Source organism: Bradyrhizobium ontarionense (assembly GCF_021088345.1).
Lineage (GTDB): Bacteria > Pseudomonadota > Alphaproteobacteria > Rhizobiales > Xanthobacteraceae > Bradyrhizobium > Bradyrhizobium ontarionense.
Genome location: NZ_CP088156.1, coordinates 3,198,894 through 3,255,642, shown reverse-complemented (window position 1 = coordinate 3,255,642; position 56,749 = coordinate 3,198,894). Strand labels below are relative to the sequence as shown.

Sequence of the window (56,749 nt, the reverse complement as noted above, 5' to 3'; positions counted from 1 at the left end):
GGACGAGGGCGTGGCCACCATGAAGGTCGGCGGCAAGCGCACCTTGATCATTCCGCCCGAACTCGGCTACGGCGCCCGCGGCGCCGGCGGCGTCATCCCGCCGAACGCGACCCTGATGTTCGATGTCGAACTGCTGGGCGTGAAGTAGTTTCCGCGGCGACGCTCGCGTTCGTGCGACCGGTCGACGAACTGAGTTGTTGCAAAGGCTCTCTCCTCGGTCATTGCGAGGAGCGGCAGCGACGAAGCAATCCAGAGTCTTTGTGTGACACTGGATCGCGTCGCTTCGCTCGCGATGACGGCGGAGCTTCGGCGGAACGGACACGACTCGGCGTACATCGCCCCATATGCAATGACTCACCAAAAAAAGACCGGCCCCGTGAGGGGCCGGTCCTGCGATGTCAGCGTTGCTTTGTCAGCGGCGTGACGTCGCGATGATCTCGCTCAGCTCAGAGGTTCTTGTTGGTCGCGGCCGCGGCATCGTTCACGGCGTCCTTGGTGGCCTGCTTGGCATCGCCCATGGCCTTCTGGCCCTTGCCCTTGACCTCCTGGATCACGCCTTCGCCCTGCAGGCGATCGGAGCCGGTGGCCTCGCCGATTCCCTGCTTGGCCTTGCCGATGGCCTCATTGGTCGCGCCCTTGATCTTGTCGGTGGTGGCACCCATGATGTCTCTCCTCCGTTGTGTTGGAACTACCGAAACAACGCGCGCACTGCCAAAAGGTTCGCGAGGAACCCGTGTGGCCTTGCCGCGGCATTTTGGCTAAGGTCCGGCCGGTTCCCTCTCCGAGACAAGAAGCATCATGTCAGGTTCTCACGATCACGCGCACGGCCACTCTCACGACGATGCCGCCGAGCGCTGGAAGCACGACGGCGTGCGCGTCATTTCCGGCAATCAGCTCGACCCCAACGTGCCGTCGACACCGGGCATGGATCGCAAGGCCGCGATCAATTTCGCGCGCGTCGGCGCACAGAAATTGTGGGCCGGCACGGTGACGATCAGGCCGGACGCCAAGACCGGCGCGCATCATCACGGTCATCTCGAAAGCGTGATCTATGTCGTGAAGGGCAAGGCGCGGATGCGCTGGGGCGAGCAGCTGCAATTCACGGCCGAGGCCGGTCCCGGCGACTTCATCTTCGTGCCGCCCTATGTGCCGCACCAGGAGATCAACGCCAGTCCCGATGAGGTGCTGGAATGCGTGCTGGTGCGCAGCGACGGTGAAGCGGTCGCCATCAACATCGACATCGAGCCGGTCGAGAAGCCCGAGACGGTGCTGTGGATCGATCCGGTGCACCGCGATCCCGCCGAGACGAAGTCCTGACGTTGATGACGTTCATGGCGAGGCCGTCTTGAGACGGCCTCGCCATGGCGGGAGCGGCTATACCGCTCCCTCGGCGCGCGCGGCAGGGGCGACCATCACGCGCGCTTCTCCGATGTCATCGTCAGGCCGCCTCTTCGGCTCCGGCCGTTGTTCAGGATGTGGTTCGGTAAAGTGGTCTTCCCAGCCCCGAGGAAGCCGGACAAGTCCGTGACGGGGCGTTTGGGCATCGAGATCGAACAGCCTCTTCAAGGGCATGGGTCGGCGCCGGCGAGCGGGCATGCAGCCTCATTACGTAATGTTATAACGTAACTTCAGCTGAAATGGCTGGAGGTGTCAAGGGGAGGGGGCGACGAAGGCGTGAGTGGCGCCACCTCGGGTGAGAGGTCTTTCGTTGGCGCATTGTGGGGACGGAGGTGATTGCCGTGACGACGGAGGCGCGAGTCGGCACCGGCGACCCGGTCGCCAGAGCTAGCAGCTCGACTCCACAAGCGGACGCCAGACCGATTCCACTGATGAAACGAAGCTGCGGCCGCGGGCGACGCTGCACTCCCTCTCCCCGTTCTTACAGGGGCGCGACGAGCTTCGCTCGCGCTGAGAGGGTCGGGGTGAGGGGCAGCCGCACGGGCATTCTTAGTTATTAGACCGATGCCTCCTCACCCGGAGTACACCTGCAGTCCGATCTCCTGGCGAATCTCGGTGAGGGGGACAGGCTATGGATTCAAACCGCCCGTGTGGCTGCCCCTCACCCCGACCCTCTCAGCGCGAGCGAAGCTCGTCGCGCCCCCGTAAGAACGGGGAGAGGGAGCGCAGCGCTGCCGTGGGGCGGCAGCTCGGATTATAATTAGGACCGCTCTGGCCCCGCTTTGGGCGGCCAAGCCTGCTGACGGGCGACGAAACGGCAGCCGCAGGGATGCAGTTGAAGAGCGCAACTACTTCGTCAGATACGCCGTGCCGGCTGGACCACTGGCCACAGACATCGACAGCGCACCCGGCGCGATGGCCCAGTTGGTCGCATTCAGGATCAGCGTGTTGAACACCATGGTCACGCTGTTGCTGCTCATGGTCGACACGGAATTGATCGTGACGTTGCGGCTCGGCAGATACATCAGGCCGGTGTAGGACGAACTGCTGGTGCCGTTGATCGGCAGCTGCGTGGTCGACAGGCCGTTCGGCTCGTACATCAGGATGTTGGCGTAGGTGCCGGTGGTCGGCGCCGACAGCGTGGCGTTGACGTTGCCGTTGAAGGTCAGCGTGGCGTTCTGATCGACGAGATAGAAGGTGACGCCGTTGCCGGTGACCGTCCATCCCGAGTTGAAGGTCATCGCGCCGCCCTTGATGATGTAAAGGCCGGGATTGAGCGTCAGCGTGCCGGAGCCGTTGAAGTTGGTCGAGCCGCAATAGACACCCGGGTTCAGCGTGACCGAGCCGGGATTGTAGACCTGATTGTTTGTGGTGCAGGACCCGACGGTGACCGCAGGCAGTGTGCCCGCGAACGGATCTGCGATCGCCGCGCAGCTGGTCTCGGCCGGCGGCGTCACGCCGCCGTTCTTGACGATGGTCGATCCCTTGATGCAGATGCGCTTGACGTTCAGCGTGGCGTTGAACATGGCGGCCGGACTCTGGGTCGACAGCACGTGGACCTCGCAGGTCGGCGCGTTGAGCTGGGCGCCCGAATTGACCAGCAGCGATTGCGAGTTGATCGTGCTGACGAGCAGGATGCAGACCGGCGACCTGCTCTGCGCGCCGGCCTTGGCGGTCCCCGACACGCTCACCCCGAGCGACGACACGCCCATCACGTTCAGGAACGACGTCTTCACCGAGGTGGTCGCAATGCCCGTCAGCGAGCCGTCGTTGTTGGCTGTGAAATTGGCGGTCCCCGTGGTGCCGAACCGGCCGCCGAAGCTGCCCGAGAAGACCGCGCTCGCCGTCGTGATCTGCTGTGCACTGGCCTGGGTCACCCCGGCGAGCACGGCGGCGTCGACCGATTTCTGCAGCTGCGCCTTCACGTCGCTCGACTTGGCAAAATCGACGGCTGCGCCGACTGTCACCAGGATCGGGATGAGGGCGATCGCGAAGATCATGCTGATCTGCCCGTCTTGGGCTTCGCAGAACCTGCGTGAGACACTGCGAAGAGTTCTAGCTGAGATCAACGTGGTCATGGCGACGCTCCCTGGTTCTTTATGTCCGGGCTCAACGCCGGCAGATGCGAGCCTCCGTTGCAGGAAGTGGCAGGCAGACCTTACCGTGGTCTGAATCGCGTTGCCGAAAGGGAACTCCAATGCAGCGATCGGGGAACCAGGGTTATCATTGTATTTTCTGAAAACACGACAGCGGGCTCATTCTACCTCCCGCAGGTGGTACGAAGGTCGACTGCCTGTTCTCGGTGGTATCAGTCCGGACCACCGTTTGGTTGTCGTGAGTCGGAGTACCAGCGATCATTGCGATGATGTGCGGACATACGCTGCGGGACTATTTTGTGTGCCAGATGCGGCGCGACCACAGGACGCGGCCGCAGATCAGCGCGTAGACGATGAGCGACAGGGTCACCATCGCAGCCAGCGCCGCCATGCCGCCGCCGAACAGTACGACGGCGATATAGCCGCCGCCCGCTGCAATCAGGACGCGCAGGATGGACGCAACGAACGGCCACAGCACGTGGCCGGCGCCTTGCCCGGCAAAGGCCAGCACGAAGCCGAATCCGAGCGCGACATAGGCCGGTGCGACGGTGCGGAGATAGGTCGCGCCCTCGCGCAGCACGTCGGCATCATGGCTGAACAGCGCGAGCCACAGCGGCGGATGCAGCGCGACGAGGCCTCCGATCGCGCCGACCAGCGCGGCGCCGGTGAGCGCGCTGGCGACGGCGATGTGGCGGGCGCGTACGCCCTGGCCGGCGCCGACATTGATGCCGACCATGGTCAGGGTCGCCGTGCACAGCCCGAACAGGATCGGGATCATGATGTAGTCGAGCCGCGATGCAATGCCGTAGGCCGCGAGCTCCGCGGTGCCGAAGCGGCCCGCGAGCGCGGTCACCAGGATGACGGTGAGATTGACCAGCACGGCGTTGGCCGCGGTCGGCAGTCCGACCTTGAGGATGTCGGCGAACAGCCGGCGCTGCAGCGGCGTGATGCGGACATGCAGGCTGGAGCGGCCCGAGGCCATGTAGCGCACGAGCACCAGCATCGCCCCGCAATAATACAGCCCGAAGGCAACGCCGGCGCCGGCAATGCCGAGCCCCGGCAGGGGTCCGAGGCCGAAGATCAGGAGCGGCGAGGCCGGGATCATCACCAGTGCGCCGATCAGCGTGACCAGGGCCGGCACGCGCACATTGCCCGAGCCGCGCAGCGCCGCAGCCTGAAGATTGACGATCCATACCGGAATTGCGCCGGCGAACAGGTAGTTGGAATAGCTCAGCGCTGCGTCCAGCGCGCCGGCGCGGCCGCCGAGCGCGCGATACAGCGCCGGGCCCAACAGCGCCGTCGCGAGCGTGAACAGCCCACCGGCCATCACCGCCAGCACGATGGCATGGAAGGCGATCGCGTCGGCATCGCCGTTGCGCCCGGCGCCGACCGCCCGTGCCACCGCCGAGGAGACGCCGCTGCCGATGCCGCCATTCGACATCATCGTCATCAGCATGAAGATCGGGAACACCAGCGCGACGCCGGCGAGCGCGTCGGTGCCGAGGAAACCGACATAATAGGCCTCGGCCACGTTGACCGCGGTTTGTGCCACCAGCACGGTCATCGTCGGCAGCGCCAGCCGGAACAGCGCCGGCAGCACCGGCCCGGTCAGGAGCGCAGCGCGCGCCGCGGTGGCCTGCGCCCGCGCCGGCTCAGCGGCGGGCGGCGGCGAACTCGTGGTCTGGCGCGCCGGCCGGGCGCTACGGCGGGCCTCACTGGTCGCCTGGGTCGAAACGTCCATTCCGCCTCCGCACACGCCGCCGTGATGTCACTGCATTTACATGATGATCATCATGCAATCATCTTGGAATAAGGCCACGGATCCGCAAGGGTCAAGGCGGCCTCACGCAGAGCGATCATGAAGTTTTGAACGGACGGGCGTTTCGCCGCTTCCGGGCCGGGCGGCTAATAATGGATGCGCAGGCCGATGCCGCCATGGATCGTGGTGCCGACCGGCTGCGGCCCCAGCGTGCCGTTGACGAACAGGTCGGCGATCCAGCCCTCGGACAGCCGGAAACCGAGCCGGCCGCCGTACTCGAACCAGCCCTGGTTGCCCATGGTCGGCGTCACCGTGCCGTTGCCTGTCACGGCCGCGACGATGCCGGACTTGCTGGCGAACGACTGCACGTAGCCGCCGTTGATGTTGGCCTCGAGGCTGGTGCCGAACAGATGGGTCCATTGGCCGCCGATCTTGACCAGGCTGGTGCGGTCGGTGCCGCCGGCGACCGATGCATCGAACGGGTTGAAGGACGCGGCCGGATCGCGATAGCCGGCGACACGCTGCCAGAGCTGCCACAGCTCGACGGAAGCCGCGAGCTCGTCGCGTGGCGAGATCCGGTTGATCCAGCCGGCGCGGCCGTAGACCGCGTAGTTTGACGCCGTGGTCGTGCCGTCGACCGTCACGTTGCCCAGGCTCGTCGTGTAGCTGCGCCCGTAGCGAACCCTCTCATAGGGCGTGAGGATGGTTCCGACGTCGAAGAACGGCCGCGACGACCCCCAATCGGTGAAGTCGTAGCGCAGCGCGAAGGCGCCGATCGGGGCTGACGTCACGTGATAGCCGTTCTCGTTGTATTGGGTGTAGGCGAGGCCGGCGAGCAGCGCCAGATTGTTGGTCAGCTGCTTGCGGCCATGGATGCCGGCGGAGAACGAGCCGGCTGAGCCGAACGCGCTGATGCAATCGTTGCAGTTGATCTGCTCGTTGACGCCGAGCAGGACCAGGCCGAGCACCCGGTTGGTGATCATCTGGTTGAAGCGCTGGTCGGCAAGGCCATTGATGGAGTTGGCGCTGTTGCCGGCGCCGGTGGGCGTCGGCGACGGAGTTGGTGTCGGAGTCGGAGTTGCGGTCGGCGTTGGTGTCGGCGACGCGGTTGGAGTGGGTGTCGGTGTCGATGTTGGCGTGGGTGTCGGCGACGCCGTGGGCGTCGGCGAGGGCGTTGGCGGCGGGCAGGACTGCGCGGCTGCGTAAGTCTCGACGCCGCAGCTGCTCTGCGCCGCGGCGGGCGCGACCGGCCATGCGAGCGCCAGCAACCCGCCGACCGCCATCAGTGAAGTCCATTGGCCGAGACGCCTCGCCATGATCACCGTCCGCACAGGATGCCGGTGAAGTCCTGGGGCGGCGCATTGCTGGCGAGATCGGTGACCGCGCAAAGCCCTGATGTCGACGTGCAGGTCGCTGCAAAGCTCCAGGACGGGTTGTTGGTCTTCTTGATCGCGCTCCTGCCCTGGCCGGTCGCGGTGATGATCGCGGTGTCGCCCGGCTGGGTCAGCTCGATGCATTGGAAGGTGAGGGTGCAGACGCGCGAGGCGCCCTCCTGCAGCACGACCATGGTCTGGCCGCGCTGCGACCTGATGTCGAGGATGGTGCCGCGGACGCCGATGGTCGCCAGCGGCGTGTTGATCTTGTAGGCGGCCTTGTCGGAATGGCCGGTCACGAACCGGAAGGCGCCGGTGCCGAGCCGGATCGCGATGTCGCGATAGCTGGTTTCGTCGTTGAAAACAGTGCGGTCGAGCGTCAGGCTCGCGTTGGCACCGAGCGACAGGTTGGTGCTGTCGATCATGACGAGACGCGTGGCGCTGTCACTGCCGGTGCGCACGGTCTCGTTGCGCACCACGCCGTCGCCGACGTTGATCGGGCTGGTCGAAGCGCCGGCCACGCGCAGCACGTCCTTCTGGACCAGCACGGCCTCGCCGATGCGATTGTCGGCGCGCGCCGCGCCCGCGACCCCGAGCAGGGCGGCGGCCGACATCGCAGCAGCGAATGTTCGGCGACGCAGACTCATATCAACACCGAAGATTGTTCCGTGAACAATCTAGCTGAAGACGGCTCGCGACGTTGTTGTAAAATGGACACAAGTTTGCCTCGATACGTATTCGGTGGTTAGTTGCAGGCACAGTGAGATCAGTTCAACGCGCATGCACACGAAGGTATCTGCTGCCAGGCACGGGGACGGTGAGCGGTCACGCGACACGGCGCAACATGGCGACGGTTCGCCGCGTCGGCGTTCGCTGCTGACGGCCGTGGTGATCTTCCTGATCGCCCATGTCGCGCTGATGGTCGGGCTCGCCTCGCCGCCAAAATTCGTGTTCGACGAGGTGCATTACGTGCCCGCGGCGCGCCAGATGCTGGGGCTCGCGCCGCCGTTGCCGCAGCTCAACCCGATGCATCCGCCGCTCGCCAAGGAGCTGATCGCGCTGTCGATCCGGACATTCGGCGATGATGCGTTCGGCTGGCGCTATCCCGGTACCGTGCTCGGCGCGCTCGCCGTGGTCGCGATCTACCTGTGCGGCCTCGCGCTGTTCGCGGCGCAGGCGCCCGCGGTCGCGGCGGCGGCGATCGCCTTCTTCAACCAGATGCTGTTCGTGCAGGCGCGCACGGCGATGCTGGACATCGGCGCGCTGGCCTTCAGCCTGCTCGCGATCGCCGCGTTCCTGTTCGGCTGGCGCCAGCAGCGGCCGCAATTCGCCTTTGCGCTTGCCGGCGCCGGCTTCGGCCTTGCGATCGCCTGCAAATGGAGCGGGCTGTTTCCGCTGCTGACCGCGCTCGGCATCGTCGGCCTGATCAGGTTGCTGCAGTATTGGCAGACGTCGTTCGGCGATGCGGAGCCGACGGACTGGTACCGGCCCGAGCAGTGGCCGCGGCTCGCTTGGGTGCACATTCTGCTCTGCTTCGTCGTGATCCCGGCTCTTTGTTATCTCGCGACCTTCGTTCCGCTGCACGGCCTGTCGATCGCGGGCATCCTCGACGCGCAACGACGTATCTTCGCCGACAGCGTCACGACGGCGATCGCCGGTCATACCTATATGAGCGCATGGCCGACCTGGCCGTTCCTGGTTCGCCCGGTCTGGTTCCTGTTCGACCAGACGAGCGATACCGCCGTCGCCGCGGTGGTGCTGCTCGGCAACCCGCTGGTGCTGTGGGTGGCGCTCCTGGCGCTCGCCGTCTGCGTCAGGGATTTCGTCGTGGTGCGCAGTGCGCCCGCGTTCCTGATCCTGGCGTTCTATCTCGGCTGCTGGCTGCCATGGGCGCTGCTGCCGCGCGCGCTGAGCTTCCTCTACTACTATCTGCCGTCGGCGACGCTCGCGAGCCTCGCGCTGGTCCATGTGCTGATGCGTGCGCCGCGCTGGCTGATGTGGAGCTACGTCGCGGTCGCGATCGCCGGCTTCATTGCGATGCTGCCGGTCAGCGCCGCCTTCATCGGCACGACGATGCAGACCTTCAGCCGGCTGATGCTGTTCCAGAGCTGGATCTAGAAAAAAAGTGCCCCGCCCGCCGGGGACCATCGGCAGGCGAGGCGAAACGCGCGGCGGAGCGCTCACTTCGCCGCGGTTTTGGTGTCCATGTTCACGACCTGGACCCGCCGGTTGAGCGGATCGGCCGGGTTCGCGGCGTCCTTCAGCTTGGTCTTGCCATAGCCCACGGCCACGAGGTCCTGCCCGGTCAGGCCGAACTTCTCGACGAGGTAGCGCTTGATCGTGTCGGCGCGCCGCTCGGACAGATCCTGGTTGAAGCCGTCGCTGCCGACGCCGTCGGTGTGACCGGCAACGACGAAGGTCGTGCCCTTCAGATTGGGATCGGACAGCGCCTTGCCGAGCTCCTGCACGGCCGGCATCGCGCTCTTGCTGAGCGCGGCCGAATTGTAGTCGAACTGGATCTCGAGATCGATCTTCGGCTTGGTCGCGGCAATCTCGGCGATCTGCTCGCGCTCGCCCAACGACAGCGAGCGGGTCTTGCGGTTGCGCACGCTGTCGATGAAGGTCGATTGTTTCGCCTGGACAGCCGGATCCGGCTGCGGGACGGCCTGCGGCCCGGCCGAGAGGCCACGCGTGACCGATTTCGGCTTCAGCGCGTTCAGGATCTGGTCGGCCGAGACGGCCTCGCCGGCGAGCGCTGCGCCCGCGCTCACGGCCAGCAGGGTGGTCAGTGCCGCCGTTCCAATTGCAAGGCGTCCGATCACAAAGCGTCCAATCAAATGGGTCATCGTCGTCATCCTCGGGTCGTCATGCCCTATGGCATTTGGATGCGTGGAGGATAGGACGGGTTCAAAGGTTTCGAATGTGACCGTGGTCACGTTGTTGGCCGCGGTCCGGAGGTTCGGCTGCCCGATTGCGTAACGGCGATGCCGCAAAGCCATCGGCAGCTGGCCGGTCTGCGAACAACAAATCGGCAAGATGCGGTTCTACCGGATATCCATCGCCGGAAAAAAATCGCAAACCGAGGGAAGCGAGGCAGGCAGCAAACGATTGAGTCAAGAAACGCGAACAGAAAAGCGAAGCCGTGTTCAACTCATCACAGAGGCGCGACTACCAGTCCTATCGGGCCACCGGCCCGGATAATTCTGGTTCCATGAGTTCGATGTCGATCCTGATCGGGGCCGGCATCATTGCCGCAGCCATTCTGCTGTCGACGCTGCTCTCGGCCATTGGGAACCGCTATGTCGGGTTCGAAAGTCCCGCCGAGGATACGGCCTGGCTCGTCGATCGGGTCACCGGACGCGTCTACAAGTGCCGCGCGTCGGACCCCGGCCGGGCCACCTGCAAGGCAGAGATTGCAACCGGCAGCATTCCCGACAAGGCGACGAAGCCTTGAGGTCCAGGGAACGGGATCTGGCGGATTGATTGCCGTTGCGGAGTCACGGCCGAATCTCGCACGATCGTGCGGCCATGCCCGCCGCTTCCTCTCCCTTTCCCCTGTCCACGATCGCTGCGCGAAAAATCTGGCTGCGCGCCCAGCGCCTTGATGCCGAGGCGCCGTTCGGTGCCGGGCCCGAGGCCGTCGCCGCCGCCATCGCCCATCTCGGCTATGTGCAGATCGACACGATCAACGTGATCGAGCGCTGCCATCATCACATCCTGTTCAGCCGTATCCCCGCCTATCGCCGCGCCGATCTCAGGCAGGCGCAGAGCGTGGACAAGAGCGTCTTCGAATATTGGACGCACGCGCTGGCCTACGTGCCCGCGAAAGACTTCCGCTACTTCGCTCCGGCGATGCGCCGGCATCGCCGCGACGGGCATCGCTGGCTCAAGACCGTGAAGCCCGAGGACATGCGCAAGGTGATGCGGCTGATCCGGCGGGACGGCGCGCTGACGATCCGCGACATCGACGACGACGTGCTGACCGAGAAGGAGCATCTGTGGGCGAGCCGCAAGCCGTCGAAGCGCGCCCTGCAGCTCGGCTTCTACGAGGGCGTGCTGACGGTCGCCGGCCGCGACGGCATGCTCAAGACCTACGACCTCACCACCCGGCATTTCGGCTGGGAGCGGCTGCCGAAGGCGGCGACCGAGCGCGAGGTCGCGGCCTATCTGCTCGACCGCGGCCTGCGCGCGCAGGGCATCGTCAGCCTGGATTCGCTCTGCCACCTCAATGCATCCGCCAAGACGCAGGTGCGGCGGATCGTCGATGCCCGGGTCCGGCGCGGTGAGCTCGTGCCCGTGGCCCTGGAGGGCGCAGGCCGGCAGGAACATTGGGCCGAGCCCGGCGCGGTGGAGGCGACGATCGAGATCAGTCCCGAGCGGGTGCACATTCTCTCACCGTTCGATCCTCTGATCATTCAGCGCAAGCGGACCCAGGCGGTCTTCGACTATGCGCACAGGTTCGAAGCCTATGTACCGAAGGAGAAGCGCCAGCTCGGCTATTTCGCGCTGCCGGTGCTGGTCGGCGACGAGATCGTGGCGGCGTTGGACCTCAAGACCGACCGGCAGGCCGGAAAGCTCTTGATGCAGAAATGGAGCTGGGTCGGCCAGGGCAGGGCGGCGCGCGGCGAGGCGCGCAAGGATCTGAAGCGGCGCATCGAGGACGAGCTGCACTCGTTCCAGCGGTTTCAGCTCGGCGACTGACGCGCGGGCGCGCGCGATGAGGCCGGCGCGCTCAGCATCCGATCGATCCAGATCCCGAGCGTGATGCCGGCGGCGTAAGCGACGACGTTCCAGAGCGAGAAGATCCGCCCGAGCAACAATGCGCCTGCGAGCGTGATGCGGAAGCCGTCGAGCCAGGGCGTATGGATCAGCCGGCTCGCCTCGACGATCACGGCGACAGCGAGAGCGATGAGACCGAGCGGGCGCCAGGACAGGGGCGGCAGCAGCGTCGCGAGAAGGAAATAAACCATCGTCGCCCACAAGACCGAGCCGCCATATTTGACGACGAAGGCGGGAATGCCGAGGCCGCGCCCGTAGACCCGCAACGCAAGACCGAGCGCGATCACGACCAGCGCCGTGCCGAGCGCCCCGCCGGCGCGGCGCCATCGGTCGGCAGAGTTTGGGGCGTCGGTGGACGATGTCGTCATGCGCGAGCCGCGCCCCCGCGATGCGTCGACGAGCTGTGGGATAGCTGGTTTTCCGATTGACTTGCCACGACCGATGCTCAACACCCGCGATCAACTACAAACGTCTTCAAAACTCCTGGGAGGAGATCGATGAGTCTGTCCGCCAACATATCGGCCGATCCGGCCCGTTCCGATATCGAGACATCGACCATCCGCGCCATCTCCTGGCGCCTGATTCCCTTCCTGATGCTCGCCTATTTCTTCTCCTATCTCGACCGGGTCAATCTCAGCTTTGCCGCGCTGACCATGAATGCCGAGCTGAAGTTCACGCCGCTGATCTTCGCCTGGGGCGCCGGCATCTTCTTCATCGGCTATTTCATCTTCGAGGTGCCGAGCAATCTGGCGCTGGAGAAGTTCGGCGCCAGCCGCTGGATCGCGCGCATCATGGTCACCTGGGGCATCATCTCGGCGTTGATGGCGCTGGTGTCCGGTCCGTGGAGCTTCTACGCGCTGCGCTTCCTGCTCGGCGTGGCCGAGGCGGGCTTCTTTCCCGGGATCATCCTCTATCTCACTTATTGGTACCCCGCGCAGTACCGCGCCCGCTTCCTCGCGGCCTTCGCGGTCGCCGTCCCCGTCTCGAGCGTGATCGGCGCACCGGTGTCCGGCCTGTTGCTCGGCCTCCACGGCGCCATGGGCCTGCAGGGATGGCAGTGGCTGTTCATCATCGAAGGTATTCCGTCGATCGTGCTTGGCGTCGTCACCTGGTTCTATCTGACCGACCGGCCGGAGCATGCGGCCTGGCTGTCGGCGGAGCAGAAGGCCTGGCTCGCCGCACGGCTGCAGGCCGAGACCGCCGCCAAGCAGGCGGCAGGACACATGACGCTGGGCGAGGCGTTGTCCTCGCCGAAGGTGATCGTGCTGAGCCTGATCTATTTCGGCTTCGTCGGCGCGCTCTATGGCATGCAGTTCTGGCTGCCGCAGATCGTCAAGGCGTTCGGCCTGACCAACGCGCAGACCGGCTTCGTCTCGGCGATCCCCTATGCCTTCGGCACCATCGCGATGATCCTGTGGGCGCGCCATTCCGATGCGACGCGCGAGCGCGTGGTCCATGTCGGCGCGCCGATGATCCTGATCGCCGTTGCGCTCGCGGTCTCCAGCGTCACGGGCGATCCCACCCTGACGATGGTCGCGCTCACGGTGGCCGCCATCGGCGTGTTCTGCGTCTTCGGCGTGTTCTGGACCCTGCCGACCGCATGGCTGTCGGGCACCGCGGCGGCCGGCGCGATCGCGCTGATCAACTCGATCGGCAACCTCGCCGGCTTCGGCGGGCCTTATCTGGTCGGCTGGATCAAGGACAGCACCGGCTCGACCGCCCATGGCCTGCTCGCCTTGTCGGTGCTGCCGCTGATCGCCGGCCTGCTCGTGTTCTTCGGCGGGCACGAGAGCAAGATCGAGTTCGCGGGAGAAGCGCCGGCGGAGTGAGGCGGAGTGTCGCGGCGGAGTGCCGGGCGAGCCCTGCCTCTTTTGATGCGCGATGCGAGGACTCTGCACCCTGCCGAAGGACACCCAGAAGCAGTGCTACATGTGCGGGTTCTTATTCGGCATCTCACCGGGCCGATGTGACCGAGCGAACTGATCGGCGTGCGCGGCGGTGCTTCTGGCACCGTGAGGCCTTCGGCGGGCCTTCCGAGAAGACGGCCCCGGTGGGGCTCCATCGTCAATCACTTTGTCTTCTGGGCCGCAATTTGGGCTCTGATGGCAGAGAGCATCGTGCGCGGAGCAACATTCAAGCCACCGAACCCTATCTCGAACCGCCGGACGCCGGACGCAGCTATCAATTTTCGGTCGATCCAACGCTTCAATGACAAGCCATGAGCGCGTGCGCCCTCGACGGTCAAGGCGAAGCCCGCCAAGTCGCCACCCCTTACCGTCGTCTCCGATACACGCGTGATCGCCGACCACGGAATTGCTTCAGGGCCAATGCGCGAGTCCCAGAAGCCGGCGACGTCAACGACGATGACAGCCTCGCCAGCACGGCATATGAGGCGGTAGCACCACAGCAGCGTGGCCGCTATTCCGGCAACAAATCCTCCGGACAGCAGGACCTTTGCCACGTAGGTAGGACGGTGATCAAAAATCAAGACGAGGCAGGTCGATGTTATAGCCAGTCCCGCTCCGATCAGTCGCACCATGTGGTAACGCGAGTAGTGCGCAACGAGGGGCGCGAGCGGGCGTGCGGCGACAGCAGCAGCCATAGCAGCGCGAATGCGGCGATTGTGCAGGTAGATGTGAAGCGGCCCAAGGATGAGCGCAATGACGGCAAGGATGGCGATCATGTCCATTGGCGGGATTTCGTTCTGTGACGCATGAAACAGCAAAGACGCCCGTCTGAGCAGGGCGGGACCCGGCTCGTAAGCTAAAGCCGGGAGCTCCTGCGGCAACATGTCGTAATGCTCACGAAGTCCTGATCGATGACGATTATTGACATTCGTCACTCAACAATCGACATTCTCTCGCAACTGCAGCGAGAGGTGTCCAATGCTGATCCGGCTGATTTCCGCGAGTTATTCCAAGCTCTTGACCGGTCTGGCGCTGGCCACCATGGCCGCCGCGCTGGCCGGCTGCAACGAGACCGTGGCCCAGAAGGCCGAGCCGACCCGGCCGGTTCTGGTCGCTCCGGTCCATTATGAGGGCGAGACGCCCGAACGCAGCTTCGTCGGCACGATCAGGCCGCGCATCGAGGCCGATATCGGCTTCCGTGTCGCTGGCAAGGTCGCCAAGCGCCTCGTCGAGGTCGGCCAGACCGTCGAAATCGACCAGCCGCTGGCGACTCTCGACGAGGTCGACCTGAAGCTGCAGGCCGAGCAGGCCGACGCCGAATTCCGCGCCGCCACCGGCGTGCTGGCGCAGGCTTCGGCGGCCGAGACCAGAGCCAGGGAATTGCGCGCCAAGGGCTGGACCACGGACGCGCAGATGGATCAGGCGCGCGCGTCAGCCGATGAGGCACGGGCACGGCTCAATCGCGCCGAGCGCTCGGTCGAGCTGACCAGGAACTCGCTCTCTTACGCGACCTTGCTCGCCGATGCCCGGGGGGTCGTCACCGCGACGCTGATCGAGCCCGGGATGGTGGTCGCCTCCGGCCAGGCTGCGATCCGCGTCGCACGCTTCGCCGAGAAGGAAGCCGTGGTCGCGATCCCCGAGACCTTGCTCGAGCGCGCCAAGACCGGCAGCGCCTCCGTCACGCTGTGGTCGGAGGCCGACAAGAAATATGCAGCGAAGCTGCGCGAGATCGCGCCGGCTGCCGACCCCGCCACGCGCACCTATCTCGCCAAGTTCTCGCTGCCGGACGCCGGCGACGCCGTCTCGCTCGGCATGACCGCGACCCTGACGCTCGCCGATCCCGCCACCACGCGGGTGGCACGGCTGCCGCTGTCGGCGCTGTTCAGCGAGGGCCGCGAGCCGTCCTTCTATGTCGTCAACGACAAGGGCGAGGTGACGCTGAAGCCGGTCACGGTGAAGGCCTACGAGAGCAAGGACGTGCTGATCTCGGGCGGTGTCGACGAAGGCGACAAGGTGGTCGCGCTCGGCGTGCAGAAGCTCGATCCGGGCCAGAAGGTCCGGGTGGTCTCGGCGCTGACGTTCTGACGCAGACCACGAATACCAGCGTCCGTCATTGCGAGCGAAGCGACTTGTCCGCCATAGCCCGAAGGGCGACGGCGGAAGCAATCCAGGGTTCTTCGGCAAGTGCAGTCTGGATTGCTTCGTCGCTGAAGCTCCTCGCAATGACGAGTTCTATCAACCGGCAGTGTCTCAAGCGGCAACAGATCATCGGAGACGACGATGAAGCGCTTCAATCTTTCGGCCTGGGCGGTCAGTCATCCGCCGCTGGTGCTGTTCCTGATCATCGCGCTCGGCGTCGCCGGCTTCTTCTCCTATCAGAAGCTCGGCCGCGCGGAAGATCCGTTCTTCACGGTCAAGGTCGTCAACGTCTCGGTGATGTGGCCGGGCGCGACCGCCGCCGAAATGCAGAGCCAGGTCGCCGACCCCATCGAGAAGAAGCTGCAGGAGCTGCCTTACTTCGAGAAGGTGCAGACCTATTCGAAGCCGGCTTTCACCGCGATGCAGGTGACCTTCCGCGATTCGACGCCGCCGAAGGAGGTGCCGCATCTGTTCTATCTGATCCGCAAGAAGCTCGACGACGTGCAGTCGTCGCTGCCGGCGGGCATCGTCGGACCCTTCGTCAATGACGAGTTCTCCGACGTCGATTCCATCCTGTTCATGATGACCGGCGACGGCGCGGATTATGCGCAGCTGAAGAAGACCGCCGAAGGCTTGCGCCAGCGCCTGCTGAAGGTCGCCGGCGTCACCAAGGTCAATCTCTACGGCACCCAGGACGAGCGCATCTATGTCGAGTTCAGCCATGCCAAGCTCGCCACGCTCGGCATCACGCCGCAGGCGCTGTTCGACTCGCTCGCCAAGCAGAACAACGTAACCCCGGCCGGCACGGTCGAGACCAATGCCCAGCGCGTGCCGCTGCGGGTCACCGGCGCGCTCGACGGCGCCAAGGCCGTGGCGGAGACGCCGGTCGAAAGCAACGGACGCGTGTTCCGGCTCGGCGATATCGCCACCGTCACCCACGGCTTCGTCGACCCGCCGACTTTCAAGGTGCGGCAGGAGGGCAGGCCGGCGCTCGGCATCGGCGTCGTCACGGCCAAGGAGGCCAACATCCTGGAGCTCGGCAAGGAGGTTCACGCTGCCGCCGACGACTTCATGAAGGCCGTGCCGCAGGGCATCGAGATCGAGCAGATTGCGGATCAGCCCAAGGTGGTCGAACACGCCGTCAGCGAGTTCGTGCACTCGTTCGTCGAGGCGCTGGCGATCGTGCTGTTCGTGTCGTTCCTGGCGCTCGGCTGGCGCACCGGCATCGTGGTGGCGCTGTCGGTGCCGCTGGTGCTCGGGCTCGTCTTCATCGTCATGAACATCATGGGGCTCAACCTGCATCGCATCTCGCTTGGAGCCCTCATCATCGCGCTCGGCCTGCTGGTCGATGACGCCATCATCGCGGTCGAGATGATGGTGGTGAAGATGGAGCAGGGCTGGGATCGGATGCGCGCGGCGTCCTTTGCCTGGGAATCCACCGCATTCCCGATGCTGACCGGAACGCTGGTCACGGCCGCCGGCTTCCTGCCGATCGGCTTTGCCAATTCAGCGGTCGGCGAATATGCCGGCAGCATCTTCTGGATCGTCGCCATCGCGCTCGTTGCGTCCTGGTTCGTCGCGGTGATCTTCACGCCCTATATCGGCGTCAAGCTGCTACCCGACATGAAGGCGCATCACGGCCATGACGAGCACGCGATCTATGATACGCGGATGTACCGGGGCCTGCGCCGCGTGATCCGCTGGTGCGTCGATCACCGCATCACCACGGTCGCCGCGACCGTCGGCGTGTTCGCAGCTGCGATCGTGGCGTTCGGCCATGTCCAGCAGCAGTTCTTCCCGCTGTCGGAGCGGCCCGAATTGTTCCTGCAGCTGCGCCTGCCGGAGGGCACGGCGTTCGGGGTCACCGAGCAGGCCGCCAAGACGGCAGAGAAGCTGCTCAAGGACGACAAGGACATCGAGACCTACACCGCCTATGTCGGGCAGGGCTCGCCGCGCTTCTGGCTCGGCCTCAACCCGCAACTGCCGAACGAGGCCTTCGCCGAGATCGTGATCGTCGCCAAGGACGTTGCGGCGCGCGAGCGGATCAAGGCCAAGATCGAGACCGCCGCCGCCAACGGCGTGCTGAACGAAGCGCGCGTCCGGGTCGATCGCTTCAATTTCGGTCCGCCGGTCGGTTTCCCCGTCCAGTTCCGAGTCATCGGCCCCGATGCGGCCAAGGTGCGCGACATCGCCTACCAGGTCCGCGATGTGGTCAGGCAGAACCCGAACGTCAGGGATCCGCAGCTCGACTGGAACGAGCAGTCGCCCTATCTGAAGCTCGTGGTCGACCAGGACCGCGCCCGCGCGCTTGGCCTCACCCCGCAGGACGTCTCGCAGGCGCTGGCGATGCTGATTTCCGGCGTGCAGGTCACGACCATCCGCGACGGCATCGAGAAGGTCGGCGTCGTCGCGCGTGCGGCGCCGTCCGAGCGGCTCGATCTCGCCCATGTCGGCGACCTCACCATCACCTCGAAGAATGGCGTGGCGGTGCCGCTGCAGCAGATCGCCAAGATCAAGTATTCGCACGAGGAGCCGATCCTGTGGCGGCGCAACCGCGACATGGCGATCACGGTGCGCGCCGATGTGGCGGATGGCGTCCAGGCACCCGATGTCACCAACCAGATCTCACCGAAGCTGCAGGACATCCGCAACCGCCTCGAGCCCGCCTACCGGATCGAGGCCGGCGGCGCGTTCGAGGAATCCGCCAAGGGCAATGCCTCGATCTTCGTGCTGTTTCCGCTGATGGTCATCGTGATGCTGACCCTGCTGATGATCCAGCTGCAGAGCTTCTCGCGGCTGATCCTGGTGTTCCTGACCGCGCCGCTCGGCATCGTCGGCGCCTCGCTTGGGCTCAACGTCGCCAACGCGCCGTTCGGCTTCGTGGCGCTGCTCGGCCTGATCGCGCTGGCCGGCATGATCATGCGCAACGCGGTGATCCTGGTCGATCAGATCGAGACCGACGTCGCCCATGGCCTGACGCGCAAGGAGGCGATCATCGAGGCCACCGTTCGCCGCGCCCGTCCGGTGGTGCTGACCGCGCTCGCCGCCATCCTCGCCATGATCCCGCTGTCGCGCTCCGCCTTCTGGGGGCCGATGGCGATCACCATCATGGGCGGCTTGTTTGTTGCAACCTTCCTCACTCTGCTGTACTTGCCGGGCTTGTATGCCCTCTGGTTTCGTAAGACCCTCGATCAGCGTGGGACTGGCACGCAGATCGATCCCGCGGCGCAGCATCAGGACCATCCGGCCCCCGCATTTCCGATCGCTGAAGCCGCTGAATAGGTGAAATGATTGCAGGCATGATGACGCTGGTTTCCGAACATATCGAACCCGATACGAGCGAGCGGATTCTCGTGGTGGCGGAGCGGCTGTTTCGGCAGATCGGCTATCAGAAGACGACGGTCGCCGACATCGCCAAGGAACTCCACATGAGTCCGGCGAATGTCTATCGCTTCTTCGATTCGAAGAGGGCGATCCACCAGGCGGTGGCCCGTTCACTGATGAGCGAGGTCGAGGTGGCGGCCCAGGAGATCGCGGGCCGCCAGGGACCGGCTGCGCCGCGGTTGCGGGAGCTGCTCGTCACGATTCACCGGATGAACAGCGAACGCTATGTCGGCGACGCCAAGCTGCACGAGATGGTCGCCGTGGCCATGGAGGAGAGCTGGGAGGTCTGCGAAGCGCACATGCTGTTGATCACCGAGATCATCGGCAGCGTGATCGCGCAAGGGCTGGCGTCCGGCGAATTTCAAGCGCCCGACCTGGTGCTGGCCGCGAAATGCGCGACCACTGCGATGATGCGCTTCTTCCATCCGCAGATGATCGCCCAATGCGCGACCAAGCCGGGGCCGACCGTCGAGGAGATGACCGATTTCGTGCTGGCGGGGCTTGGTTCACGGAGCGCTGCGGTCTAGGTTGCAGTCATTCCGGGTTCGATGCTCTGCATCGCCCCGGAATGACTGTGATCCGGGGAGACGATGGCGTGACCGAGCAGGACTTGCATTTCTACGAACCGAAGAACGGTCACGGCCTCAAGCACGATCCCTTCAACGCCATCGTCGCCCCGCGTCCGATCGGCTGGATCTCCTCCCGCGATGCCGACGGCCACGTCAACCTGGCGCCCTACAGCTTCTTCAACGCCTTCAACTACACGCCGCCGATTATCGGCTTTTCCTCGACGCAGTGGAAGGACAGTGTCGCCAACATCAAGGATACCGGCGAGTTCGTCTGGAATCTGGTGACGCGCGATCTGGCGACCCACATGAATGCGACCGCCGCGCATGTCGCGCGCGAGGTCGACGAGTTCAAGCTCGCCGGCGTCACCGCCGTCCCAAGCAAATTCGTCAACGTGCCGCGCGTCGGCGAGAGCCCGGTGGCGTTCGAGTGCAAGGTCACGCAGATCATCCAGCTGCAGGGCGCTGACGGCACCAAGGCGCAGGCCTGGCTGACCCTCGGCGAGGTCGTCGCCGTGCATATCGACAAGGCGCTGATCAAGGACGGCGTCTATCAGACCGCGCTGGCGCATCCGATCGTGCGCGCCGGCCGCCGCGGCGACTATTTCGAGATCAAGGCCGAAGACATGTTCGAGATGATCAGGCCGGACTGATGTGCGCTACGTCTCATCATTGCTGAATATTACGGGGGAGACCGCCTGACGTGACCGAAGCGACCGTCCATGCCGCGCTGTCAGCGCCGACCGAGCCCCGCGGCGATCTCTGCATCCGCACGCTGGCGATGCCGGCCGATACCAACGCCAATGGCGACATCTTCGGCGGCTGGCTGCTCAGCCAGATGGACGTCGGCGGCGGCGTGTTCGCCGCCAAGATCGCGAAATCGCGGACCGTGACGGTCGCGATCGAGGCGATGAACTTCCGGAAAGCGGTCTATGTCGGCGATCTCGTCTCGGTCTATGCGCATCTCGTGCGTGTCGGCCGCACCTCGATGACCGTGCGTCTCGAGGCCTGGGTGCTGCGCCGGAAGGAGGAGCAGCCGATCCTGGTCACCGACGGCAACTTCACCTATGTGTCGATCGACGATGACGGCCGGCCCCAGCCGGTCAGACGGGACGGGGCGATCACCACCTGATCGCATCGGCGGCCGTCATTAGTAACCTCTGTTAATGCGCGCGGCATAAGGCGCTTGCTCGACATAAGGAACCGCGATCCGGTGGCGTGCGTTTCCTGACATCGTGCAGGACCGAGGCGGACAGTGACGCATCCGTGGGCATCAGCATCCCGACGATCAATCTCGCGCGATGTAGGTCTTGTCCACAGCTCAGGCGTCTTTACGATGTTTGCAAGTTCTGGTTGCTTACGCGCGTCTCGCCGCGTCTCTGCCCCATTGCGAGTTTCGATTGGGGCATCGCACTGGTGATGACGGTGGTCCGTTTCCGATCATCACGGCAAAAAAGGACAGCCGGAAAGAATTGCCGGCCACAGGGGAAAACGGTCGGGGGACGTGTTGCACGAACAGGGTGGGAGTAAGTCCATGTCGGACGCCGACGAGAACTTGACCTTGCAGGTCCTCAAGAAGCTGCAGCAGCGGCTGCTTCATGCCGAGCGGAGAATTGGCATCTACGAAGTTCAGCTCAGCACGTTTCGTGAGCATCATCTCGAGGTGTTGCGGGATCTGCGCACGATCTACGAGCTGCTGGGCCAGCATCATGATCGCCTGGACGGAGCCGGCGCCTCGCTGCGCAAGGCCACCCTGGTCCCGGACGATTTGCACTGATTCGGCGGCTGAAGCGGCGTCGAGAACGCGATCGCGCGCGCTGCGGCAAACATAACATCCACACAATTGCCTGTTGGCATGCATTCAGCACATCGGATGTCCGGTGGCTCCCTGATCGGAACAACCGTCATGGAGCCCGGTTATAAGCCCCGGAATAAACGGCGGGAATGCGCAATGTCCGACACCTACATCATCGAGGTCAGCTCCCAGGCGGCAGGCATCGTCATTCGGGATCGCGGCGGCTTCCGCTTCTTTGCGGCGTCGCACCGCTTCAATGTCCTCGAAGGCCAGGTGTTTCGCACCGCCCGCGAGGCCGAACGTGCCGCCATGCGCATCGTCGCCGGCGAGTTGAGCGTCGCGGCCTGATCCGCAAGCTCGATTCGGTCGCCATCACGACCGTGGTCGTCCACGAGACATAATTGTCGCGCTGCACCGCGATGAATTGCTGCGGTGCTTTGCGCGCTCGCGCATTGACGCTCGACTCGATCGGCATCACCATGGTGCGGTTCGTCTCGAAAGTTCGCCATGGTTGTCCTTTCACAGCGCCAGACCGAGATTCTGAATGTCGCCCGCGCCTCCGGCCGCGTCATGGTGGAGGATCTCGCGCGCCGGTTCGAAGTGTCGGCGCAGACGATCCGCAAGGACCTCAACGATCTGTGCGAGCAGCGCGCTTTGACGCGCATCCATGGCGGCGCCATCATCGCCTCCGGGGTCGAGAACCTCGCCTATGAGGCGCGGCGCTTCGTCGCTGCCGACGAGAAGAAGGCGATTGGCGCGATCGCGGCCGCCCGCATTCCCAACGGCTCCTCGCTCTTCATCAACATCGGCACGACGACGGAGGAGGTTGCGAGCGCGCTGTCCTCGCATCAGGATCTTCTGGTCATCACCAACAACCTCAATGTCGCGATGCTGCTCTATCGCCATCCGCGCATCGAGGTGATCGTGGCCGGCGGCACGGTGCGGCGCTCGGACGGCGGCGTGGTCGGATCGACTGCGACGCAGCTGATCGGCCAGTTCAAGGTCGATTACGCCATCATCGGCGCGTCCGCGATCGACGAGGAGGGCGCGCTGCTCGACTTCGATTATCGCGAGGTGCAGGTCGCGCAGGCCATCATCGCCAATGCCCGCAGCGTGATGCTGGTGGCCGATTCGACCAAGCTCCACCGCAGCGCGCCGGTGCGCATCGCGCATCTCAGCCAGATCCAGACCTTCGTCACCGATCGTCCGCTGCCGGACGGGCTCGCCAGCATCTGCCACAGCCGCGGCATCGAGGTGATCTCGGCGATGCCGGCTGACGAAACGGACGAGGCTGCAGAAGCGACCGAAACCCCGTCGCCAGCAGTGCTACGCCGCGCCTGACATTCCGCCATCATCCCGGGCCGTTTGATCCCTGATTGGGCACGTTCTGCCCAATCTCGGTCCAACATGCGGATTTCGATTTGCTTTCACTTTCGTTTGTGATTAACTCGAAAGTGAAAGTGAAATCGCCGGTTTGAAGGCGATTGCCGGGGGATGCGTCTGTTGGAGCGGATCTACGACCTCGCCATTGTCGGAGGCGGCGTGAACGGCTGCGGCATCGCGCGCGATGCGGCCGGACGCGGAAACTCCGTTTTTCTCTGTGAAATGAACGATCTGGCGAGCGGGACCTCGTCCTGGTCCACCAAGCTCGTGCATGGCGGCCTGCGCTATCTCGAATATTACGAGTTCCGCCTGGTGCGCGAGGCGCTGATCGAGCGCGAGATCCTGTGGCAGATCGCGCCTCACATCATCAGCCCGCTGCGCTTCGTGCTGCCGCATCATGCGGGCCTGCGGCCGGCCTGGCTGCTGCGCCTCGGCCTGTTTCTCTATGACCATCTCGGCGGGCGCAAGCTGCTGCCGCCGACCCGTTCGGTCGATTTGCGGACCGACGAGGTCGGCCGGCCGCTGATTGCCGGGCGCTATGCCAGGGGCTTCGAATATTCCGACTGCTTCGTCGACGATGCCCGTCTCGTCGTGCTCACCGCGCGCGATGCCGCCGACCGGGGCGCCGTGATCCGCACGCGCGCCCGTGCGACCGAGATCCGGCAGGACGACGGCGTCTGGCTGGTCACCACCGAGAACACGCAGAGCGGCGAGCGCGAGACCATCAAGGCGCGTGCGCTGGTCAATGCCGCCGGGCCCTGGGTGGAGCAGGTGCTGGCGTCGGGCGCCGGCGTCAATGCAAAAGCGAAAGTGCGGCTGGTGCAGGGCTCGCACATCGTGGTGCGCAAGCTCTACGATCACGATCGCGCCTACATCTTCCAGAACGCCGATGGCCGCATCATCTTCGCGATCCCCTACCAGCAGGACTTTACGCTGATCGGCACGACGGACCGCGACTATCAGGGCGACCCGGCCAAGGTGAAAGCGACCGACGAGGAGATCGCCTATCTCTGCGCCGCGCTCGGCGAATATCTCGCCAAGCCGGTCAAGCCGGCCGACGTCGTGTGGAGCTATTCCGGCGTGCGGCCGCTCTATGACGATGGCGCCAGCGAAGCCAAGGCGGCGACACGCGACTACGTGTTCGAGCTCGATACGCCGGGCGGCCTGCCGCTGTTGTCGATCTATGGCGGCAAGATCACGACCTACCGCCGATTGTCGGAGGAGGCGCTGGAGCGCCTCGCGCCCTATCTGAAGGGCACGAAGGCGCAGGAAGGCTGGACCGGCAGGGCGCCGCTGCCCGGCGGCGACATGAAGGTCACGGCCGTGGCGCCGCTGATCGCCGGTCTCCGCCACACTTATCCTTTCCTGACAGATGCTCATGCGAAGCGTATCGCGCATGCCTATGGCACGCGGGCCGCGACGATGCTTGCCGGGGCGACATCTTCCGCCGATCTCGGCCAGGATTTCGGTGGCACCTTGACGGAGCGTGAAGTCAGGTACCTGATGACGGACGAGTGGGCGTTGACGGCCGAGGACATTGTGTGGCGGCGATCGAAGCTGGGGTTGCGGATGTCGGCGGCGGAAATCGCCGCGCTCGATGCATGGATCGTCGCCAATCGCGACAGGGCTGCCCCTCCGGTGCGTGAAGCAGGGGGACGCGCATGAGCGTGACGCTCGACCACGTCTCGCGCATCGTCGACGGGCTCACCACCATTCGCGATGTCTCGCTGACCTTGCAGCGCGGCACGCTCAGCGTGCTGCTCGGCCCGACCTTGTCGGGGAAGACCTCGATCATGCGGCTGCTCGCCGGCCTCGACCGGCCGACCACCGGCCGCGTGCTGGTCGACGGCAAGGACGTCACCGGCGCCGACGTGCGGCAGCGCTCGGTCGCGATGGTCTATCAGCAGTTCATCAACTATCCCTCGCTCACGGTGTATGAGAACATCGCTTCGCCCTTGCGCGTTCAGGGCAAGTCGCGCCAGGAGATCGAGAAGCGCGTCGCGGAAGCCGCCGGGCTGCTCAGGCTCGAGCCCTATCTGAAGCGCACGCCGCTGCAGCTCTCTGGCGGCCAGCAGCAGCGCACTGCGATTGCGCGGGCGTTGGTGAAAGGCGCCGATCTCGTGCTGCTCGACGAGCCCCTGGCCAATCTCGACTACAAGCTGCGCGAGGAGCTGCGCACCGAGCTGCCGCGCATCTTCGAGGCGTCAGGCGCGATCTTCGTCTATGCCACCACCGAGCCGTCGGAAGCGCTGCTGCTCGGCGGCCGTACCATCTGCATGTGGGAAGGCGAGGTGCTGCAGGCCGGCGACACCGCAGCCGTGTATCGCCGTCCCGACACCTTGCGCGTCGGCCAGGTGTTTTCGGACCCGCCGATGAACATCGTCGACATCCAGAAGCGTGGCGACAGCGTGCATTACGCCGGTGGCGTGAGCGCGCCGGCGGGCGGACTCTATGCCGATCTGCCCGATGGCAATTACCGCGCCGGTCTTCGCCCGCACCAGCTCGGGCTCGCGAAGGCCGGCGCCAGCCATGGCCGCCACGCCTTCCCGGCGACCGTCTCCGTGACGGAGATCACCGGTTCGGAGAGCTTTGTGCACCTGACGTGCGATGGCATGAACTGGGTCGCCGTGCTGCACGGCGTCCATGAATACGAGCCCGGCGATATCCTGGACGCCGTGCTCGATCCCGCCGACGTCTTTGTGTTCGACGCCAGCGACCGACTGGTCGCGGCGCCGAAGAGCCTATGAGGGAGATGCCGCATGGCCCGCATTGACCTCGTCGATCTCGCCCAATCCTACCATGGCAACAATGCCGACATCGAAAGCTTCGCGCTGAAGCCGGTCACGATGACCTGGCGCCAGGGCGGCGCCTATGCGCTGCTCGGGCCCTCGGGCTGCGGCAAGACCACGCTGCTCAACTTGATCTCCGGCATTCTCGTGCCCTCGCGCGGCAAGATCCTGTTCGACGGCACCGACATCACGAAAGCCTCGACCCGCGAGCGCAACATCGCGCAGGTGTTCCAGTTCCCGGTCATCTACGACACCATGACCGTCGGCGAGAATCTTGCGTTCCCGCTCAAGAATCGCGGTGTGCCGAAGGCCGAGATCGACAAGCGCGTCGCCGAGATCGCGCGGCTGCTCGACCTGACGCCGGATCTCAACCGCAAGGCGACGCGGCTCACGGCTGACGCCAAGCAGAAGATCTCGCTCGGCCGCGGGCTGGTGCGCTCAGACGTCGCCGCGGTGCTGTTCGACGAGCCGCTGACCGTGATCGATCCCGAGCTGAAATGGCAGCTGCGCTCGAAGCTGAAGGCGCTGCATCGCGAGCTCGATCTGACGATGATCTACGTGACCCACGACCAGACCGAGGCGTTGACCTTCGCAGACACCGTAGTCGTGATGCATGACGGCCGTGTGGTGCAGAGCGGCACGCCGGCGGAACTGTTCGACAAGCCGGCGCACACCTTCGTCGGCTACTTCATCGGCTCGCCCGGCATGAACATCCTCTCCGCGGACGTGAAGGGCCGCGAGGCCCGCATCGACGGCCACACCCTGACGCTCGCACGCAGCTACGATGCGCTGCCGGCGGGCGCCAAGATCGAGATCGGCGTGCGTCCGGAGTTCGTCGACGTCGCAGCACCCGGACCAGGCCTGCTCGACGCCAACATCGAGCGCATCGACGATCTCGGCCGCATCCGCTTCGCGCAGGTCCGCGTCGGCGACGTCAAGTTCGCCGCGCGCCTGCCGGCCGGGTTCTCGCCGCAGGGGGCGGCGATCGGGCTGCGCTTCGACCCGTCGCATGTCCATGTCTATGCCGACAGCCGCCTCGTCGAGGGAGCCTAAGTGATGGACAAGACCATCAACAACAAGGCCTGGTTCCTGGTACTGCCGGTGTTCCTGCTGGTCGCGTTCTCCGCCATCCTGCCGCTGATGACGGTCGTGAACTATTCGCTTCAGGATACGTTCGGCAACAACCAGTTCTTCTGGAACGGGGTCGGCTGGTTCAAGGAGCTGCTCGATCCCTCGACCGATCTCGGCGGCCGTTTCCTGGCCTCGCTCGGGCGCAACCTGCTGTTCTCGGCCGTGATCCTCGCCATCGAGGTGCCGCTCGGCATCGTCGTGGCGCTGTCGATGCCGCGCGGCGGCTGGACGGTGGCGTTCTGCCTCGTCACCCTGGCGCTGCCGTTGCTGATTCCATGGAACGTCGTCGGCACCATCTGGCAGATCTTCGGCCGCCCCGACATCGGCCTGCTCGGCTATACCCTGACCAGCATCGGCATCGACTACAATTACGTCTCCAACGATATCGACGCCTGGGTGACGGTCATCGTGATGGATGTCTGGCACTGGACCAGCCTGGTGGCGCTGCTCTGCTATGCCGGCCTGAAGTCGATTCCCGACGCCTATTACCAGGCGGCGCAGATCGACGGTGCCTCGCGCTGGGCGGTGTTCACCGCGATCCAGCTGCCGAAGATGCACCGGGTGCTGCTGATCGCGGTGCTGCTGCGCTTCATGGACAGCTTCATGATCTATACCGAGCCGTTCGTCGTGACCGGCGGCGGGCCCGGCAATTCCACCACCTTCATCTCGATCGAGCTGGTCAAGATCGCGCTCGGCCAGTTCGACCTCGGCAAGGCCGCGGCGCTGTCGCTGGTCTACAACCTGATCATCCTGATCGTCTGCTGGATCTTCTATACGATCATGACCCATGCCGGCACTGAGCGCCGGCCGACGCAAGGAGGCGCGTGATGAACTCGATTCCGGGCCGTCGCGTCATCATCTCGGTGTTCCTGGTCTTCCTGCTGTTGCCGATCTACTGGCTCGTCAACATGAGCTTCAAGACCAATTCCGAGATTGTCTCGACGATGACGCTGTGGCCGCACCAGCCGACAATCGCGAACTACATGCGGATCTTCACCGATGAGAGCTGGTATTCCGGCTACATCAACTCGCTGAAATATGTGATCATCAACACGGTGATCTCGATCTCGGTGGCGTTGCCGGCGGCCTACGCGTTCTCGCGCTATCGCTTCCTCGGCGACAAGCACCTGTTCTTCTGGCTGCTGTCGAACCGGATGGCGCCGGCCGCGGTCTATGCGCTGCCGTTCTTCAACCTGTATTCGGCGATCGGCCTGTTCGATACGCCATGGGCGGTCGCGCTCGCGCACTGCATTTTCAACATTCCGCTGGCGGTGTGGATCCTCGAAGGCTTCGTCTCCTCGGTGCCGCGCGAGATCGACGAAACGGCGTTCCTCGACGGCTATTCGTTTCCGCGCTTCTTCGTGAAGATCCTGGTGCCGCTGATCGCGAGCGGCATCGGCGTCGCCGCGTTCTTCTGCTTCATGTTCTCCTGGGTCGAGCTCCTGCTCGCCCGCACCTTGACCTCGGTCGATGCCAAGCCGATCTCGGCGGTCATGACCCGCACGGTCTCCGCCGCAGGCATGGACTGGGGCCTGCTCGCCGCCGCCGGCGTGCTCACGATCATCCCCGGCGCGCTCGTGATCTGGTTCGTCCGCAACTACATCGCGCGCGGCTTCGCATTGGGGCGGGTGTGATGATGGGTGTGATTGTCGCGCAAGCGCACGGCGGTTCTAACCTCTCCCAGCTTGCGGGGGCGCGACGAGCTTCGCTCGCGCTGAGAGGTCGGGTTGCATCGTCAGATGCAATCCGGGTGAGGGGGTACAGGTTTCGCAAGTCGCACCGCTCGTGCATCGGCCCCTCACCCCGACCCTCTCCCCGTAAGAACGGGGAGAGGGAGCGCACCGCATTCGGTGCTAGAGCTTTTGATCGCTCTGGCAGAAAGGTTTGAGCCATGGACAATATCGCATGGATGGCCTGGACGCTGCCGAGCGCGATCTTCTTCGTTCTGCTGGCCTGCACGCTCGGGGTCATGACGTGGCTTGCTGCGGCCTATCCGGAGGCGGAGCGGGTCGGCGTGTTGCGGATTCCGACCACGCGCGGCGACCGCCTGTTCATTTCGCTGATCACTGCCGCCGTCATTCATCTGGTGTGGATCGCACTGGTCGGGACCGACGCCATCGCCAGCGTACCGCTCGGCGAAAACAGTTTTGAGATTTCGAGCCTGTGGCTCGCAAGCGCGATTTCGTTGGCGTCGGCCGTGGCGATCTTCCGCACCGTCTGAGGCGAACGAATTGGAGCAGATCCGGGAGCAACCCGGGCCTGAAGAAGTCTGTCACTGCAATGGAGGAACACCATGCAATATCTGCCTGAAGGGAAGAAGCCCTTGCCCAGGGCCAACGCCTCGAAGACCAGGGCGTTGATGATGACGAGCGCATTCGCGCTGATGGCGGCGTCGGCTGCGCTCACCGCGCCCGCCTACGCCGATGAGGCCGCGGCGAAGAAGTGGATCGACAGCGAATTTCAGCCTTCGACGCTGTCGAAGGACGACCAGCTGAAGGAGATGCAGTGGTTCATCAAGGCCGCTGCCCCCTTCAAGGGCATGGACATCAACGTGGTGTCGGAAACCCTGACCACGCATGAATATGAATCCAAGACGCTGGCCAAGGCGTTCGAGGAAATCACCGGCATCAAGGTCAAGCACGACATCATCCAGGAGGGTGACGTCGTCGAGAAGATCCAGACCCAGATGCAGTCCGGCAAGAACGTCTATGACGGCTGGATCAACGACTCCGACTTCATCGGCACGCACTTCCGCTACGGCCAGGCCGTCGACCTCACGGAGTGGATGAAGGGCGAGGCCAAGGACGTCACCAATCCCGGGCTCGACGTCGACGACTTCATCGGCAAGTCGTTCACGACCGCGCCGAACGGCCATCTCTATCAGCTGCCTGACCAGCAGTTCGCCAACCTCTATTGGTTCCGCTACGACTGGTTCACCAACGCGGACTACAAGGCCAAGTTCAAGGCCAAGTATGGCTACGACCTCGGCGTGCCCGTGAACTGGTCGGCCTATGAGGACATCGCCGATTTCTTCACCAACGACGTCAAGGAGATCAACGGCGTCAAGGTCTATGGCCACATGGACTATGGCAAGAAGGATCCCTCGCTCGGCTGGCGCTTCACCGATGCCTGGCTGTCGATGGCCGGCAACGGCGACAAGGGCCTCCCGAACGGCCTGCCGGTCGACGAATGGGGCATCCGCATGGAAGGCTGCCGTCCGGTCGGCTCCTCGGTCGAGCGTGGCGGCGACGTCAACGGCCCGGCTGCTGTCTACTCGATCGCCAAATATCTCGACTGGATGAAGAAGTATGCTCCGCCGCAGGCGCAGGGCATGACCTTCTCCGAGTCGGGCCCGGTGCCGTCGCAGGGCAACGTCGCCCAGCAGATCTTCTGGTACACCGCCTTCACCGCCGACATGGTCAAGCCCGGCCTGCCGGTGATGAACGCCGACGGCACGCCGAAATGGCGCATGGCCCCGTCGCCGCACGGCTCGTACTGGAAGGACGGCATGAAGCTCGGCTACCAGGACGTCGGCTCCGCGACGCTCCTGAAGTCGACCCCGGCGGATCGCCGCAAGGCCGCCTGGCTCTACCTGCAGTTCATCGTCTCCAAGTCGGTGTCGCTGAAGAAGAGCCATGTCGGTCTCACCTTCATCCGCGAATCCGACATCTGGGACAAGTCGTTCACCGAGCGTGCGCCGAAGCTCGGCGGCCTGATCGAGTTCTACCGCTCGCCCGCCCGCGTGCAGTGGACCCCGACCGGCAACAACGTGCCCGACTATCCGAAGCTGGCGCAGCTGTGGTGGCAGAACATCGGCGATGCGTCGTCCGGTGCGAAGACCCCGCAAGCCGCGATGGATGCGCTCGCAGCCGCTCAGGACTCCGTCCTCGAGCGTCTAGAGAAGTCCAAAGTCCAGGGCGACTGCGGTCCGAAGCTGAACAAGAAGGAGTCGGCCGAGTACTGGTTCAACAAGTCGGCCAAGGACGGCAACATCGCTCCGCAGCGCAAGCTCGCCAACGAGAAGCCGAAGGGCGAGACCATCGACTACGACACGCTGATCAAGTCGTGGCCGGCCAGCCCGCCGAAGCGCGCGGACGCGAAGTAAGGTCCGCGTCGTCAACTCCACCGTGGCACCTCGGATCTGGTGCTGACGGCTGTGTTGACAGGATGCCCCGCCTGCGTGGGGCATGACGGTGGAGAAACACGAAAGGCCGGGAGCAATCCCGGCCTTTTGCATTCCCACGCTCCGTCGCCGTTGCGAAGCGCAACGTGACGAAGCAATCGAGCCACAAGAACGATTCGGGATTGCCTCCGCCGTCGCCCGCCGGGCTATGGCCGACAAGTCGCTTTCGCTCGCAATGACGGCTACAATCATCACCTCGCTCGCCGTCACGGAGGAGACGCCATGCGCATGGTCTTTCGCTGCGATCCCGCGCTGATCGATCACCTGCCGCGGCCGGTGGCTGCGCGGACGGCCTTGCCCGACTGGCTGCGCCGGATGCCGGCGCAGGCATTTTCCGACCTGCATGGCCGCGACATTCGTACCGTCAAGCAGTGCCCGCCATTCGTCGATGCGATGGCCCATGGCGTGATGATCCTGCTGCCTTGCGACGTCAGGGTGAGCCGTGGAACGTTCTCATGGGATTGGGACGTTCCGGCTGCTGCGACCGCAGGGCATCCCCGTGCACCACTCAGCTTTCACGTCGCCGCGCAATTCGAGGGCGCCCCGTTTGCGCGAGATCGGCAGGCGGCCATCAAGTTCAACAGCTTCTGGACCATCGAATGTCCTGAGGGCTGGTCGCTGTTTGCGACCCACCCGGTCAATCGCGACGACCTGCCGTTCCGGACCGTGACCGGTCTCGTCGATGCCGACCGTTTCCACGACGGCGGCATCAACTTTCCGGCGCTGTGGATCGCGCCCGATTTTTGCGGCGTGGTGCCGAAGGGCACTCCGGTCGCGCAATGTTTTCCGGTGCCGCGCGAGGCGCCGGAACTCGTGTTCGAGCCGTTCGACGCGGATCACGCAATCGCCTATTCCAGGACCGTTGCACAGGTGCTGGCTGCACCGAATGTCTATCGCAAGCGGTTTCGCGCTCGGCGCGGCCGGTCAACGCGTTAAGGCAAGCCGCAACGCGGCTTCGTCGAGCCACAGCCTTCCATGCGCGGCGGACGTCAGCGCCATCGCGATCGAGCCGAACATCTGTGGCCGCAGCCGGTAGGCCGTTTGATAGAATTGCATCGCCGCGTCCGCATCGCCGCTTTCCTGCAATACGATCCCCAGATTGAGCGCGCTTTCGGCGTGATCGGGATTGAGCGCCAGTGCCTTCCTGTAGGCCGTTGCCGCGCCGCTATAATCGCGCTGATCCTGGCGGACCAAGCCGAGATCGAACCACGCGGAAGCCGGAGCGTCGCCCGACGTCGCCTGCTCGAGGTAGGAGGCGGCGCAAGCGAGATCGCCGTCCTCGAACGCGAACCGGCCGAGCCGCGCGGCGGCTTCGCCATGATCAGGCACGACTTTGAGGATCGCCTGCCAGGCGTTGCGGGCCTGGGCGCGATCGCCAGCCTGGTCGAGGATGCGCGCCTTCTCCACGAAGGCTTCGCGCTGCGGCGCCAACGCCAACGCACGATCGACATGGTCGAGGGCGGCGGCGTAGTCCTTGTCGGCGCGGCAAATGCGCGCGGCGAGGAGTTGCGCGGCCGCGTTGTCGGGGCGCCTCGCCAGGCTCGCCGCGACGTGGAAGCGCGCCGCGGCGATCTCCTGGCGCGACAGCAGCACCGCAGCCAACAGGTGGCTGAACATCGGCTCGCCGGGGGCGCGCGCAAGCTCCTGCTCGCACAGCCGACGCGCCTCATCGATGCGGCCGGCATTGAAGCTGGCTGCAGCGCGGCGCACGATGTCCTCGGGTGCGGACGGCATGTGACGACGTTATCGCGTTCCCCGAAGCGAGGGAATCGGCGTTTGCCGAATGCAGCCGACCCCCGCCGGAGATGGGGTATTCCCGTTCCATCCGGGAATTCTTCCCGGTCTACATGGGATATATTCCAAGCGCCAAGTGCCTTGAAGCAGGCGACAACAGGCGGCACTCTTTCAAAATCGGGATGGTCGCCGTCTTCGCCGCGACTTTGCCCCAAGGACGCGAAACAACAAGGCCTCGACACGATCTGACGCCATCGAAGCCGGCCGCGCGCTTTCTCCTGAAGCGCAGGGTCTGCGACGCGAGCCAGCGGCGGGATCGTGATCACCAATCTCACGGGGCCATCGAGGGAGTACGACAATGGACCAGGCACACATCGCCAGTCTCGCGAGCACGCTGCCGGAGGCGTTGTCACCCTGGACCATGTTCATGCAGGCCGACATCGTCGTGAAGGCGGTCATGATCGGGCTGGCGCTGGCGTCGGTTGCGACCTGGACCGTGCTGGTCGTGAAGACGATCCAGCTCCGCTCGGCTCTGCGCACCGCCCGCAGCGCGCTTGGGGGCGCAGTCGCTGCGCGGTCCTTGTCCGACGCGACGGGACGCATTTCCGCTGAAGACGGTGTGGTGGGGCGCCTGCTCGCCGTCGCCGAGGACGAGATCGACAAGTCGCGCGGTCTGCCCGCTGACGGCATCAAGGAGCGCGTCGCCTGGCAGTTCGAGCGGATCGAGGCGGCCGCCGTCGCGCGGATCGGCCGCGGCATCGGCATTCTCGCCACTGTCGGCGCCGTCGGGCCCTTCGTCGGCCTGTTCGGCACGGTCTGGGGCATCATGAACAGCTTCATCGGCATCTCGCATGCCCACACGACCAATCTCGCGGTGGTCGCGCCGGGCATCGCTGAGGCGCTGCTCGCCACCGCCTTCGGCCTCGCCGCCGCGATTCCCGCGGTCGTCATCTACAATCTGTTCGCGCGCGCCACCGGCGGCTATCGCGCCGTCATCGCCGATGCGTCGGTCGCGGTGATGCGCCTGATCAGCCGCGATCTCGACCGGCAGCACGCAGGCCCGGCCGAGGCGCGGCGCAGCGCCATCCGCGCGGTCGATGCACCGATGCTGTCGATCGCCAATCCGGCGGAGTGAGCCATGGCCGTCAAGCTCGCCCGGCGCACCGACGAATTCGAAGAGACGCACGACATCAACGTGACGCCGTTCATCGACGTCATGCTGGTGCTGCTGATCATCTTCATGGTCGCAGCGCCGCTCGCGACCGTCGACATCCCGGTCAACCTGCCGGCCGTTTCAGCCGAGCCGCAGCCGCGCGCGGAGACGCCGATCTTCGTCACCTTCAAGGCCGACCGCTCACTCGCGGTCGGCGACCAGAGCGTCGAACAGGCTGATATCGCCGCGTCGCTCGATGCCGCGACCAAGTCCGATCATGAGCAGCGCGTGCTGCTGCGCGCCGATCAGACGCTGCCCTATGGCGAGGTGATGGCGCTGATGAACACGCTGCGCCGCGCCGGTTATGTGAAGGTGGCGCTGGTCGCGTTGGAAGACCGGAGCAGCCCGTGAGCGTGCTGACGCTCGATCCGTTCGAACCGGAGGAGGGCCGGGAGCGCGCGCTGTGGACGGTCGCCGCGCTGGTGGTGGCCGGGCTGCATGTCGGCCTCGCCGTCGGCTATTTGTTGTTGCGTCCGGCGCCAGAGGGGCGCGCGGAAGCGCCGGCCTTCGACGTCGTGTTCACGCCAGCGGTGGTGAGCGAAACGGCCCCTGCAGCGCAAGACGCGCCGACGGCCGAGCCGACCCCGCCGGTCGAGCCGCCGAAGGAAGAGCCGGTCAAGGAAGAACCTGTCGCACGCGAAGCCGTGGCCGAGCCCGTCCCGCAGCCGGTGCCGGAAGTGCTGCCGTCGCCCGAGCCCGTGCCGCAGGTCACGCTCGCGCCCGAGCCGCCGCGCGCGGACGAATTGGTGTTGCCGCCTCCGCCGCCGCCGAAGCCTATTGAGGCCAAACCGCCGGAGACGAAGCCGGTCGCCGTGCCCGAGCGCGCCGAACGCGGGCCGGTCGAGAAGGAAAGGGCCGAGAGGAAGCCCGCGCCGAAGCCGGCCGCTGCGCCAGCCAGCCGGCCCTCACGTGTGGCGTCGGCGCCCAATCCGGGCGAGGACAGCGTCGGCGCGCGCGATGGGCAGGCCAGCTGGAATGCCGAGATGGTGGCGCACATCCGCCGTTACGTCGCCTATCCATCCGATGGCAATGGTGCGAGCGGCACAGTCATGGTGAGTATTGTCATCGACCGCAACGGCCGGCTGGTGTCGCGCCGGCTCGCCGGTAGCTCGGGCTCACCGGCACTGGATCGCGCGGCGCTGTCCATCATCGAACGCGCGGCCCCGTTTCCGCGCTTTCCCCCAGTCATGAAACAGGCGCAGGAGTCGCGAACGGTGCCTCTGCATATGAGGCCGCGCTGAGCGGCCTCATCACGTCATCACTTACAACTCACTTCGAGCATTCGGTCAGATCCGTGTCGCGCACGACGAACTGCGCGCCTTCCTTGAGCTCGATGTTCTTGGCGACGCAGGTGCGGCCGGCCTTGTCGGCGAGCTTGATGTCGTAGCGGCCCGATTTGACGCCGACCAGGGTCATGCGCTCGTTGTGGTCGACCTCGCCTTCGTCGTCGTTCTTGCACTGGTCCGCACCCCAGGTTTTGGTGCCGACGGCAGCCAGGTACATCTTCACGATGGTCTGTCCGGTGCGGTTGAGAAAGCGCGGGCCGTCCTCGGCATTGGCGGCAGAGCCGGCCAGGATCAGAAGCGCGCAGGCGGTGACGAGGCGACGCATGACGAGTGTCCTTGTTCTTATGATTGAGGATGAGATGAAGGGGGCTGCAACCGGGCCGGTCAGAAATCCTTGCCGATGCTGGTCTTGAGCGCGAGGCCGCGCGAGGCGTTGGTCAGGCCGTAGCCTATGCCGAAGCTGAACTCGAAGCCCTTGAAGCGCGTGTCGGCGACGGCATAGAGCGTCTGCATCTGCTGGTTCCAGGGCAGGATGTGGCCGAGCGGTCCGAGGTTGGAGAAATGCTCGATGCCGACGGTCCAGCGGTCGCTGAGGCGCTTGACGAAACGGATCGACGGCTCGAAGGCCGAGCCGGCGCCGTCGATGCCGAAGGTCATGTTGGCGTTGAAGATCAGCTGATAGTCGTTGGGCAGGTTGACGCCGATGATCGGCGTGAACATCTGCGCCACCCGTGGCGTGGCCTCCTGCACGAAACGCGGTGCACCCGGCTGACCCGCCCCGGCCTTGTTGGCGACCCACAGATCCGGCGTGAGTCCGCCCTGCGGCGCCAGGATGGTGCGCGAAACGAGGCCGACGAACACCGTGCGCTCGAGCCGGTCGCCCTGGATGAAGGTCTGGCGAATGGTCACGCCGCCGGACTGGAATGAGTAGCCCGGCACGCCGTTGTCCATCACATTGCCCATCGCCATCGGCACGTTGGCGCGCGCTAAGGCGTAAGGCGAGGTCAGTGCGATCTCGTACCATTCGGTCGGCGAGTAGCCGATCTCGGTCTCGCCGGTGAGCGCCCGCTGGGGGACGCGGCGGCCACCGTTCTGCTGCTGCGGATTGAAGGTCGTGACATAGCCGAAGCGCTGCTCGACCTGGAAATGACCAGGAGATGCCGGGTCGTTGCCCTGGATTTCCTCAGCGGCTGCGCCGAACGGCGCCAGCAGGAGGACACCGCCGACCATGCACCATCGCGATCGTTTTTGTTGTCGTCTTGCGACGTCGTCCGGCTGCATGTCCCCGCACTCCCTCAGCAAATGAGCTAACGAGTGCGCGCGGCGAAAACATGCGGCGGTCTCGGCTGAAAGGTGACGCGATCGGGAAACGATCAGTTGCGTCTTGCCCCATTTGCCGTGTCCGCATCTGTATCAGTGGGAATAGGGATGTTTTGGCAAGCCGAACGGGACATTTTGACCGGGACAATATGGCGGCCGACTCGCAAATGAATCTCAGCACGGCGATGAATGTGGCGCGTTGCAAACACATTGACGTCACAGAGCGATGGAAAATCCGCGTTGCAACATCCGCCGCCGAGAGCCGGATAGCCAGAGATCGGACGCGCAGTGCCTCAAGCTATCGACCATCGTCGCCGCAATTCCGCCCGGCCCATCAGCCTGCGCGTGATTGTCACTCTCGCCATCTCCGTCTTCGTGCTCGCGGATGGGCGCGCTTTCGCGCGGGAGCCGCGGCTGCAGAACGAGTTCGAATCCTGGTGGAAGCAGACGCAAGCCAGCAAGAGCACCGCCAAGAAGACCAGTGAGCCGACGGCACGTAGCGGGCCCAGGCGCGTCCGTGCCGCTAAGCAGGGACGTCTCGCTGCGAACGCCCGGGCCGAGGCGCGAGAGTCCACGAGCTCCGCTTCGGAGACTCCCTGGCGCGACCGACCCGGGAGATATTTCCTGCACGGTCCCAGGTTTTGATCCCGATTGCGGTCGATAATTTCCCGGACGTCCTCTCTGTTGCACTTGCGAAATTGCAGCGCCTCACTTAGGTCAAAGTGGTACGTGTCGCGTCGCCTGCGAAGCCGGCGACGCTCGGATACGTTTTTACCGCACCATTCATCGCCGCCCCGTCGGACGGCGGAGACAAAGGATCAATTCGATGAATTGGAAACTTATGATGGCGGCAGCCGCCTTGGGCTTGGCCGCGATCGCCGGCACCACGACGATGGCTGCGAGTGCGCCGGCCGCCTCGAAGCTGCTGACCTCGATCGACCCCGACAAGGACGGCACCGCCGATCTGAACGAGGTCCGTGCCGCAGCCGGTGCCCTGTTCGACCGTCTGGACCGCGACCACGACGGCACGCTCGACGCGAAGGAACTGCGCGGCCGGGTCTCGGCCAAGGATCTCAAGGCGGCTGATCCCGACAATGACGGCACGCTGACCAAGGACGAGTATCTTGCGCTGGTGGCCAGCCGCTTCAAGGCAGCCGATCCCGACAATGACGGCACGCTCGATTCGAAAGAGCTGAAGTCGGTGGCCAAGCTGGTGAAGTGAGACCCGGACGACGTGGGTGCATCAGCGTTCTGTGGTGCAGACCCGCGATGCCGACGGCAGAAGGCCTGCGACGGGATGGTCGCAGGCCTTTGTCTTTGAATTTGGGTCTTTGAATTTGACTGCCCGATCATGGTTCGATGGTTGATCCATCCCGTCGATCGCGGTCTCCGTAGTAGAATTTACTCAGGTCGGGACCTGACGCGGGACATCTCTACGGCCAGGCGAACGAGGTCCGGCAGACTGCGCGCGCCGACCTTCTGCCGCAGCCGGTAGGTCAGGTTAATGACCGTCTTGTAGCTGATCCCCAGTTGCTCCGCGATCGCCTGATAGGATTTCGCCTCCGCCAGCAACGCGAGAGCCTGTTGCTCGCGCGGCGTCAATGCGGCCGCTGCTGGTCCGCCCGACTCTGTTCGCAACAGGGCAATCCGGGTCGCCAGTTGCGCATCCAGATAGGAGCCGCCAGCCCGAACCCGTTCCAGCGCCTTCGGCAGCTCCTGCGGCGGAGCGTCCTTGAGCAGATAGCCGTTGGCGCCGGCGTCGAGGGCCGAGCGAACGACCCGCGGATCGCCGTGCATGCTGAAGACCAGGATTTTCGCGCGCGGATCATGGGCGCGCATGCGCTCGATCAGGCCGATTCCGTCCCACTCCTGGCCCTGCAGGCGAAGGTCGACGACCGTAACGTCCGGCCGATCGCGCAAATAGGCTTCGTAGCCGCCATCAGCGTCATGCGCCTCGAACACGGACGCGATCCCGGCCTCTTTCAGCAGCCAGCGGCAGGCCGTGATGACGACCGGGTGATCGTCGACCAGCAGAACGCGATACATCCGATCCAGGTCTCGCCCTTGGGCGTGGTTTGCGCCGACGTTGCTCTCCATGCTGGTTCCCTTGGAAACCACGAAGACGTGCGACAATGCGGCCGAGAAACGAAAATAGCACGGCGAAACGATCGCCAGTTTCCGGATGCGGGAAGATTGTCCCTAGTTGGTGAAGAATATTCCCCGTTGCGACGAAGATTGCCGCTGTTTACCAATGTTTACCGTTCGTAATCGTGTGAATCGACCGGCTTCGAGTGAGGGGAGGCTCAGGGGCGTGAGCTGACGCTTGAACCGGTCGACAAGAAACTGGGGGACGTCTTGACCAGACTCTCGGCGCTGAAGAGCGCGCTTCTCGCTACATGTGCGTTACTACCTTCAATTGCGTTTGCGCAACAAACACTCCAGACCATCGAGGTGGTCGGTGTCTCGCCGGTTCCGGGGAGCGAGATCGCCAAGGACAAGATTCCGTCCAACGTCGAAACCATCGGGGCGAAGGAGCTCGATCACAGCCGTGCGCCGTCGCTGCTCGACGGCATGCTGCAGTCGATGCCGGGCGTCTCCCTCAGCGACCAGACCGGCAACGCGTTCCAGCGCGACCTCAACTACCGCGGTGCAACAGCATCGCCGGTGCTCGGCACGCCGCAGGGCATTGCCGTCTATCAGAACGGCACCCGCATCAACGAGGCGTTTGGCGACGTCGTGAACTGGGACCTGATCCCGGAGATGGCGATCGCGCGCATGACGCTGCAGCCGAACAACCCGCTGTTCGGTCTCAACGCCACCGGCGGTGCGCTGTCGATCGAGATGAAGAACGGCTTCACCTATCAGGGCGCCGAGACCCAGCTGTTCGGCGGCTCCTTTGGCCGCATCCAGTCGGGCGCCCAATACGGCTGGAACAACGGCACCTACTCGGCCTACTTCGCTGCTGAAGGCGCCTTTGATCGCGGCTGGCGCGACTTCTCGTCGCAGTCGCAGGTCCGGCGCATGTATGCCGATATCGGCGCGCGCGGCGACCAGACCGAGTTCCACCTCTCCTTCACCGGGGCCGACAACAAGCTCGGCTCGGTGGCGGCGACGCCGATCGAGATGCTGAACCAGCGCTGGTCCAGCGTCTACACCTGGCCGCAGTCGCTGCATCTGCAGATGCAGATGGTGCAGGCCAGCGCGAAGTGGACGCCGACCGATACGCTCTCGTTCCAGGCCAACGGCTACTACCGCAACTACAAGTCGGCGCGCGTCGACGGCAACGCCACTGAGGCGGCTGCTTGCGATCCGGCTGGAGCCTTTCCTGGAGAGTTCTGTCTGACGGACGCTGCTGGCGCCGAGGTTCAAATCAACCGAAATGGCCCGACCGCCAACACGTTGGCCGGAGATCTTGCGCTCGGCGAGATCGACCGCAACCAGGTCAAGACCACGAGCTATGGCGGATCGCTGCAGGCGACATCGACCACGCAGCTGTTCGGCCACGACAACCATTTCGTCGTCGGCGCCAGCGTCGATCACGGCAACACCAACTTCTCGGCGACGTCGGAGCTCGGCACCGTCGACAACAATCTCTTCGTGACCGGCCTCGGCGTCTACATCGATCAGCCGGCGGCCGACATCTCACCGGTCAATCTGAACGCCAAGAACACCTATCTCGGCATCTACGCGACCAACACCTTCGACATCACCTCGCAACTGGCGTTCACGGCCGGCGGCCGCTTCAACTGGGCGCAGATCAACCTGCGCGACCAGACCGGCCTGGCGCCGCTCCTGAACAGCGACAACAATTTCCAGCGCTTCAATCCCGTGGTCGGCCTGACCTACAAGATCACGCCGAACATGACAGCCTATGCCGGCTACTCCGAAGCCAACCGCGCGCCGACCCCGCTCGAGCTCGGCTGTTCCGATCCCGCCAACCCCTGTCTGATCGACAACTTCCTGATCGCCGATCCGCCGCTCAAGCAGGTGGTGTCGCGCACCATCGAAGGCGGTCTGCGCGGCGAGATTTCCGGCGGCGGCTCGGCGTATGCCGCGGCGCCGCCGGCCTATCGCAAGGCGCCGGTCAAGGCGGTGTCGGTCGACGACGGCTGGCGGCTGCGCTGGGGCCTCAGCGTCTTCCGCACCGAGAACTCCGACGACATCATCAACGTCGTCGATCCGGCGAACCCCGTGCGCGGCTATTTCAAGAATGCCGGCACCACCCTGCGCCAGGGCGTCGAGGCCAAGCTCGATCTGACCTGGAACCGGTGGAGCGCCTACGCCAACTACACCTTCATCGATGCGACGTTCCGCAGCGCCTTCGACGTCAACGACCCGTTCCTGGGCGTGGCTGTCGGCGTCGTGTCCGGGAACCACATCCCCGGCATTCCGGCGCATCGCCTGAAGCTCGGGGCCGAATATGCCGTGACCGATGCCTGGAAGGTCGGGGCGAGCGTCAACTATGTCGGCAGCCAGTATCTGCTGCACGACGAGACCAACGTCTATCCGAAGGTCCCGGCCTACTGGGTCGTCAACGTGAATACGTCCTATCAGGTGACCAAGAATGTCGAGGTGTTCGGTCTGATACAGAACCTGTTCAACCAACGCTACTACTCGGCAGGCACCGTGTTCGACCCGGGCGGTTTCAATACCTCGGGCGGCAATACCGCCTTCGCCTTCAACGATCCGCGTAGCATGGTGCCGGGCATGCCGCTCGCAGCCTACGCAGGTATCAAAGCGAAGTTCTGAGTTTCGCGGACGAACGACCAGCGATCGCAGGCGCATCTGCGCCGCGCCACGGCAGCCCCCCACCGTGGCAAAAAGGCCGGGAGAAATCCCGGCCTTTTTTGTTTGTCTTGTCCGCCGCGGGTCGTTGCTCCATGCGGAAGTGGCGGGTGTGAGCACGGCTCTGCCGGGACGTTGCGGTGTTGCAAGGTGCTCGCATTGCAATAAGGTTTGCATCTTTCGCGAGAGAGAAAAAAGATCATGGCATAGGTAGTAGTAATTAGTCGTTCGATGTCGGGACTAATTCTATTATTAGTTGGAGTTTGTCCCTAAGGTTCCGAGAAACTTTCGCCTTGCTGGTTCCCGCCAATGTTTCGATACAATTGGCCACCAACAAGAATGCGCATGTCATGCGCAAATTGGGGCGTCAGGTGAAATCAAGAACCAGAAAGCGCGGCGAAGCAGCTGCCGCAAGTTTCGTATTGTTGTCGACGTGGATGGCTGCGGGCGCCGCGAAGGCCGAATGTACGACGCCGGGCGTCACGGTCAACTGCAGCGGGAGCATCAGCTCCGCGATCACGGTGTATGACGCGGCGGCTGCGACCGCGACCCCCTCCAGCGGCGGCAATGGCTACACGCCGGCCAACCCGGCTTTCCCGGCCACCGGCTATAATCCGAACCCGCCGACAGCGACCATCACGCTCGATTCGACCGCGAATCGCAGCCTCACGACCAACACCCAGGCCGGCCTTGCAGATCGCGGCATGATCGCGGCCAATTTCTCCAACGACGAAGACCCGGCCGTCAACAACGTGATCATCAACAATGCCGGATGGCTCAGCCTCACGACGAGCCAGCTGAGCGCCGGACGCCTTCACGTCATCGTCGCCGACAGCCAGGTCAACAAGTTCACCATCAACAACACCGGCACCTTGGCCGTCACCCAGAACTTCTTCGGTACGTTCGATCCGACGAAGCTGACCGTCTCGGCCGGGACGACCGCTTCGGGGCGGTACAATGGGACGAGTCTGGCCGTCATCTCGGCGCTCTATTCCGACGACAACACCAACAGCTTCATTCTGAACAACCGGGCCGGCGGCACGGTCTCGGCGACCGGCAACTACGCGGCCGCCTACTACGGACGGGCCGATACCACGATCACCAACTCCGGCACCATTGCCAACACCAGCTGGACTGCGGCGAGCCGGTTCTACGACGGCCATTGGGCGATCGCCGCGTTCGCCGGCGCCGAGTTCGAGACGATCCCTGGCAGCAATCCGGATTCGCCGCTCTACAAGTTCGACTCCAGCGGCAACGTGACCGTGACCGAGACCAAGGCGTTGACCGTGACCAATAACGCCAGCGGTGTCATCAAGGGTGACATCCTGGCGCTCGATACCAATCCGCTGACCACGGCCGCCGGCTTGGCTGCAGGATCGACGTTTCCGCTGACGGGCAGCGGCTCGAATTCGGGCCCGCGTGACAGCGTCATCGCCAATGCCGGGCTGATCCAGGGCAACATCTATCTCGGCTCGGGCGAGCACGACGTCAGCAACAGCGGCACCATCTCGGGATCGATCTCGGTCGACCAGAGCGCGTCGCGGGGATCGTTCACCAAGGGGACCGCGGGCACGGTCGAAGGGACGTTCAGCAGCTCCGGGACCGGCACCGACGCCAATGGCAACGCCTGTCCGACCGCGGGCACCAACACGACCGATCCGCTCTGCGCCGCCACGACCAACGGCGCCGCGAACTTCTTCGGAGCGCGCACCTTCAACCTGGTCAATACCGGCACGCTCGGTGGCGACATCACCATCAATGATCAGGAGGGCGCCACCAACACCATTCTGTTCAAGGGCACCGGCTTCAGTGGCAACGTCGTGGCGCAGACCGGCCTCGGCAGCAATTCGCTGACGCTCGACGGCGTGACCAGCCTTTCCAGCATAGTCAATTTCGGCATGCTCGACCTGATGACGTCGCAGGTCACCGTCGGCGGCGCGGCCGGCGTGCAGCTCGTCGACGGCGCAGTGCTGCGGACCACGATCTTCGGACCGGGCGGCACCGCTGCGGCCCCGTCGACCAACATCGGCAACATCACGGGCACTGTGACCTTCGCGGGCGCCGGGACGATCGCGCCCACGCTGGCAGGCATCGTGCGCAATGGCGACGTCTACCGGGTGGCGACATCGGCGTCGGCGTCGCCGCTCGACGTCGACTTCTCCAGCGCCCTGGTCGGTTTCAGCGCCGATACGTCGACCGGCGCGCTGCTGTTGAATGCTGCGGTCAGGTCGCCCGCGACGATTGCCGGCATCTCGCCGGGCAGCCTAGCGGCGCTGAACGGCCTGTTCGGCTACGGCGGCAGCAACGCACAGGTGCAGGCGTTGGGCGGCGCGGTGCAGAGCCTGGGAACGGATCGGGAGGTGCGCAACGCCGGCGACCAGCTGCGTCCGTTCGTGAACGGAGCGCAGACCCAGGTCCCGCTCGCCACCGCATCGCTGTTCCAGGGGCAGATCGACAACCGTCTGACGGCAGCGGCCGCGGGACCGTCTGCCAACTCGCGCGTGGCCTCGGCCTTCGCGGCCGACACCGATGCGCTGACATCGATGCTGATGGCCTATGGTGCGATCAAGGCGCGTCCGGCGTTGAAGGCGCCTGCCATCGTGCCGGAGCCCGAGCGGACCGTCTGGGGCAGCCTGATCGGCACCAACACGTCGCAGCATGACGTGGCCGGCGTCGCTGGCTATTCGGGCAACACCGGCGGATTGGTCGCCGGCATCGACCAGCGGATCGACGCCGCGTTCCGCGTCGGCGCCGCGTTCGGCTACGCCACCAGCGCGATGGACGACAAGACGGCCGCCGGAGACGCGGTCGGCATCCAGCACTATCAGGGCACGGTGTACGGTTCCTACGTGCAGCCGTCCTGGTATCTCAACGGCTCTGCCGGCGTCGCGCTGGTCGACTACACGACCACGCGCCGCGTCGCCTTTGCGGGCTTCACCGACACCGTCTCGGGCAGCCACAAGGGATGGCTGACCCTGGCTCGTGCCGAGTTCGGCATGCCGGTCAAGGTGGATCAGGCGGTGCTGACGCCGTTTGCCGGCGTGACCTTCGCCCATCTCGATCAGCAGGCCTATACGGAGACGAGCGCCGCGGGAGCAGCGCTTGCGATCGCCAAGCAGACCACCAACTCGGTGCGCTCCAACCTCGGCTTCCGTTCGACCGTCCCGCTGCTGGTCACCGCGACCTATGGCTTCGGCCTGGAGACGCTGGCGGCGTGGCGGCACGAGTTTGGCAACACGGCGCAGAACGTGACGGCCGGCTTCGCCGGAGGCGCCGGCACGTTCTTCGCGGCCGGTCCGTCGCCCGAGCGCAACATGGCCGAGCTCGGTGCCGCGCTCAAGCTGGTGGCGTTCGGCGAGCGCCAGTCGATCTCGCTCGGCTACAACGCCGTGCTGGGCAGCCAGTATCTCGAGCAGTCAGCGGTGCTGAAGGTGCGCGCGGAGTTTTGAGCACGCCTGCATCTGCAGGCGGCGTCCGACAGTCAAAAGGCCGGGAGCAATCCCGGCCTTTTCGATGTTGTACGCGGTCATCGCGTACAGCGCGGCGCGTCCGTCGGCTCGTAGAGCAATCGAATATGACGATCAGAGTCTCTGCCGGCTCTTTCCGCGTCGTCATGGCCGGGTTTGTCCTGGCCATCCACGTCGTCCGGGCCTGGTTAGAAAGACGTGGATGCCCGGGACGAGCCCACGGCTGTCCGGTTTAGTTTTTAGCATATACTTAGGCTCAACTGGCGGTCATCTTGCCTGGCTGGCGGGGGCCGATCGAGTAGTCGATCGATCCGCTTGCGATGCATGAGGTTTTGCGTGATCAGACCTGTAAACGTCTGCAGGCTCTTGACGCTGTTTTGCAGCTTATGGGTCGCGCGCAGCAACAGATGAGCGATCAGCGCCACGGCGATCTGGATGCGAATGGCGTTCTCGGAGGTTCCGAGAAAGTGGCGGATCTTCAGCGTATGTTTGACCCAGCGAAAGAACAGCTCGATCTGCCAACGGCGCTTATAGAGATCGGCGATTTCATCGGCCGATGCATCGAGATCATTGGTGACGATGCGCAGGATTTTTCCGGTTTCCGTAGAGATCCTGATCTCTCTGACAGGATCCTGGAACGGGTTCTTTCGGGACGCTGCGAGCCTCGCAGGCAGGAGGCCGACACGGTCAGACAGGACGGAAGAGTCTTTCGGGATCTTGTTCTCGGTCACATTTCTGAGCTTGGTATTGGCTTTGAGACGGGTAACGAGACGACACCCTTGCTTGTTGAGCTCGGCCCACCAGCCGTAATCATAGTAACCAAGATCGAAGACGTAGGTGGCGCCTAGGCGGATCGGAAGAGACTTCGCCATGGTGATGTCGTTGACGTTTCCCGCGGTCAACTCAGCCGAGGTTGGATTCTCGGTATCTGGATTATAGACGATGTGCAGCTTGAAGCAGTTGATGCCGCGGCTGAACTTGGCCCAGTCGGCACTGAGCGAGTTCAGGGAAAATCTGGTCGAATCGATCAGATAGACCGCATCCGCGACTTCACCTGCCAGCTTCCGTTCACAGCTTTTCATCATCTCGGCCAGAAGCCCGGTGAAGACCTCATAGGGCCGCCGAGCATTGGCATCAGCCAGCGTGGAACGCGAAACCTCCTTTGCGCCAACGTGATAGAGCCGCGCTGCGTGGCTCTCGAAGGACGCTTCAATGGCACGCAGGCTCTCCGCGCGAGCCAGTTGGCCATAAAGCAGAGCGAGAAACTGGTTCTGGGTACTGAGCCGGCGCACGCGCTTGTTCGCCCGATGTGTTTCCACAAGCCGGTCGAAATCCCTCCACGGAACAAGCTTCTGCAGCGCGTGAAATACAGTATTGTGGTGGCGCATGGCGGGACCTTCCTGGCGTGTCTCGAACATTTGGCGATGCTCAAGACCGCAGAAGAATCCACGCCATGCGCCTTGTCCACTCATTCTAAACCGGACAGCCGTGGGACGAGCCCGGGCATGACGAGTACCTAATTCCTGGCTTGCTCGCTGCGCCCAATTATGTGCCAGCCGGTAGGGCGGGCAAAGGTGCGCCTGCGAAATGCTGCGTCATCCGAGATGCATCGTGCGCCGTGCTCACCGCGGTCGATGTGGCATGGTGGGCACGCGCCATCTGACGGCGGCGCTTTGCCCTCCCTGCGCAGGTCGTGGGCCGCATCGAGCGTCGATCGGTCTGTTCAAAGCCGGCGTCGGGCAATTCTCCCGCTGTCCCGGTGAACGAGATTACAGCGTCCTCTTGGAATTTGCGCAGTCGGCCGATTAGTTGCCGACAATCATCGTTTGCTGCGAACTTCCGCCACAGATGTCGACGAGCTATTGCGCAGCTGTCGCATCGGGCAACGAGGTGGTGGACATGATTGACGGATCCTCGATGATTGAATCGATCATCTCCTCTCTGTCGAATATCCCTCGTCGGCCTGTCTTCATTCGTTGGGCGCGAGCGACGATCTCAGTAGTTGCTCTCGCAGGCGGTCTGGGTGTGCATTCCCTGCTGTTACCCGACGCGACGGCTCGCGATCTCGATGGGCGCTATGCGAATTCGCCGCTCAAGGGCTGGTTCGAGAAGTTGCGTTCCGGCAAGGGGCCGTGCTGCTCGGATGCCGACGGGACAGCGCTCTCGGACATCGATTGGGACATGAAGGATGGCCACTACCGCGTGCGCATCGAAGGCCTGTGGTGGAACGTTCCGGAAGAGGCGGTCGTCACCGAGCCCAATCGCGCAGGCCGGACGATGGTGTGGCCCGTCTACTATCGCGAGCTCAATACCGGGCTTCGTATCGAAGTGCGCTGCTTCCTGCCGGGAAGCATGACCTGATTGGGATCGTCAATGGCGGTGTCAAAAAGGCCGGGAGCAATCCCGGCCTTTTCTTTCATGGTCGCCTGGGGGGCTTCGCGCTACTCGGCCGCTTGCGAGGCCTTCAGGGTCGGATAGTCCGTGTAACCCTTCTCGCCGCCGCCATAGAGCGTGGCACGGTCGAGCTCGTTGAGCGGCGCGTCCGATTTGAGCCGCTCGACCAGATCGGGGTTGGAGATGAACGGCTTGCCGAAGGCGATCAGGTCGGCCGCATCAGTCGCGAGCACCTTGTTCGCGAGTGCGAGGTCGTAGCCGTTGTTGGCGATGTAGGCGCCCTTGAACCGCTTGCGGAGCGACGCGTAGTCGAACGGAGCATTGTCACGCGGTCCGCCGGTGGCGCCCTCGATGACATGAATATAGACGAGGTTCAGCGCACTGAGCTGGTCGACGATGTAGTCGAACAGCGGTTGCGGGGTGGAATCCGAGACGTCGTTGGCGGGCGTCACCGGCGACAGGCGGATGCCGGTCTTCTCCGGCCCGATCGCGCCGGACACGGCCTTGGCGACTTCGAGCATCAGCCGGGCCCGGTTCTCGATCGAGCCGCCATAGGCGTCGCTGCGCTTGTTGGCGCCGTCCTTGGCGAACTGGTCGAGCAGATAGCCGTTGGCGCCATGGATCTCGACGCCGTCGAAGCCGGCCTCGACCGCATTGAGCGCGGCCTGCTTGAAGGCCTCGACGATGCCGGGGATTTCCGCCAGTTCCAGCGCGCGCGGCGTGGAGACGTCGGTGAAGGTGCCGCCGACGAAGGTCTTGGTCTTGGCGGCAAGGGCCGAGGGCGCGACCGGCGCGCCGCCGTTCGGCTGCAGCGATACGTGCGAGATGCGGCCGACGTGCCAGAGCTGGATGAAGATGCGGCCGCCCTTGGCATGCACGGCATCGGTCACCTTGCGCCAGCCGGCGATCTGCTCCTTCGAATAGATGCCGGGCGTGTCCTGATAGCCCTGGCCCTGTTGCGAGACCTGGCTCGCTTCGGTGATCAAGAGGCCGGCGCTGGCGCGCTGGCCGTAATAGTCGACGGCCAACGGGCTCGGGACCAGGCCCTCGACCGCGCGGTTCCGCGTCAGCGGCGCCATCACGACGCGATTGGCCAGGGTGACCGGACCCAGCTTGTACGGCTCGAAAAGTTTGGATGTGCTCATCGGATTCGTTTCCACAAAAAGGGATCGGTGCAGGTCAGTTGTGCATTGCGGCAGACGGCGCAATGGCGCGAGCTATTCGATTTTGCGGGGGTATACAGCGCAGCCGGGATGCGGAGGATATCGTGCTGGCAGCGCCAAGCCGGCAGCATGTCCGTGCTACGACTGGCTGCTTTGACAGAGGCAGGCTGGTCGCTGGTGCCTCACGGCTGAAAACGGCGACGCCGGGCCTTGTGGACGGCGTCGCCGCCGGCCGCGAAGCTCAGGCCACCCCGAGAAAATCCCGTTTTCCGATCTCGACGCCGTTATGTCGAAGAATGCCATGGGCAATCGCGGCGTGGAAATAGAAGTTCGGAAATGAGACGCGGTTGACGAACTCCTGGCCCTTCAACGTCATGCTGGTAGTCGCCCCGGTCGGAAAGGTGACGTCGCGGCTGTCCGCGCCCTCGAATTGCGCTGGCGTGAAACGCTTCAGATAATCGACGGTGTTGGCGAGCCGCTGGCGCAGCTCGGCAAAGCTGGTCTCGGTGTCGGGGGTGACAGGCACCTCGCTCTGGGTGAGGCGGGCACAACCCTTGGCGGCGAAATCGGAGGCGAGCTGGATCTGCTTCGAAAGCGGCAGCATATCGGGATAGAGCCGGGACCCGAGCAGCACCTCGGGCTGAATTTTCTTGGTCTCGCAATGGGCTTCGGCCTTGGTCAGCAGGCCGGAGAGGCTGGTGAGGATCTGCAGGTAGGCCGGGACGGTGGCGTCATAAAAGGACATGTGATGCTCTCGCTGAAGGAGACGTCGCAATGAAGCGCCCCACGCAGATGGGGCTGCCTCCAAGAGAATGCAACTGCATCTTTCTAAGCTTGCGCGCGATTTTGGAAGATTCTTCCCGGCTCGATGTGGAGGCGTTTCGCCACTCTCATGATCGCTCCGCATCGTGACCTGAGCGGCCGGCCAACGCACGCGCCGCGCGGGCAGCTTGTCGAGCGACCAGTGCAGCGATATCGTGACGCGCGGTCCACTCGAGAAGTCCGAAAAGGTCGGGGCCGCAAAGATCGCCAGGGAGGAGAGTTTCATGACATCCGGCATTCGCATCGTGGCTTGCTGCGCCGTCGTCAGCACCATCATCGGCGGGTCGGCGTTCGCCGACACGAGCGGCAAGAAGATCGCGTTTTCGAACAACTATGCCGGCAACTCCTGGCGCCAGGCGATGCTCAAGAGCTATGAGATCGTCACCAAGAAGGCGGTCGTCGACAAGGTCGTCGCTGCCGCCGACGTGTTCACCACTGCCGACAAGGATGTGCCGACTCAGGCGGCGCAGATCCAGAACCTGATTCTGCAGGGTTATGACGCGATCGTCATCAATGCATCTTCGCCTGACGCCTTGAATGGCGCTGTCAAACAGGCCTGCGATGCCGGCATCGTGGTGGTGTCGTTCGACGGCATCGTCACCGAGCCCTGCGCCTACCGCGTCGTCGTCGACTTCAAGGCCATGGGAAATCAGGAAGTCGAGCAGATGGCCAAGTTCCAGCCTAAGGGCGGCAATTTGCTCGAGATCCGCGGCCTTGCCGGGACCTCGATCGACGACGCCATTCACGCCGGCATTCTCGAAGGCGTCAAGGCGCATCCGCAGTTCAAGATCGTGAGCTCGGTGACCGGCGATTGGGATCAGACGACAGCCCAGAAGGCGGTCGCGACCGTGCTGCCGTCGCTGCCCGACGTCGTCGGCGTCGTCGACCAGGGCGGCGACGGCTATGGAGCGGCCCAGGCGTTCGCCGCCGCCGGCAAGCCGCGCCCCACCATCATCATGGGTAACCGGCAGGACGAGCTGCAGTGGTGGAAGGAGCAGAAGGCCAAGGACGGCTACACCACGTGGTCCGCCTCGATCGCCCCGGGCGTGTCGACCTTGGCCTTCTGGGTCGCTCAGCAGGTGCTGGACGGCAACAAGACCATCCCTCACGATCTGCTGGTGCCTTATCTGGCTTTCACGCAGGACAATTTCGAGACTGAACTGCCCAACATCCCCAAGGGCAGCGTCGCGAGCCACGAATATACCCGAGAGGAAGCGGTCGCGGCGATCAAAGCCAACATGAAGTGACGGCTGAACGGGGCGCGGTTCGCAGGACGCAGGGGCCGAATGACCGCTACCAGCCCTGAACTCGTCAGGCTGAACGGCATCGAAAAACATTTCGGTGCCGTTCGTGCGCTCGGCGGCGTCGATCTCGCGCTCGGTCGGGGCGAATGCCTCGGGCTCGTTGGACACAATGGCGCGGGCAAGTCGACCTTGATGCACATCCTCGCCGGCACCGCCGTTGCCGATCGCGGACATCTCGCGCTCGGAGGCGAAGTGCCGTCCGGCTATTCGCCTGGCCTCGCCAAGAAGCTCGGCGTCCGCTGCGTGTTCCAGGAACTCTCGCTCTGTCCGAACCTGACCGTGGCCGAGAACACCCGCATCTTCCATCCTTCGCTCACCGGCTTCAACTGGCGCCGAAAGGCGGGCCGGCTGATCCTCGACAAGCTCGACGCGATCTTCCCCGGTCACGGCATCGGCGCGTCCGATCTGGTACAGGACCTTCCGATCGGACGACGCCAGATGGTCGAGGTCGCGCGCGCCTTCACGATGACCGACGAGCCGGTGCGGCTGGTCATCCTCGATGAGCCGACCTCCTCATTGGACGCCCACACCGCCGGACAGCTGCTCGGCTTCATGCGCCGCGTCGTCGCCGAAGGCGTCAGCTTCATCTTCATTTCACATCTGCTTGGCGAGGTGCTCGCGAACTGCGATCGCATCGCGGTGATGCGTGATGGCAGGACAGTTGCCGATGCAAGCGCTGCGGCGTTCGATCGCGACAAGCTGGTCGCGGCGATGGGCGATGTCGAGGTTCATGCGCGCGAGGCTCATCGGGGCGAGGGCCGCGCCCGCGGGCAATCGCCGCTCCGCGTGCGTGCGCGCCCGAAGCGGCAGAGCGGCGTCGGCGACCTGGTGGCGCATGAGGGCGAGATCATCGGTCTCGCCGGTCTTGCCGGACACGGCCAGACCGAGCTGCTGCTCGCGATCTTCTCGGCGGCGACGCGCGCTGTGACCGGCGTGGAGGTCACCGCGAGCGTGGCCCTGGTCGCGGGCGACCGCCAGGCCGACGGCGTCTTCCCGCTATGGTCGATTGCCGAAAACATTGGCGTGTGCTCGCTGGCAAGCCTGCGCGAGGGCCTCCTGATCTCGCGCCGGCGCGAAGACGCGCTGGCCGCGCTCTGGCGCGACAAGATCAGGATCCGTACGCCCGACGTTCACGACAACATCCTCTCCCTGTCCGGAGGTAATCAGCAGAAGGCGTTGTTTGCCCGCGCGCTCGGCTCCGACGCGCGCATCGTGCTAATGGACGATCCGATGCGCGGCGTCGACGTCGGTACCAAGCGCGAGGTCTATGATCTGATCCGGCAGGAGGCGGATTCCGGCCGCACTTTTTTGTGGTACACCACCGAGACCGACGAATTGAAGCAGTGCGACCACGTCTATGTGTTTCGCAACGGGGCCATCGTTGCTGACCTCACGCGCAATGAGTTGACCGAGGAGAAGGTCATCCAGTCCTCGTTTGCGGAAGCGAGCTGAGATCATGAGCTCCCGGAGCGCATCGGCGAAAGGGGCTTTGCCCGTCCTCGGGGCGCGCAACATGCCGCGACTCCTGCGCGCATTGCTGCCGGCTCTGTCGCTTGCGCTGGTGCTGGCGGGCATCGCCTGGCTCAACCCGCGGGCCATCAGCTATTTCGGCTTCACGCTGATGCTCAACCTCGCGGTGCCGATTGCGCTCGCCACGATCGCGCAGATGTTCGTCATCGCCGGCAACGACCTCGATCTGTCGATCGGCGCATTCGTCGGCTTCGTCGGCTGCGTCACGGCGACATGGTTGCGCGAGACGCCACTGCTCGGGGCCATCACGCTGCTCGGCTGCATCGGTGTTTACGCAGGCCTCGGCGCACTGATCCATCTGCGCAATCTGCCCTCGATCGTCGTGACCCTCGGCATGAGCTTCGTCTGGCAGGGACTGGCCATCCTGATGCTGCCGAAGCCCGGCGGCAAGGCGCCGGACTGGTTGCTCGCCGTTGTGAAATTCAAGCCGCCATTCGTGCCATTCCCGATCGTCGCCGCGGTACTGATCGCAGCGCTCGCCTATGTCGGCCTGATGCGCACCTCCTATGGCGCGGTTCTGCGTGGCTCCGGCGGCAATGCGGTCGCGATCGGCCGTGCCGGCTGGTCGCTGCTGAAGGCGAAGATGACCCTGTTCGCCTGTGCCGGCCTGTTCGGTGTGCTCTCAGGCCTTGCGCTGATCGGCACCACGACCTCGGCCGACGCCAACATCGGCAACGGCTATACGCTGCTGTCCATCGCAGGCGTCATTCTTGGCGGCGGCGAATTCGTCGGCGGTCGCGTCTCGCCAATCGGCGCTGTCATCGGCGCCTTGACCCTGGCACTTGCGGCCTCGCCGCTCCTCACCTTCATGCGCATTCCGCCGGACTGGCAGGTCGCGGCCAACGGCATCATTCTGATCACCGTGCTCGCCGCCCGTGTGCTGATCAGCAGAAAGGACGCGGAGGGATGAGGGACGTGCTCGGCAGGACGCTCGCCAGACCTTGGATATGGTCGTTCATCGGCGCCCTCTCGGTCTGGCTGGCGGCCATCTCCTTCACCGGCGGTCATGGCGGCGGCGGCATGCTGACGGCTGCGCTCTCGCTCGCGGTGTTCACGATCGTGGTCGGTGTCGGCCAGATGTTCGTCATCACGCTCGGGCCAGGGAATGTCGACCTGTCGTTGCCCGCCAACATCGGGCTTGCCAGCGCCGTGGCGATGACGGTGATGGCCGGCGAGGACAGCCGCATCGCGCTCGGGCTGCTCGCCGCCCTTGCATGCGGCGCGGCGATCGGAACGGTCAACTACCTGCTGATCTGGGCGTTGCGGATCCCGCCGATCATCGCGACCTTGTCGGCGAGCTTCGTCATCCAGTCGATCGATATCAGCTATGGCCGCGGGCTTCAGATCAAGCCGCCGACCGGCTTTGCCGACTTCACCAACGTCCAGGTCTTTGGCATCCCGATCCTGGCGATCCTGATCCTGCTGTTCACGATGGGGGCGAGTCTCCTGCTGCAACGGACGGTGTTCGGCCGCTCGGTCCTTGCGATCGGACAGAACATGCGCGCCGCGCGGCTGGCCGGCATCCGCGTCAATCGGGTGCGCTTTGCGACTTATGTCCTGTCCGGGACGCTCGGAGGCATCGACGGCGCGCTGCTGGCCGGCTACTTCCGCGGCGCCAACGTCGACATCGGCAACGAATATCTCCTGGCCTCGATCGCGGTCGTCGTGATCGGCGGTACGTCGGTTGCCGGCGGGCGAGCCAACATTCCCGGTCTCTGGGGCGCGGCGTTGTTCCTGGTGCTGCTGCTGACCATGCTCAACACGTTCGGCGTCAGCGCGGGTGTTCGCCTGGTCCTGACCGGGCTCATCATCGTGGCGGTCATTACCGCGGCCGGCGGGGCCGAAGCGGCGCGTTGAGCGCGATCTCTGCTCCCGGAAGGTAGCTTTTCTGGAGACGGTCCTGTATCGGGGCGGAAGCTGGTAGGTCCTGTGTCTGCCATGAAAACCAAAGATGCGGTTCTTGCCTCCATGCAGTCGGGTTTCCCGCGCCTGGGGCTCGCCACCCTGCCCACGCCGCTCGAGCCAATGAGGCGGCTTACGGCCCATCTGGGCGGACCGCGCCTATGGGTGAAGCGTGAGGACATGACCGGTCTTGGATTCGGCGGCAACAAACTGCGCAAGCTCGACTACGTGCTGCACGAAGCCGTCGCCTCCAACGCCGATGTGCTGGTGTCCGGTGGCGTCGTCCAGTCCAACAGTCAGCGTCAAGTCGCTGCCGCAGCAGCAAAGCTCGGCATGGAATGCCATCTGGCTGTCTATCACGGCCGTCTGGCTCCGCCGACTCCCGAGTACGAGACGTCGGGGAATATGCTACTCAACCGACTGTTCGGCGCGCATCTTCATCCCGTGCCGTGGACAGGGGATCGCAACGTCGCGATCGAACAACTGGGAAGCCGGCTGAGGCAAGAGGGACGTCGGCCTTACTTCGTTCCGTACGGAGTTTCCAGCCCACTCGGCGCGATCGCCTACGCATCAATTATCTTGGAGATCGCGGAGCAGTCGGCGGCATCAGGCATTCGACCTGCCGCGATCGTGCATTGCAGCGGTAGCGGCGGCACGCAGGCCGGCCTTGTTCTCGGCGCGTCGGTCGTGATGCCTGATACGCGAATCGTCGGCATCGACATCGATGCCGAACCCGAGCGCGTGCGATCCGACGTCATCGCCTACGGAAGAGCCGCAGCCGAGATGATCGGCGCCCCCTTCGCTGAGGATGACGTGGAGGTCATCGCCGGGCACGCCGGCCCTGGCTACGGCGTGCCGCATGCCGCGACGCTCGAAGCGATCAGGCTTGCCGGAGCGCTGGAAGCCTTGCCACTGGATCCGGTCTACTCCGGCAAGGGATTGGCAGGCTTGATAGCTCTCATACGGGAAGGGCGATGGGAGTCGGGCACAGACGTTGTGTTCATTCATACCGGCGGAACGCCCGCTCTGTTCGCCTATCAAGCTGTGCTTGAACTCTGACCGGCGATCCGCTTGAGCTGCGCCCGGGAGGCAATCGTCGCGCGCCCAGCGCCCCGGTCCGCCCCGCAGACATGACGTCCTGATCGCCCGTGAGATTCGCTTGGATCGGTTCGATGCTGTGCTATTTGGACCGGTCGTCGGGCATCGAAAACGCGCTTTGACTTAGCGCGTGGCCGTGGCCGCCGGCCCGGCCTGCGCGCGCGGCGCGCCGCGCATGCGCGCCAGCAACTCGGCCGTCGGCCAGGAATCGGCCGGCAGCCCCAGCCGGAGCTGCATCGTCTTGATGGCGATGCGGCTCTGCTGGCCGAGCACGCCGTCGACCTTGCCGACGTCGAAGCCGGCCCGGACCAGCAGCTGCTGTAGCTCCTTGATCTCGTTGAACGGCAGCTGCGCGACCGGGCCGCTGGCCTTGCGCATCGGCGGCGCGCCGGCGATGCGGGTGGCGAGATAGCCGGCCGTGGTCGAATAGATCAGCGAGTTGTTCCACTCGGTGTAGGCGGCGAAATTGGCATAGGCCAGGAACGCCGGTCCGTTGCGGCCCATCGGTAGCAGCACCGAAGCTTCGAGCGCATCGTTCGGCAGGGGCCGTCCGTCCGGATAGGTGACGCCGAGCGACCCCCATTTGCTGCGCGGCGCCTTGACGGTGAGATCGGCCTGCTCCCAGGGGAAGCTCGAGGGCACGCGAATCTCTTCCAGCCATGGCTCGCCGCGGCGCCATTTCAGGCCGGTGGCGATGTAGTTGGCGGTCGAGCCGATCACGTCGGCCGGGCTGCGCAGCAGGTTACGGCGGCCATCGCCGTCATAGTCGACGGCGTAGGTGGCGTAGTGGGTCGGCAGGAACTGGGTTTGGCCGAGTTCGCCCGCCCAGGAGCCGATCATCTCCTCCGGCGCAAGGTCGCCACGGTCGATGACCTTCAGCGCGGCGATGGTCTCGTTCTGGAAGCGCTCGCTGCGGCGGCAGTCATAGGCGAGCGACACCAGCGACGGCAGCACCGGCAGGTTGCCCATGTTGGCGCCGAAATCGCTTTCCAGGCCCCAGAACGCGGCGATGACCGCCGGCGGCACGCCATACTCCTTCTCGGCGCGCGTGAACGCCGCCGCATGCATCCTGATGTGCTGCTGGCCGTTCTGCATCCGGTAGCTTGCGGCCATGCGGCCGGCGAACTCGGTGAACAGCTGGCCGAACACGCGCTGGCCGCGGTCGCGGTTGACGATGCCCTGGTCATAGGTGAGGTACGGCGAGGCCGCCGCGATCGCGCGCTGCGACACGCCCTCGGTGACGGCGCGCTGCTTCAGCTCGGTGAGAAAGCGGTCGAAGCTCTGGCCGTTATGGCAGGCCGCCGCGCGCGATGACGGCGCCGGCCGGGGGCGCGGAGCGGCAACCTCCGGCGCCATTTGCGCCGCGGCGGTGACAACCAGCATGAACGAGGTTGCGAGCGCGCTGAAGGTCACGCGCAAGGCAGTCGAAGAGCTTCGCATCCGGTCTCACCGATGGCTATCTAATCCCTTGTCGGACCATCGATATCCGATGCGCGGTCAAAAAGGAAAGGGAATGGCGAATCGCCGGGAGCGAAGCAGATCGCCCCGTCGGCCGTCGCCACCTGCCATTCGCCGCTACGCCACCTTGGCCAGCGCCGCCTGCGCCTCGCTCTGGATCCGCTCGAGATGCGCCGCGTCGCGGAAGCTCTCGGCATAGAGCTTGTTGACGTCCTCCGTGCCCGACGGGCGCGCCGCAAACCAGCCGTACTCGGTCTCGACCTTGACGCCGCCGAACGACTGGCCATTGCCGGGCGCCTTGGTGTGGACGGCGCGCACGGGATCGCCGGCCAGCTCCTTGAGCCCGAGCTGCTCAGGCGTCAGTGCCTTCAGCGCTGCCTTCTGCGGCGGGCTGGCCGGCACGTCGATGCGCGCATAGACCGGCGCGCCGAGCTCGGCCGTCAGTTCCTTGTACAGCTCGCTCGGATCGCGGCCGCGCTTGGCCATGATCTCGGCGGCGAGCAGGCCGAGAATGAGGCCGTCCTTGTCGGTGGTCCACACCGTGCCGTCGCGCTTGAGGAACGAGGCGCCGGCGCTTTCCTCGCCGGCGAA

Annotated in this window: 51 protein-coding genes and 1 pseudogene (2 of these 52 only partly in view); 34 read left to right on the top strand and 18 right to left on the bottom strand. The window is 64.8% G+C overall.

Translation table 11 applies throughout. The annotated features are described in order from the left end of the window. Window positions 1-148: the final stretch of an FKBP-type peptidyl-prolyl cis-trans isomerase gene (locus tag LQG66_RS14705; protein WP_231326928.1), read on the top strand. It extends 323 nt beyond the left edge of the window; the window shows 148 of its 471 coding nt (coding positions 324-471); the start codon falls outside the window, past its left edge; its stop codon occupies window positions 146-148. Between the two features lie 298 nt (window positions 149-446). Here the strand turns inward: LQG66_RS14705 and LQG66_RS14700 are convergent, their stop codons facing one another. Further along, window positions 447-662, bottom strand: coding sequence for a CsbD family protein (locus tag LQG66_RS14700; protein WP_231326927.1), 216 nt, complete (start codon window positions 660-662; stop codon window positions 447-449). 136 nt (window positions 663-798) lie between these two features. Here LQG66_RS14700 and LQG66_RS14695 point away from each other — a divergent pair, with 136 nt between their 5' ends. Beyond that, window positions 799-1,317, top strand: coding sequence for a cupin domain-containing protein (locus LQG66_RS14695; protein ID WP_231326926.1), 519 nt, complete (start codon window positions 799-801; stop codon window positions 1,315-1,317). Between the two features lie 131 nt (window positions 1,318-1,448). Here the strand turns inward: LQG66_RS14695 and LQG66_RS14690 are convergent. The 5 genes and pseudogenes from LQG66_RS14690 to LQG66_RS14670 all read right to left on the bottom strand — a co-directional run. After that, window positions 1,449-1,544, bottom strand: a pseudogene (locus tag LQG66_RS14690) (GTP-binding protein); the annotation flags it as partial. Between the two features lie 702 nt (window positions 1,545-2,246). Beyond that, complete coding sequence (locus LQG66_RS14685) at window positions 2,247-3,476, bottom strand: TadE/TadG family type IV pilus assembly protein (protein WP_231326925.1); 1,230 nt, start codon at window positions 3,474-3,476, stop codon at window positions 2,247-2,249. A gap of 310 nt (window positions 3,477-3,786) precedes the next feature. Continuing rightward, window positions 3,787-5,235, bottom strand: a complete 1,449-nt coding sequence (locus LQG66_RS14680) for an MATE family efflux transporter (RefSeq protein ID WP_231326924.1) — start codon at window positions 5,233-5,235, stop codon at window positions 3,787-3,789. 164 nt (window positions 5,236-5,399) lie between these two features. Beyond that, complete coding sequence (locus tag LQG66_RS14675; RefSeq protein WP_231326923.1) at window positions 5,400-6,569, bottom strand: hypothetical protein; 1,170 nt, start codon at window positions 6,567-6,569, stop codon at window positions 5,400-5,402. A gap of 2 nt (window positions 6,570-6,571) precedes the next feature. Further along, on the bottom strand, window positions 6,572-7,273 hold the full coding sequence (locus LQG66_RS14670) for a FecR family protein (protein ID WP_231326922.1): 702 nt from the start codon (window positions 7,271-7,273) through the stop codon (window positions 6,572-6,574). A gap of 133 nt (window positions 7,274-7,406) precedes the next feature. Between LQG66_RS14670 and LQG66_RS14665 the strand changes: the two genes are divergently transcribed. Then, a complete protein-coding gene (locus tag LQG66_RS14665) occupies window positions 7,407-8,744 on the top strand; it encodes a phospholipid carrier-dependent glycosyltransferase (RefSeq protein ID WP_231326921.1) in 1,338 nt (445 codons plus the stop codon). 62 nt (window positions 8,745-8,806) lie between these two features. On the opposite strand, the gene LQG66_RS14660 is transcribed toward LQG66_RS14665, so the two are convergent. Next, the gene (locus LQG66_RS14660) at window positions 8,807-9,472 is read right to left on the bottom strand and encodes an OmpA family protein (protein ID WP_231326920.1); all 666 of its coding nucleotides are present in this window, start codon (window positions 9,470-9,472) and stop codon (window positions 8,807-8,809) included. A gap of 374 nt (window positions 9,473-9,846) precedes the next feature. Here LQG66_RS14660 and LQG66_RS14655 point away from each other — a divergent pair, with 374 nt between their 5' ends. Together LQG66_RS14655 and LQG66_RS14650 are read left to right on the top strand one after the other, a co-directional pair. Then, window positions 9,847-10,080, top strand: coding sequence for a hypothetical protein (locus LQG66_RS14655; protein ID WP_231327786.1), 234 nt, complete (start codon window positions 9,847-9,849; stop codon window positions 10,078-10,080). Window positions 10,081-10,154: 74 nt separating this feature from the next. Then, window positions 10,155-11,327, top strand: coding sequence for a winged helix-turn-helix domain-containing protein (locus LQG66_RS14650; protein ID WP_231326919.1), 1,173 nt, complete (start codon window positions 10,155-10,157; stop codon window positions 11,325-11,327). Here the strand turns inward: LQG66_RS14650 and LQG66_RS14645 are convergent. Then, the gene (locus LQG66_RS14645) at window positions 11,312-11,773 is read right to left on the bottom strand and encodes a ribosomal maturation YjgA family protein (RefSeq protein WP_231326918.1); all 462 of its coding nucleotides are present in this window, start codon (window positions 11,771-11,773) and stop codon (window positions 11,312-11,314) included. The genes LQG66_RS14650 and LQG66_RS14645 overlap by 16 nt on opposite strands. Window positions 11,774-11,902: 129 nt before the next feature. Between LQG66_RS14645 and LQG66_RS14640 the strand changes: the two genes are divergently transcribed. Continuing rightward, window positions 11,903-13,234 carry an MFS transporter gene (locus tag LQG66_RS14640; RefSeq protein ID WP_231326917.1) on the top strand — a complete coding sequence of 444 codons (1,332 nt, stop codon included), beginning with the start codon at window positions 11,903-11,905 and terminating at the stop codon, window positions 13,232-13,234. Between the two features lie 239 nt (window positions 13,235-13,473). On the opposite strand, the gene LQG66_RS14635 is transcribed toward LQG66_RS14640, so the two are convergent. Continuing rightward, the gene (locus tag LQG66_RS14635; RefSeq protein WP_231326916.1) at window positions 13,474-14,094 is read right to left on the bottom strand and encodes a hypothetical protein; all 621 of its coding nucleotides are present in this window, start codon (window positions 14,092-14,094) and stop codon (window positions 13,474-13,476) included. A 196-nt stretch (window positions 14,095-14,290) separates the two neighbouring features. Between LQG66_RS14635 and LQG66_RS14630 the strand changes: the two genes are divergently transcribed. The 16 genes from LQG66_RS14630 to LQG66_RS14555 all read left to right on the top strand — a co-directional run bounded on the left by LQG66_RS14630 (window position 14,291) and on the right by LQG66_RS14555 (window position 31,618). Then, the gene (locus LQG66_RS14630) at window positions 14,291-15,397 is read left to right on the top strand and encodes an efflux RND transporter periplasmic adaptor subunit (RefSeq protein WP_231326915.1); all 1,107 of its coding nucleotides are present in this window, start codon (window positions 14,291-14,293) and stop codon (window positions 15,395-15,397) included. Between the two features lie 195 nt (window positions 15,398-15,592). Then, entirely contained in the window at window positions 15,593-18,733 is a 3,141-nt protein-coding gene (locus LQG66_RS14625; protein ID WP_231326914.1) for an efflux RND transporter permease subunit, read from the top strand. Window positions 18,734-18,753: 20 nt separating this feature from the next. Next, entirely contained in the window at window positions 18,754-19,362 is a 609-nt protein-coding gene (locus LQG66_RS14620) for a TetR/AcrR family transcriptional regulator (protein WP_231327785.1), read from the top strand. A gap of 68 nt (window positions 19,363-19,430) precedes the next feature. Next, entirely contained in the window at window positions 19,431-20,054 is a 624-nt protein-coding gene (locus LQG66_RS14615; RefSeq protein WP_231326913.1) for a flavin reductase family protein, read from the top strand. A 50-nt stretch (window positions 20,055-20,104) separates the two neighbouring features. Beyond that, window positions 20,105-20,533 (top strand): acyl-CoA thioesterase, encoded by a 429-nt coding sequence (locus LQG66_RS14610; RefSeq protein ID WP_231326912.1) that lies wholly within the window; start codon window positions 20,105-20,107, stop codon window positions 20,531-20,533. 402 nt (window positions 20,534-20,935) lie between these two features. Next, entirely contained in the window at window positions 20,936-21,178 is a 243-nt protein-coding gene (locus LQG66_RS14605; protein WP_231326911.1) for a hypothetical protein, read from the top strand. Between the two features lie 174 nt (window positions 21,179-21,352). Continuing rightward, entirely contained in the window at window positions 21,353-21,544 is a 192-nt protein-coding gene (locus LQG66_RS14600) for a hypothetical protein (RefSeq protein WP_231326910.1), read from the top strand. 159 nt (window positions 21,545-21,703) lie between these two features. Then, window positions 21,704-22,537 carry a DeoR/GlpR family DNA-binding transcription regulator gene (locus LQG66_RS14595; RefSeq protein ID WP_231326909.1) on the top strand — a complete coding sequence of 278 codons (834 nt, stop codon included), beginning with the start codon at window positions 21,704-21,706 and terminating at the stop codon, window positions 22,535-22,537. A gap of 153 nt (window positions 22,538-22,690) precedes the next feature. Further along, complete coding sequence (glpD, locus tag LQG66_RS14590; RefSeq protein WP_231326908.1) at window positions 22,691-24,244, top strand: glycerol-3-phosphate dehydrogenase; 1,554 nt, start codon at window positions 22,691-22,693, stop codon at window positions 24,242-24,244. Next, window positions 24,241-25,326, top strand: a complete 1,086-nt coding sequence (locus LQG66_RS14585) for an ABC transporter ATP-binding protein (RefSeq protein ID WP_231326907.1) — start codon at window positions 24,241-24,243, stop codon at window positions 25,324-25,326. Before glpD ends, LQG66_RS14585 begins: the two co-directional genes overlap by 4 nt. A gap of 12 nt (window positions 25,327-25,338) precedes the next feature. Beyond that, window positions 25,339-26,421: an ABC transporter ATP-binding protein gene (locus tag LQG66_RS14580; RefSeq protein WP_231326906.1), complete on the top strand. Its 1,083-nt coding sequence runs from the start codon at window positions 25,339-25,341 to the stop codon at window positions 26,419-26,421. Between the two features lie 3 nt (window positions 26,422-26,424). Beyond that, the gene (locus tag LQG66_RS14575) at window positions 26,425-27,327 is read left to right on the top strand and encodes a carbohydrate ABC transporter permease (RefSeq protein ID WP_231326905.1); all 903 of its coding nucleotides are present in this window, start codon (window positions 26,425-26,427) and stop codon (window positions 27,325-27,327) included. Beyond that, complete coding sequence (locus LQG66_RS14570; protein WP_231326904.1) at window positions 27,327-28,133, top strand: carbohydrate ABC transporter permease; 807 nt, start codon at window positions 27,327-27,329, stop codon at window positions 28,131-28,133. The genes LQG66_RS14575 and LQG66_RS14570 overlap by 1 nt, the downstream gene beginning before the upstream one ends. Window positions 28,134-28,390: 257 nt before the next feature. Further along, the gene (locus LQG66_RS14565) at window positions 28,391-28,720 is read left to right on the top strand and encodes a DUF2160 domain-containing protein (RefSeq protein ID WP_231326903.1); all 330 of its coding nucleotides are present in this window, start codon (window positions 28,391-28,393) and stop codon (window positions 28,718-28,720) included. 141 nt (window positions 28,721-28,861) lie between these two features. Beyond that, entirely contained in the window at window positions 28,862-30,604 is a 1,743-nt protein-coding gene (locus LQG66_RS14560) for an ABC transporter substrate-binding protein (RefSeq protein ID WP_231327784.1), read from the top strand. Between the two features lie 300 nt (window positions 30,605-30,904). Further along, window positions 30,905-31,618, top strand: a complete 714-nt coding sequence (locus LQG66_RS14555; RefSeq protein WP_231326902.1) for a hypothetical protein — start codon at window positions 30,905-30,907, stop codon at window positions 31,616-31,618. On the opposite strand, the gene LQG66_RS14550 is transcribed toward LQG66_RS14555, so the two are convergent. Further along, complete coding sequence (locus LQG66_RS14550; RefSeq protein WP_231326901.1) at window positions 31,607-32,416, bottom strand: tetratricopeptide repeat protein; 810 nt, start codon at window positions 32,414-32,416, stop codon at window positions 31,607-31,609. The two genes, LQG66_RS14555 and LQG66_RS14550, sit on opposite strands and share 12 nt — an antisense overlap. Before the next feature lie 358 nt (window positions 32,417-32,774). Between LQG66_RS14550 and exbB the strand changes: the two genes are divergently transcribed. The 3 genes from exbB to tolA are packed head-to-tail and all read left to right on the top strand — an operon-like array spanning window position 32,775 to window position 34,870. Then, the gene (gene exbB / locus LQG66_RS14545) at window positions 32,775-33,551 is read left to right on the top strand and encodes a tonB-system energizer ExbB (protein WP_231326900.1); all 777 of its coding nucleotides are present in this window, start codon (window positions 32,775-32,777) and stop codon (window positions 33,549-33,551) included. Between the two features lie 3 nt (window positions 33,552-33,554). Continuing rightward, window positions 33,555-33,980 carry a TonB system transport protein ExbD gene (gene exbD / locus LQG66_RS14540; RefSeq protein WP_231326899.1) on the top strand — a complete coding sequence of 142 codons (426 nt, stop codon included), beginning with the start codon at window positions 33,555-33,557 and terminating at the stop codon, window positions 33,978-33,980. Next, complete coding sequence (tolA, locus tag LQG66_RS14535) at window positions 33,977-34,870, top strand: cell envelope integrity protein TolA (protein WP_231326898.1); 894 nt, start codon at window positions 33,977-33,979, stop codon at window positions 34,868-34,870. Before exbD ends, tolA begins: the two co-directional genes overlap by 4 nt. A gap of 28 nt (window positions 34,871-34,898) precedes the next feature. On the opposite strand, the gene LQG66_RS14530 is transcribed toward tolA, so the two are convergent. Both LQG66_RS14530 and LQG66_RS14525 read right to left on the bottom strand, forming a co-directional pair. Continuing rightward, the gene (locus LQG66_RS14530; protein WP_231326897.1) at window positions 34,899-35,240 is read right to left on the bottom strand and encodes a hypothetical protein; all 342 of its coding nucleotides are present in this window, start codon (window positions 35,238-35,240) and stop codon (window positions 34,899-34,901) included. Between the two features lie 59 nt (window positions 35,241-35,299). Next, complete coding sequence (locus LQG66_RS14525; RefSeq protein WP_231326896.1) at window positions 35,300-36,145, bottom strand: hypothetical protein; 846 nt, start codon at window positions 36,143-36,145, stop codon at window positions 35,300-35,302. Between the two features lie 916 nt (window positions 36,146-37,061). Between LQG66_RS14525 and lanM the strand changes: the two genes are divergently transcribed. After that, the gene (lanM, locus tag LQG66_RS14520) at window positions 37,062-37,457 is read left to right on the top strand and encodes a lanmodulin LanM (protein ID WP_231326895.1); all 396 of its coding nucleotides are present in this window, start codon (window positions 37,062-37,064) and stop codon (window positions 37,455-37,457) included. 179 nt (window positions 37,458-37,636) lie between these two features. On the opposite strand, the gene LQG66_RS14515 is transcribed toward lanM, so the two are convergent. Beyond that, complete coding sequence (locus tag LQG66_RS14515; protein ID WP_231326894.1) at window positions 37,637-38,281, bottom strand: response regulator transcription factor; 645 nt, start codon at window positions 38,279-38,281, stop codon at window positions 37,637-37,639. Window positions 38,282-38,590: 309 nt separating this feature from the next. Here LQG66_RS14515 and LQG66_RS14510 point away from each other — a divergent pair, with 309 nt between their 5' ends. Further along, window positions 38,591-40,984 (top strand): TonB-dependent receptor, encoded by a 2,394-nt coding sequence (locus LQG66_RS14510; RefSeq protein ID WP_231326893.1) that lies wholly within the window; start codon window positions 38,591-38,593, stop codon window positions 40,982-40,984. 473 nt (window positions 40,985-41,457) lie between these two features. After that, entirely contained in the window at window positions 41,458-44,469 is a 3,012-nt protein-coding gene (locus tag LQG66_RS14505; RefSeq protein ID WP_231326892.1) for an autotransporter outer membrane beta-barrel domain-containing protein, read from the top strand. 257 nt (window positions 44,470-44,726) lie between these two features. Here LQG66_RS14505 and LQG66_RS14500 read toward each other — a convergent pair whose 3' ends face one another. Next, the gene (locus LQG66_RS14500; protein ID WP_231327783.1) at window positions 44,727-45,875 is read right to left on the bottom strand and encodes an IS4 family transposase; all 1,149 of its coding nucleotides are present in this window, start codon (window positions 45,873-45,875) and stop codon (window positions 44,727-44,729) included. A 604-nt stretch (window positions 45,876-46,479) separates the two neighbouring features. Between LQG66_RS14500 and LQG66_RS14495 the strand changes: the two genes are divergently transcribed. After that, window positions 46,480-46,848 carry a hypothetical protein gene (locus LQG66_RS14495; protein WP_425601339.1) on the top strand — a complete coding sequence of 123 codons (369 nt, stop codon included), beginning with the start codon at window positions 46,480-46,482 and terminating at the stop codon, window positions 46,846-46,848. An 80-nt stretch (window positions 46,849-46,928) separates the two neighbouring features. Here the strand turns inward: LQG66_RS14495 and LQG66_RS14490 are convergent, their stop codons facing one another. Further along, a complete protein-coding gene (locus LQG66_RS14490; RefSeq protein ID WP_231326891.1) occupies window positions 46,929-48,026 on the bottom strand; it encodes an alkene reductase in 1,098 nt (365 codons plus the stop codon). Between the two features lie 259 nt (window positions 48,027-48,285). Beyond that, window positions 48,286-48,789, bottom strand: a complete 504-nt coding sequence (locus LQG66_RS14485; protein WP_231326890.1) for a DUF1993 domain-containing protein — start codon at window positions 48,787-48,789, stop codon at window positions 48,286-48,288. Between the two features lie 301 nt (window positions 48,790-49,090). On the opposite strand from LQG66_RS14485, the gene LQG66_RS14480 reads away from it, so the two are divergent. The 5 genes from LQG66_RS14480 (at window position 49,091) to LQG66_RS14460 (ending at window position 54,661) form a co-directional block, all read left to right on the top strand. Next, window positions 49,091-50,113: a substrate-binding domain-containing protein gene (locus LQG66_RS14480; protein ID WP_231326889.1), complete on the top strand. Its 1,023-nt coding sequence runs from the start codon at window positions 49,091-49,093 to the stop codon at window positions 50,111-50,113. Between the two features lie 39 nt (window positions 50,114-50,152). Next, window positions 50,153-51,622, top strand: coding sequence for a sugar ABC transporter ATP-binding protein (locus LQG66_RS14475; protein WP_231326888.1), 1,470 nt, complete (start codon window positions 50,153-50,155; stop codon window positions 51,620-51,622). Between the two features lie 61 nt (window positions 51,623-51,683). Beyond that, on the top strand, window positions 51,684-52,610 hold the full coding sequence (locus tag LQG66_RS14470) for an ABC transporter permease (protein WP_425601313.1): 927 nt from the start codon (window positions 51,684-51,686) through the stop codon (window positions 52,608-52,610). Further along, window positions 52,607-53,557, top strand: a complete 951-nt coding sequence (locus tag LQG66_RS14465; protein ID WP_231326886.1) for an ABC transporter permease — start codon at window positions 52,607-52,609, stop codon at window positions 53,555-53,557. Before LQG66_RS14470 ends, LQG66_RS14465 begins: the two co-directional genes overlap by 4 nt. 81 nt (window positions 53,558-53,638) lie before the next feature. Further along, window positions 53,639-54,661, top strand: coding sequence for a D-cysteine desulfhydrase family protein (locus tag LQG66_RS14460; protein ID WP_231326885.1), 1,023 nt, complete (start codon window positions 53,639-53,641; stop codon window positions 54,659-54,661). A gap of 162 nt (window positions 54,662-54,823) precedes the next feature. Here the strand turns inward: LQG66_RS14460 and LQG66_RS14455 are convergent, their stop codons facing one another. Both LQG66_RS14455 and pgm read right to left on the bottom strand, forming a co-directional pair. Next, the gene (locus LQG66_RS14455; RefSeq protein WP_231327781.1) at window positions 54,824-56,056 is read right to left on the bottom strand and encodes a lytic murein transglycosylase; all 1,233 of its coding nucleotides are present in this window, start codon (window positions 56,054-56,056) and stop codon (window positions 54,824-54,826) included. 219 nt (window positions 56,057-56,275) lie between these two features. Next, on the bottom strand, window positions 56,276-56,749 hold the final stretch of the coding sequence (gene pgm, locus LQG66_RS14450) for a phosphoglucomutase (alpha-D-glucose-1,6-bisphosphate-dependent) (RefSeq protein WP_231326884.1). Its footprint extends 1,167 nt past the window's final position; 474 of the gene's 1,641 nt are visible here — the last part of the coding sequence; the start codon falls outside the window, past its right edge — the gene reads right to left on this strand; its stop codon occupies window positions 56,276-56,278.

What these genes read in the sequence shown, in the direction of transcription:
- glpD (WP_231326908.1), top strand. Translation starts at nt 22,691, where the DNA reads ATGCGTCTGTTGGAGCGGATCTACGACCTCGCCATTGTCGGAGGCGGC.
- LQG66_RS14465 (WP_231326886.1), top strand. Translation starts at nt 52,607, where the DNA reads ATGAGGGACGTGCTCGGCAGGACGCTCGCCAGACCTTGGATATGGTCG.
- LQG66_RS14660 (WP_231326920.1), bottom strand. Translation starts at nt 9,472, where the DNA reads ATGACCCATTTGATTGGACGCTTTGTGATCGGACGCCTTGCAATTGGA.
- LQG66_RS14630 (WP_231326915.1), top strand. Translation starts at nt 14,291, where the DNA reads ATGCTGATCCGGCTGATTTCCGCGAGTTATTCCAAGCTCTTGACCGGT.
- LQG66_RS14685 (WP_231326925.1), bottom strand. Translation starts at nt 3,476, where the DNA reads ATGACCACGTTGATCTCAGCTAGAACTCTTCGCAGTGTCTCACGCAGG.
- LQG66_RS14600 (WP_231326910.1), top strand. Translation starts at nt 21,353, where the DNA reads ATGTCCGACACCTACATCATCGAGGTCAGCTCCCAGGCGGCAGGCATC.
- LQG66_RS14635 (WP_231326916.1), bottom strand. Translation starts at nt 14,094, where the DNA reads ATGGACATGATCGCCATCCTTGCCGTCATTGCGCTCATCCTTGGGCCG.
- LQG66_RS14475 (WP_231326888.1), top strand. Translation starts at nt 50,153, where the DNA reads ATGACCGCTACCAGCCCTGAACTCGTCAGGCTGAACGGCATCGAAAAA.
- LQG66_RS14470 (WP_425601313.1), top strand. Translation starts at nt 51,684, where the DNA reads ATGCCGCGACTCCTGCGCGCATTGCTGCCGGCTCTGTCGCTTGCGCTG.
- LQG66_RS14460 (WP_231326885.1), top strand. Translation starts at nt 53,639, where the DNA reads ATGAAAACCAAAGATGCGGTTCTTGCCTCCATGCAGTCGGGTTTCCCG.
- LQG66_RS14485 (WP_231326890.1), bottom strand. Translation starts at nt 48,789, where the DNA reads ATGTCCTTTTATGACGCCACCGTCCCGGCCTACCTGCAGATCCTCACC.
- LQG66_RS14680 (WP_231326924.1), bottom strand. Translation starts at nt 5,235, where the DNA reads ATGGACGTTTCGACCCAGGCGACCAGTGAGGCCCGCCGTAGCGCCCGG.
- LQG66_RS14695 (WP_231326926.1), top strand. Translation starts at nt 799, where the DNA reads ATGTCAGGTTCTCACGATCACGCGCACGGCCACTCTCACGACGATGCC.
- LQG66_RS14550 (WP_231326901.1), bottom strand. Translation starts at nt 32,416, where the DNA reads ATGCCGTCCGCACCCGAGGACATCGTGCGCCGCGCTGCAGCCAGCTTC.
- exbB (WP_231326900.1), top strand. Translation starts at nt 32,775, where the DNA reads ATGGACCAGGCACACATCGCCAGTCTCGCGAGCACGCTGCCGGAGGCG.
- LQG66_RS14665 (WP_231326921.1), top strand. Translation starts at nt 7,407, where the DNA reads ATGCACACGAAGGTATCTGCTGCCAGGCACGGGGACGGTGAGCGGTCA.
- LQG66_RS14570 (WP_231326904.1), top strand. Translation starts at nt 27,327, where the DNA reads ATGAACTCGATTCCGGGCCGTCGCGTCATCATCTCGGTGTTCCTGGTC.
- LQG66_RS14525 (WP_231326896.1), bottom strand. Translation starts at nt 36,145, where the DNA reads ATGGTCGGCGGTGTCCTCCTGCTGGCGCCGTTCGGCGCAGCCGCTGAG.
- LQG66_RS14500 (WP_231327783.1), bottom strand. Translation starts at nt 45,875, where the DNA reads ATGCGCCACCACAATACTGTATTTCACGCGCTGCAGAAGCTTGTTCCG.
- LQG66_RS14490 (WP_231326891.1), bottom strand. Translation starts at nt 48,026, where the DNA reads ATGAGCACATCCAAACTTTTCGAGCCGTACAAGCTGGGTCCGGTCACC.
- LQG66_RS14670 (WP_231326922.1), bottom strand. Translation starts at nt 7,273, where the DNA reads ATGAGTCTGCGTCGCCGAACATTCGCTGCTGCGATGTCGGCCGCCGCC.
- LQG66_RS14530 (WP_231326897.1), bottom strand. Translation starts at nt 35,240, where the DNA reads ATGCGTCGCCTCGTCACCGCCTGCGCGCTTCTGATCCTGGCCGGCTCT.
- exbD (WP_231326899.1), top strand. Translation starts at nt 33,555, where the DNA reads ATGGCCGTCAAGCTCGCCCGGCGCACCGACGAATTCGAAGAGACGCAC.
- LQG66_RS14605 (WP_231326911.1), top strand. Translation starts at nt 20,936, where the DNA reads ATGTCGGACGCCGACGAGAACTTGACCTTGCAGGTCCTCAAGAAGCTG.
- lanM (WP_231326895.1), top strand. Translation starts at nt 37,062, where the DNA reads ATGAATTGGAAACTTATGATGGCGGCAGCCGCCTTGGGCTTGGCCGCG.
- LQG66_RS14625 (WP_231326914.1), top strand. Translation starts at nt 15,593, where the DNA reads ATGAAGCGCTTCAATCTTTCGGCCTGGGCGGTCAGTCATCCGCCGCTG.
- LQG66_RS14505 (WP_231326892.1), top strand. Translation starts at nt 41,458, where the DNA reads ATGGCTGCGGGCGCCGCGAAGGCCGAATGTACGACGCCGGGCGTCACG.
- LQG66_RS14585 (WP_231326907.1), top strand. Translation starts at nt 24,241, where the DNA reads ATGAGCGTGACGCTCGACCACGTCTCGCGCATCGTCGACGGGCTCACC.
- LQG66_RS14595 (WP_231326909.1), top strand. Translation starts at nt 21,704, where the DNA reads ATGGTTGTCCTTTCACAGCGCCAGACCGAGATTCTGAATGTCGCCCGC.
- LQG66_RS14565 (WP_231326903.1), top strand. Translation starts at nt 28,391, where the DNA reads ATGGACAATATCGCATGGATGGCCTGGACGCTGCCGAGCGCGATCTTC.
- LQG66_RS14655 (WP_231327786.1), top strand. Translation starts at nt 9,847, where the DNA reads ATGTCGATCCTGATCGGGGCCGGCATCATTGCCGCAGCCATTCTGCTG.
- LQG66_RS14480 (WP_231326889.1), top strand. Translation starts at nt 49,091, where the DNA reads ATGACATCCGGCATTCGCATCGTGGCTTGCTGCGCCGTCGTCAGCACC.
- LQG66_RS14580 (WP_231326906.1), top strand. Translation starts at nt 25,339, where the DNA reads ATGGCCCGCATTGACCTCGTCGATCTCGCCCAATCCTACCATGGCAAC.
- LQG66_RS14515 (WP_231326894.1), bottom strand. Translation starts at nt 38,281, where the DNA reads ATGTATCGCGTTCTGCTGGTCGACGATCACCCGGTCGTCATCACGGCC.
- LQG66_RS14575 (WP_231326905.1), top strand. Translation starts at nt 26,425, where the DNA reads ATGGACAAGACCATCAACAACAAGGCCTGGTTCCTGGTACTGCCGGTG.
- LQG66_RS14555 (WP_231326902.1), top strand. Translation starts at nt 30,905, where the DNA reads ATGCGCATGGTCTTTCGCTGCGATCCCGCGCTGATCGATCACCTGCCG.
- LQG66_RS14640 (WP_231326917.1), top strand. Translation starts at nt 11,903, where the DNA reads ATGAGTCTGTCCGCCAACATATCGGCCGATCCGGCCCGTTCCGATATC.
- LQG66_RS14560 (WP_231327784.1), top strand. Translation starts at nt 28,862, where the DNA reads ATGACGAGCGCATTCGCGCTGATGGCGGCGTCGGCTGCGCTCACCGCG.
- LQG66_RS14650 (WP_231326919.1), top strand. Translation starts at nt 10,155, where the DNA reads ATGCCCGCCGCTTCCTCTCCCTTTCCCCTGTCCACGATCGCTGCGCGA.
- LQG66_RS14700 (WP_231326927.1), bottom strand. Translation starts at nt 662, where the DNA reads ATGGGTGCCACCACCGACAAGATCAAGGGCGCGACCAATGAGGCCATC.
- LQG66_RS14455 (WP_231327781.1), bottom strand. Translation starts at nt 56,056, where the DNA reads ATGGCGCCGGAGGTTGCCGCTCCGCGCCCCCGGCCGGCGCCGTCATCG.
- LQG66_RS14675 (WP_231326923.1), bottom strand. Translation starts at nt 6,569, where the DNA reads ATGGCGAGGCGTCTCGGCCAATGGACTTCACTGATGGCGGTCGGCGGG.
- LQG66_RS14645 (WP_231326918.1), bottom strand. Translation starts at nt 11,773, where the DNA reads ATGACGACATCGTCCACCGACGCCCCAAACTCTGCCGACCGATGGCGC.
- LQG66_RS14620 (WP_231327785.1), top strand. Translation starts at nt 18,754, where the DNA reads ATGACGCTGGTTTCCGAACATATCGAACCCGATACGAGCGAGCGGATT.